At 71.0% G+C, this 56,722-nt stretch carries 52 protein-coding genes and 1 pseudogene (2 of these 53 only partly in view); 33 read left to right on the forward strand and 20 right to left on the reverse strand.

Annotation, left to right across the window (positions count from 1 at the left end; genetic code table 11):
- On the reverse strand, positions 1–590 hold the 5' end (the start) of the coding sequence (locus OHA98_RS07015; RefSeq protein WP_266923421.1) for a sugar ABC transporter substrate-binding protein. The gene continues 655 nt to the left of window position 1, outside the view; 590 of the gene's 1,245 nt are visible here — the first part of the coding sequence; the start codon lies at positions 588–590; its stop codon lies beyond the left edge, outside the window.
- A 235-nt stretch (positions 591–825) separates the two neighbouring features.
- On the opposite strand from OHA98_RS07015, the gene OHA98_RS07020 reads away from it, so the two are divergent.
- Positions 826–1,812, forward strand: coding sequence for an acetylxylan esterase (locus OHA98_RS07020; protein ID WP_266923423.1), 987 nt, complete (start codon positions 826–828; stop codon positions 1,810–1,812).
- 49 nt (positions 1,813–1,861) lie between these two features.
- Here OHA98_RS07020 and OHA98_RS07025 read toward each other — a convergent pair whose 3' ends face one another.
- The 5 genes from OHA98_RS07025 to OHA98_RS07045 all read right to left on the reverse strand — a co-directional run bounded on the left by OHA98_RS07025 (position 1,862) and on the right by OHA98_RS07045 (position 7,148).
- The gene (locus OHA98_RS07025; RefSeq protein ID WP_266923425.1) at positions 1,862–2,932 is read right to left on the reverse strand and encodes a LacI family DNA-binding transcriptional regulator; all 1,071 of its coding nucleotides are present in this window, start codon (positions 2,930–2,932) and stop codon (positions 1,862–1,864) included.
- A gap of 328 nt (positions 2,933–3,260) precedes the next feature.
- Positions 3,261–4,037, reverse strand: a complete 777-nt coding sequence (locus OHA98_RS07030; RefSeq protein WP_266923427.1) for a succinate dehydrogenase/fumarate reductase iron-sulfur subunit — start codon at positions 4,035–4,037, stop codon at positions 3,261–3,263.
- The gene (locus OHA98_RS07035; RefSeq protein WP_266923428.1) at positions 4,034–5,950 is read right to left on the reverse strand and encodes a fumarate reductase/succinate dehydrogenase flavoprotein subunit; all 1,917 of its coding nucleotides are present in this window, start codon (positions 5,948–5,950) and stop codon (positions 4,034–4,036) included. The genes OHA98_RS07030 and OHA98_RS07035 overlap by 4 nt, the downstream gene beginning before the upstream one ends.
- A gap of 73 nt (positions 5,951–6,023) precedes the next feature.
- Positions 6,024–6,782 (reverse strand): hypothetical protein, encoded by a 759-nt coding sequence (locus OHA98_RS07040; protein WP_266927774.1) that lies wholly within the window; start codon positions 6,780–6,782, stop codon positions 6,024–6,026.
- Between the two features lie 129 nt (positions 6,783–6,911).
- Positions 6,912–7,148 (reverse strand): hypothetical protein, encoded by a 237-nt coding sequence (locus OHA98_RS07045; protein WP_266923430.1) that lies wholly within the window; start codon positions 7,146–7,148, stop codon positions 6,912–6,914.
- Positions 7,149–7,433: 285 nt separating this feature from the next.
- Here OHA98_RS07045 and OHA98_RS07050 point away from each other — a divergent pair, with 285 nt between their 5' ends.
- The 13 genes from OHA98_RS07050 (at position 7,434) to OHA98_RS07110 (ending at position 26,140) form a co-directional block, all read left to right on the forward strand.
- On the forward strand, positions 7,434–9,932 hold the full coding sequence (locus OHA98_RS07050; RefSeq protein ID WP_266923432.1) for an ABC transporter family substrate-binding protein: 2,499 nt from the start codon (positions 7,434–7,436) through the stop codon (positions 9,930–9,932).
- A gap of 357 nt (positions 9,933–10,289) precedes the next feature.
- On the forward strand, positions 10,290–12,164 hold the full coding sequence (gene typA, locus OHA98_RS07055; RefSeq protein WP_266923434.1) for a translational GTPase TypA: 1,875 nt from the start codon (positions 10,290–10,292) through the stop codon (positions 12,162–12,164).
- Between the two features lie 567 nt (positions 12,165–12,731).
- Positions 12,732–14,348, forward strand: a complete 1,617-nt coding sequence (locus OHA98_RS07060; protein ID WP_266923436.1) for an ABC transporter substrate-binding protein — start codon at positions 12,732–12,734, stop codon at positions 14,346–14,348.
- A 131-nt stretch (positions 14,349–14,479) separates the two neighbouring features.
- On the forward strand, positions 14,480–15,409 hold the full coding sequence (locus OHA98_RS07065) for an ABC transporter permease (RefSeq protein ID WP_266923438.1): 930 nt from the start codon (positions 14,480–14,482) through the stop codon (positions 15,407–15,409).
- Positions 15,402–16,355, forward strand: coding sequence for an ABC transporter permease (locus tag OHA98_RS07070; protein WP_266923440.1), 954 nt, complete (start codon positions 15,402–15,404; stop codon positions 16,353–16,355). Before OHA98_RS07065 ends, OHA98_RS07070 begins: the two co-directional genes overlap by 8 nt.
- 11 nt (positions 16,356–16,366) lie before the next feature.
- Positions 16,367–17,425 carry an ABC transporter ATP-binding protein gene (locus OHA98_RS07075; protein WP_266923442.1) on the forward strand — a complete coding sequence of 353 codons (1,059 nt, stop codon included), beginning with the start codon at positions 16,367–16,369 and terminating at the stop codon, positions 17,423–17,425.
- Positions 17,418–18,560: an ABC transporter ATP-binding protein gene (locus tag OHA98_RS07080; RefSeq protein WP_266923444.1), complete on the forward strand. Its 1,143-nt coding sequence runs from the start codon at positions 17,418–17,420 to the stop codon at positions 18,558–18,560. Before OHA98_RS07075 ends, OHA98_RS07080 begins: the two co-directional genes overlap by 8 nt.
- A gap of 153 nt (positions 18,561–18,713) precedes the next feature.
- The gene (locus OHA98_RS07085) at positions 18,714–20,345 is read left to right on the forward strand and encodes an ABC transporter substrate-binding protein (RefSeq protein ID WP_266923446.1); all 1,632 of its coding nucleotides are present in this window, start codon (positions 18,714–18,716) and stop codon (positions 20,343–20,345) included.
- Between the two features lie 110 nt (positions 20,346–20,455).
- Positions 20,456–21,379 (forward strand): ABC transporter permease, encoded by a 924-nt coding sequence (locus OHA98_RS07090; protein WP_266923448.1) that lies wholly within the window; start codon positions 20,456–20,458, stop codon positions 21,377–21,379.
- On the forward strand, positions 21,372–22,349 hold the full coding sequence (locus tag OHA98_RS07095; protein WP_266923450.1) for an ABC transporter permease: 978 nt from the start codon (positions 21,372–21,374) through the stop codon (positions 22,347–22,349). Before OHA98_RS07090 ends, OHA98_RS07095 begins: the two co-directional genes overlap by 8 nt.
- Positions 22,350–22,362: 13 nt before the next feature.
- On the forward strand, positions 22,363–23,340 hold the full coding sequence (locus OHA98_RS07100; RefSeq protein WP_266923452.1) for an ABC transporter ATP-binding protein: 978 nt from the start codon (positions 22,363–22,365) through the stop codon (positions 23,338–23,340).
- Positions 23,330–24,616 (forward strand): ABC transporter ATP-binding protein, encoded by a 1,287-nt coding sequence (locus OHA98_RS07105; protein ID WP_266923454.1) that lies wholly within the window; start codon positions 23,330–23,332, stop codon positions 24,614–24,616. Before OHA98_RS07100 ends, OHA98_RS07105 begins: the two co-directional genes overlap by 11 nt.
- A 348-nt stretch (positions 24,617–24,964) precedes the next feature.
- Positions 24,965–26,140 carry a hypothetical protein gene (locus OHA98_RS07110; RefSeq protein WP_266923456.1) on the forward strand — a complete coding sequence of 392 codons (1,176 nt, stop codon included), beginning with the start codon at positions 24,965–24,967 and terminating at the stop codon, positions 26,138–26,140.
- Positions 26,141–26,236: 96 nt separating this feature from the next.
- On the opposite strand, the gene OHA98_RS07115 is transcribed toward OHA98_RS07110, so the two are convergent.
- Positions 26,237–28,363 carry a S9 family peptidase gene (locus OHA98_RS07115; RefSeq protein ID WP_266923458.1) on the reverse strand — a complete coding sequence of 709 codons (2,127 nt, stop codon included), beginning with the start codon at positions 28,361–28,363 and terminating at the stop codon, positions 26,237–26,239.
- 165 nt (positions 28,364–28,528) lie between these two features.
- Here OHA98_RS07115 and OHA98_RS07120 point away from each other — a divergent pair, with 165 nt between their 5' ends.
- The 6 genes and pseudogenes from OHA98_RS07120 to OHA98_RS07145 all read left to right on the forward strand — a co-directional run bounded on the left by OHA98_RS07120 (position 28,529) and on the right by OHA98_RS07145 (position 33,371).
- On the forward strand, positions 28,529–28,723 hold the full coding sequence (locus OHA98_RS07120) for a hypothetical protein (protein WP_003966517.1): 195 nt from the start codon (positions 28,529–28,531) through the stop codon (positions 28,721–28,723).
- A gap of 127 nt (positions 28,724–28,850) precedes the next feature.
- Positions 28,851–29,834 (forward strand): N-acetyl-1-D-myo-inositol-2-amino-2-deoxy-alpha-D-glucopyranoside deacetylase, encoded by a 984-nt coding sequence (gene mshB / locus OHA98_RS07125; protein ID WP_266923460.1) that lies wholly within the window; start codon positions 28,851–28,853, stop codon positions 29,832–29,834.
- Positions 29,831–30,295, forward strand: a complete 465-nt coding sequence (locus OHA98_RS07130) for a DUF6113 family protein (protein ID WP_266923462.1) — start codon at positions 29,831–29,833, stop codon at positions 30,293–30,295. The genes mshB and OHA98_RS07130 overlap by 4 nt, the downstream gene beginning before the upstream one ends.
- 175 nt (positions 30,296–30,470) lie before the next feature.
- Positions 30,471–32,501, forward strand: coding sequence for a hypothetical protein (locus OHA98_RS07135; RefSeq protein WP_266923463.1), 2,031 nt, complete (start codon positions 30,471–30,473; stop codon positions 32,499–32,501).
- 129 nt (positions 32,502–32,630) lie between these two features.
- Positions 32,631–33,134, forward strand: a pseudogene (locus OHA98_RS07140) (ABC transporter ATP-binding protein); the annotation flags it as partial.
- Between the two features lie 24 nt (positions 33,135–33,158).
- Complete coding sequence (locus OHA98_RS07145; protein ID WP_266927776.1) at positions 33,159–33,371, forward strand: response regulator transcription factor; 213 nt, start codon at positions 33,159–33,161, stop codon at positions 33,369–33,371.
- A 28-nt stretch (positions 33,372–33,399) separates the two neighbouring features.
- Here the strand turns inward: OHA98_RS07145 and OHA98_RS07150 are convergent, their stop codons facing one another.
- Both OHA98_RS07150 and OHA98_RS07155 read right to left on the reverse strand, forming a co-directional pair.
- Complete coding sequence (locus OHA98_RS07150; RefSeq protein WP_266923465.1) at positions 33,400–34,062, reverse strand: response regulator transcription factor; 663 nt, start codon at positions 34,060–34,062, stop codon at positions 33,400–33,402.
- The gene (locus OHA98_RS07155) at positions 34,059–35,345 is read right to left on the reverse strand and encodes a sensor histidine kinase (protein ID WP_266923467.1); all 1,287 of its coding nucleotides are present in this window, start codon (positions 35,343–35,345) and stop codon (positions 34,059–34,061) included. The genes OHA98_RS07150 and OHA98_RS07155 overlap by 4 nt, the downstream gene beginning before the upstream one ends.
- A 134-nt stretch (positions 35,346–35,479) precedes the next feature.
- Here OHA98_RS07155 and OHA98_RS07160 point away from each other — a divergent pair, with 134 nt between their 5' ends.
- Together OHA98_RS07160 and OHA98_RS07165 are read left to right on the forward strand one after the other, a co-directional pair.
- Positions 35,480–36,394: an ABC transporter ATP-binding protein gene (locus OHA98_RS07160; RefSeq protein ID WP_266923469.1), complete on the forward strand. Its 915-nt coding sequence runs from the start codon at positions 35,480–35,482 to the stop codon at positions 36,392–36,394.
- Entirely contained in the window at positions 36,391–37,236 is an 846-nt protein-coding gene (locus OHA98_RS07165; RefSeq protein ID WP_266923471.1) for an ABC transporter permease, read from the forward strand. Before OHA98_RS07160 ends, OHA98_RS07165 begins: the two co-directional genes overlap by 4 nt.
- Positions 37,237–37,362: 126 nt before the next feature.
- Here the strand turns inward: OHA98_RS07165 and OHA98_RS07170 are convergent, their stop codons facing one another.
- From OHA98_RS07170 to OHA98_RS07180, 3 genes are all read right to left on the reverse strand, one after another.
- Entirely contained in the window at positions 37,363–39,138 is a 1,776-nt protein-coding gene (locus tag OHA98_RS07170; RefSeq protein ID WP_266923473.1) for a coagulation factor 5/8 type domain-containing protein, read from the reverse strand.
- Positions 39,139–39,389: 251 nt separating this feature from the next.
- Entirely contained in the window at positions 39,390–39,956 is a 567-nt protein-coding gene (locus tag OHA98_RS07175; protein ID WP_266923475.1) for a GNAT family N-acetyltransferase, read from the reverse strand.
- Entirely contained in the window at positions 39,953–41,233 is a 1,281-nt protein-coding gene (locus tag OHA98_RS07180) for a hypothetical protein (protein WP_266923477.1), read from the reverse strand. Before OHA98_RS07180 ends, OHA98_RS07175 begins: the two co-directional genes overlap by 4 nt.
- Positions 41,234–41,450: 217 nt before the next feature.
- Here OHA98_RS07180 and OHA98_RS07185 point away from each other — a divergent pair, with 217 nt between their 5' ends.
- Entirely contained in the window at positions 41,451–41,786 is a 336-nt protein-coding gene (locus OHA98_RS07185) for a hypothetical protein (protein ID WP_266923478.1), read from the forward strand.
- Positions 41,787–41,966: 180 nt separating this feature from the next.
- Positions 41,967–42,839 carry a DMT family transporter gene (locus tag OHA98_RS07190; RefSeq protein WP_266923480.1) on the forward strand — a complete coding sequence of 291 codons (873 nt, stop codon included), beginning with the start codon at positions 41,967–41,969 and terminating at the stop codon, positions 42,837–42,839.
- A 36-nt stretch (positions 42,840–42,875) separates the two neighbouring features.
- Here OHA98_RS07190 and OHA98_RS07195 read toward each other — a convergent pair whose 3' ends face one another.
- From OHA98_RS07195 to OHA98_RS07205, 3 genes are all read right to left on the reverse strand, one after another.
- Positions 42,876–43,442, reverse strand: coding sequence for a sugar O-acetyltransferase (locus OHA98_RS07195; protein WP_266927778.1), 567 nt, complete (start codon positions 43,440–43,442; stop codon positions 42,876–42,878).
- A gap of 138 nt (positions 43,443–43,580) precedes the next feature.
- Positions 43,581–44,534 carry a transglutaminase-like domain-containing protein gene (locus OHA98_RS07200; protein WP_266923482.1) on the reverse strand — a complete coding sequence of 318 codons (954 nt, stop codon included), beginning with the start codon at positions 44,532–44,534 and terminating at the stop codon, positions 43,581–43,583.
- Between the two features lie 43 nt (positions 44,535–44,577).
- Positions 44,578–45,582, reverse strand: a complete 1,005-nt coding sequence (locus OHA98_RS07205; protein WP_266923483.1) for a GNAT family N-acetyltransferase — start codon at positions 45,580–45,582, stop codon at positions 44,578–44,580.
- Positions 45,583–45,699: 117 nt separating this feature from the next.
- Between OHA98_RS07205 and fdxA the strand changes: the two genes are divergently transcribed.
- Both fdxA and OHA98_RS07215 read left to right on the forward strand, forming a co-directional pair.
- A complete protein-coding gene (gene fdxA / locus OHA98_RS07210; RefSeq protein WP_018956287.1) occupies positions 45,700–46,020 on the forward strand; it encodes a ferredoxin in 321 nt (106 codons plus the stop codon).
- A 142-nt stretch (positions 46,021–46,162) separates the two neighbouring features.
- Entirely contained in the window at positions 46,163–47,260 is a 1,098-nt protein-coding gene (locus OHA98_RS07215) for a bifunctional succinyldiaminopimelate transaminase/glutamate-prephenate aminotransferase (protein ID WP_266923485.1), read from the forward strand.
- Positions 47,261–47,399: 139 nt separating this feature from the next.
- Here OHA98_RS07215 and OHA98_RS07220 read toward each other — a convergent pair whose 3' ends face one another.
- Both OHA98_RS07220 and OHA98_RS07225 read right to left on the reverse strand, forming a co-directional pair.
- Positions 47,400–47,849 carry an ATP-binding protein gene (locus tag OHA98_RS07220; RefSeq protein WP_266923487.1) on the reverse strand — a complete coding sequence of 150 codons (450 nt, stop codon included), beginning with the start codon at positions 47,847–47,849 and terminating at the stop codon, positions 47,400–47,402.
- Between the two features lie 300 nt (positions 47,850–48,149).
- On the reverse strand, positions 48,150–49,076 hold the full coding sequence (locus OHA98_RS07225) for a hypothetical protein (RefSeq protein ID WP_266923488.1): 927 nt from the start codon (positions 49,074–49,076) through the stop codon (positions 48,150–48,152).
- Positions 49,077–49,286: 210 nt separating this feature from the next.
- On the opposite strand from OHA98_RS07225, the gene dapE reads away from it, so the two are divergent.
- Both dapE and OHA98_RS07235 read left to right on the forward strand, forming a co-directional pair.
- The gene (gene dapE, locus OHA98_RS07230; protein ID WP_266923490.1) at positions 49,287–50,366 is read left to right on the forward strand and encodes a succinyl-diaminopimelate desuccinylase; all 1,080 of its coding nucleotides are present in this window, start codon (positions 49,287–49,289) and stop codon (positions 50,364–50,366) included.
- Positions 50,367–50,450: 84 nt separating this feature from the next.
- Positions 50,451–51,236 (forward strand): TIGR00730 family Rossman fold protein, encoded by a 786-nt coding sequence (locus OHA98_RS07235; protein WP_266923492.1) that lies wholly within the window; start codon positions 50,451–50,453, stop codon positions 51,234–51,236.
- A 69-nt stretch (positions 51,237–51,305) separates the two neighbouring features.
- Here the strand turns inward: OHA98_RS07235 and folP are convergent, their stop codons facing one another.
- The gene (folP, locus tag OHA98_RS07240; protein WP_266923494.1) at positions 51,306–52,178 is read right to left on the reverse strand and encodes a dihydropteroate synthase; all 873 of its coding nucleotides are present in this window, start codon (positions 52,176–52,178) and stop codon (positions 51,306–51,308) included.
- 92 nt (positions 52,179–52,270) lie between these two features.
- On the opposite strand from folP, the gene OHA98_RS07245 reads away from it, so the two are divergent.
- Both OHA98_RS07245 and OHA98_RS07250 read left to right on the forward strand, forming a co-directional pair.
- The gene (locus tag OHA98_RS07245) at positions 52,271–52,678 is read left to right on the forward strand and encodes a DivIVA domain-containing protein (protein WP_266927779.1); all 408 of its coding nucleotides are present in this window, start codon (positions 52,271–52,273) and stop codon (positions 52,676–52,678) included.
- Positions 52,675–53,262: a DNA-3-methyladenine glycosylase I gene (locus tag OHA98_RS07250; RefSeq protein ID WP_266923496.1), complete on the forward strand. Its 588-nt coding sequence runs from the start codon at positions 52,675–52,677 to the stop codon at positions 53,260–53,262. The genes OHA98_RS07245 and OHA98_RS07250 overlap by 4 nt, the downstream gene beginning before the upstream one ends.
- Positions 53,263–53,308: 46 nt before the next feature.
- Here OHA98_RS07250 and OHA98_RS07255 read toward each other — a convergent pair whose 3' ends face one another.
- Entirely contained in the window at positions 53,309–54,121 is an 813-nt protein-coding gene (locus tag OHA98_RS07255; protein WP_266923498.1) for an enoyl-CoA hydratase/isomerase family protein, read from the reverse strand.
- Positions 54,122–54,436: 315 nt separating this feature from the next.
- On the opposite strand from OHA98_RS07255, the gene OHA98_RS07260 reads away from it, so the two are divergent.
- Positions 54,437–54,604: a DUF3117 domain-containing protein gene (locus OHA98_RS07260; RefSeq protein ID WP_003966491.1), complete on the forward strand. Its 168-nt coding sequence runs from the start codon at positions 54,437–54,439 to the stop codon at positions 54,602–54,604.
- A 107-nt stretch (positions 54,605–54,711) separates the two neighbouring features.
- On the opposite strand, the gene OHA98_RS07265 is transcribed toward OHA98_RS07260, so the two are convergent.
- Positions 54,712–55,377, reverse strand: a complete 666-nt coding sequence (locus OHA98_RS07265; RefSeq protein WP_266923500.1) for an O-methyltransferase — start codon at positions 55,375–55,377, stop codon at positions 54,712–54,714.
- Between the two features lie 179 nt (positions 55,378–55,556).
- Here OHA98_RS07265 and sigE point away from each other — a divergent pair, with 179 nt between their 5' ends.
- A complete protein-coding gene (sigE, locus tag OHA98_RS07270) occupies positions 55,557–56,318 on the forward strand; it encodes an RNA polymerase sigma factor SigE (RefSeq protein ID WP_266923502.1) in 762 nt (253 codons plus the stop codon).
- Positions 56,315–56,722: the 5' portion of an anti-sigma factor gene (locus OHA98_RS07275; protein ID WP_266923504.1), read on the forward strand. It continues 591 nt past the right edge of the window; the window shows 408 of its 999 coding nt (coding positions 1–408); its start codon is at positions 56,315–56,317; its stop codon lies beyond the right edge, outside the window. The genes sigE and OHA98_RS07275 overlap by 4 nt, the downstream gene beginning before the upstream one ends.

A 56,722-nucleotide genomic window follows, 5' to 3' on the forward strand; every position in this document is an offset into this window, starting at 1 on the left:
GTGTCCAGGCCGCTCGGCTGGATGGACAGGCCCCACTTGGTACCGGTCTTCTTCTGGTACGCGGTCGCGAGGTCCTGCATCTCCTTCCAGTTGGTCGGAGCCTTGTCGATGCCCGCCTTCTCGGCCAGGTCGGTGCGGTAGTAGAGGACACGGGTGTCGACGTACCACGGCACGCCGTAGGCGGTGCCGTCCACCTCGCCCTGGTTCCAGCCCGACTCGAAGAAGTCCTTCTTGTCGAAGACCTTGGTGTCGACCGGCTCCAGGACACCGAGCTCGGCGAACTCGCCCATGTAGCTGCCGCCCATCTGCGCCACGTCCGGCATGGTGCCGGCGGCGGCCGCGGAGACCAGCTTCTGGTGGGCGACGTCCCAGCCCACCGGGGTCACCTTCACGGTGATGTTCGGGTTGGCCTTCTCGTAGACCTTGGCCACATCGGCGAGCTTCTCGCCCTCGGCCCCCATGGCCCAGACGGTGAGCGTCTGCTTCTTGTCCGCGGCGACGTCGTCGCCGCCGGAGCTGCCGCAAGCGGTGATGCCGAAGGCGAGCGCGACAGCGATGCTGACGGAGGCGGTTCTGGCGGTGCGGGACATGGAGGGCTCCTCCTTGAGCAATCCGAATGTATGCGCTGCCTGTAAGCGCATACATCACTCTGCGCCAGACATTCGGGAATCCGCAAGAGGGTGCTAGGTCACACTCGCGCAACGTGCTCGACACCTGGATGTCCGGCCACTGAACGGTAAACGTGCGGTTTGCGGAAAAACAGCGGATGTGACCGATTCCGCTTGTTTGTGGACGTGCCCGAGGGGCCGGTCTACTGTCGCGATCATGTCTACGTACGTACATGACTTCCCCTTCGATCCGGCTTACGGGCGCACGCTCGACGAGCTCCTGCGCATACCCGCTCCCGGGGCCCCGGACGACTTCGAGGCGTTCTGGAGGGCCCGGTACGCGGCGGCCCGCGCGGTCGCCACGGAGCCGGAGCTCGGGCCCGTCGAGGAGGAGCGCGACGGTGTCCGCATCCACGGTGTGACGTACACCTCCGTGGGAGGGGTGCGGCTGGGCGGCTGGCTCGCCCTGCCCGTCGAGGGCCCCGCCCGGCACGGCTTCGTCATCGGGCACGGCTACGGCGGCCGCCAGGAGCCCGGCCCCGATGTGCCGCTGCCCCTGCCCCACTCCGCCGCGATCCTGCCGTGCGTACGGGGACAGGGCGGCCGAGGGCGGTGGGAGGGAATCCCGGAGGTGTCCTCCGAGCACGTCCTGCACGGCATCGAATCCCGCGAGACGTACGTCATCGGCGACTGTGTGGCCGACCTCTGGTGCGCCGCCTCGGCCCTCGGCGAACTCGTACCGGAACTGGCGGAGGGGGACGCGCCGCGCCTCGGCTGTCTGGGGGAGAGCTTCGGGGGCGGGCTCGGGGCCCTCGCGCTGCCGTGGGACGACCGCTTCGGTGCCGCGCAGCTCACCGTGCCGACGTTCGGCAACCATCCGCTGCGGCTCACTCTGCCGTGCACCGGAAGCGGGGAATCGGTACGCGCGTACCACCGGGAGCACCCCGAAGTCACCGATGTGCTCCGGTACTTCGACGCGGCGACGGCCGCGGCGCGGGTGGAACGGCCGACCCTCGTGGCCGCCGCGCTCTTCGACCCCTCGGTCCCGCCGCCGGGGCAGTTCGCCGTATACAACGCGCTCGGCGGGGTGCGTGAGCTCCAGGTGCTGAGCGCGGGGCATTTCGTGCACGACGGGCAGGCCGCGGAGACGGCGGAGCTGCACGCGAACCGGCGGCGCTTCTTCGGGAAGTGGCTGGGGAAGTAGGCGGCCGGGCGGGGCGGCCGTCCGGGCAGTGGGCCGGCCGGGCGGTGGGTCAGCCGCAGCCGCAGCTGGCGCGGCGGGCCATGGACACCGGGAGCTCCAGGGACACCGGAGGGCGGTCGCGGTCGGCTAGGCGCTGCACCAGCAGCTCCACGGCTTGCTCGCCGAGCTGCCGTATCGGCTGCCGCACGGTCGTCAGCGGCGGGCGGACCATCCGGCTGAGCGGAATCCCGTCGAAGCCGGTCACGGCGATGTCCCGCGGCACCCGCACCCCGCGCCGCTCCAGCGCCTGGAGCGCCCCCACCGCCATCTGGTCATTGGCGAACAGCATCGCCTCCGGGCGGGGCAGGCCCGACGCGTCCGCCCGGTCCAGCAGCGCCTCGGCGGTCCGGGCGCCCTCGGCCTGCGTCATCATCCCGGCGCGCAGATCCGGCTCGTCCGGCACCGGCAGCCCGGCCTCCCGGCAGGCCTCCCGGAAGCCGTGGAAGCGCGCGTCGGCGTCCGGCGAGCGCACCTCGCCGCCGATGAACGCGAGCCTGCGCAGTCCGTGGTCCTCGACGAGATGGCGGGCCAGCTCGCGCTCCCCGTCGGCGTTGGCGACCACGATGTGGTCCAGGTGGTCGATCTCGCGCGGCCCGGCGAGCATCACCACGGGCAGCCGGCGCGATATCACTTCCAGGTCCTCGGTCGGTACGGTCTGCGCCAGCACGGCGAAGCCGTCGACCCGTCCCGCGACCTTCGCGACCAGGCTCTCGGGCCCGCCGTCCAGCGAAGCCGCGATCAGGAGCGCGTAACCGTGCCGCCGGGACGCCCGCTCCATGCCCCGGATGATCTGGTCGGAGTAGAGCATGACGGCCTGGTCGTCGTCGGCGTCGTTCATCGCCGCCGCGGATTCGGCGTCCGGGTCCGCGTAGTCGGGAAAACACAGACCGAGGATGCCCGTGGTGCGACTGGCCAGCCCCCGGGCGCTCCCGCTCGGTACGTAGCCGAGCTCGCGGGCCGCGTCCAGGACCCTTTCGCGGGTCTGGAGGCGTACGGAATCCGGATTCCGGTAGACCCGCGAGACCGTGGCAATGGAGACGCCCGATCGCTCGGCGACGTCGTACACCGTGGGGGCGCTCACTCGACCGACCGTCCGCTTCTGCTTCCGTAGCGACGCGCCTGAGCGTGTGCTGCTGCGTGTGCTGGGTTTGTGCTGGCTTGTCCGGGGTGATGCTGTTCACCCTGGCTTTTGAAAGCGCATTCACCCTAGATCGTGCGCTGTCGCACGGGCAAGACCCATCGATCCGGTGTGCACTGGTTCAGGCCAAGGGACGCACGTAGGGGCCGGTCCTCCGCCGTCCGCCAGTTCGAGTTCCATGACTTCGAGGCCAAAGGCTGCCCCGCGATCCCTGGCCGGAAAGGGATGACGGGACAGCCCCGGGCCGCGCCGCGGCGAGCCGGCCGCCCGGTCAGCTCCCGTTCCGGCGCCTCCCGATCCTGCTGCCCAGCCACACCAGCGGGTCGTACGCGCGGTCCACCACCCGCTCCTTCAGCGGGATCAGCGCGTTGTCGGTGATCCTGATGTGCTCGGGGCACACCTCCGTACAGCACTTGGTGATGTTGCAGTGGCCGAGGCCGTGCTCCTCCTGCGCCGCGGCCCTGCGGTCCAGGCCCGCCTCGGCGGCGGCGTCCAGGGGGTGCATGTCCAGCTCGGCGACCCGCATCAGGAAGCGCGGCCCGGCGAAGGCCTCCTTATTCTCCTCGTGGTCGCGCACCACATGACAGGTGTCCTGGCACAGGAAACACTCGATGCACTTGCGGAACTCCTGCGAGCGCTCCACATCGACCTGTTGCATCCGGTAGTCACCCGCCTTCACCCCCTCGGGCGGCACGAAGGCGGGCACCTCGCGGGCCTTCGCGTAGTTGAAGCCCACGTCCGTCACCAGGTCACGGACGACCGGGAAGGCCCGCAGCGGGGTGACGGTGATCGTCTCCTCCTGGCTGAACACCGACATCCGGGTCATGCACAGCAGCCGCGGGCGCCCGTTGATCTCCGCGCTGCACGAACCGCATTTGCCCGCCTTGCAGTTCCAGCGCACGGCGAGGTCTCCCGCCTGGGTGGCCTGGATGCGGTGGATGATGTCGAGGACCACCTCTCCGTCGTTCACCTCGACCGTGTAGTCCGCCAGACCGCCGCCGCCGGTGTCGCCGCGCCACACCCGGAACCGGGCCTCGTAGCCGCTCATTCGTACAGCTCCTCCTCGGCGAGGTACTTGACCAGCTCCTCCTTCTCGAACAGGGAGAGCAGGTCCGGACGGATGGGTTCGGTCGTTCTCCGTACGAGCTCGATGCGTCCGCCCAGCGGCTCGGCCGTCCCACCGGCGAGCCGGCACAGCAGATTGACCGGGCGCCAGGAGCGCTCCATCGTGGGACGGTCCTCCCGGGTGTGACCGCCCCGGCTCTCGGTGCGCTCCAGCGCCGCCCGCGCGACGCACTCGCTGACCAGCAGCATGTTGCGCAGATCCAGGGAGAGGTGCCAGCCCGGGTTGAACTGCCGGTGGCCCCCGACCCCGGCCCGCCGGGCGCGTGCCCGCAGCCCGGCCAGCCGCTCCAGGGCCTCGGTCATCTCGGCCTCGCGGCGGATGATGCCGACCAGGTCGTTCATCGTCTGCTGGAGTTCCTGGTGGAGGGTGTACGGGTTCTCCGCGGGCTCCCCGGGGGCCGCGGAGACCTCCGCGCCGAAGGGGCGCAGCGCCTCCGCCGCCGCCGCGTCGATCTGTTCCTCGTCCACCGCGGGGCGCCCCGCGGGCCCCGCCGCGTGGGCGGCGGCGTGCAGGCCCGCCCGCCGGCCGAAGACCAGCAGGTCGGAGAGGGAGTTCCCGCCGAGCCGGTTGGAGCCGTGCATGCCGCCCGCTACCTCGCCCGCCGCGTACAGTCCGGGCACGGCGAGGGCGGCGGCGGTGTCGGACTCGACGGCGATGCCGCCCATCACGTAGTGGCAGGTCGGTCCGACCTCCATCGGCTCCGCCGTGATGTCGACATCGGCCAGCTCCTTGAACTGGTGGTACATCGACGGCAGCCGGCGCCGGATCGTCTCCGCGGGCATCCGGGTCGACACGTCCAGGAACACCCCGCCGTGCGGCGAGCCGCGGCCCGCCTTGACCTCGGAGTTGATGGCGCGGGCGACCTCGTCGCGCGGCAGCAGTTCGGGCGGGCGGCGGTTGTGGTCCGGGTCCTCGTACCAGCGGTCGCCCTCGGCCTCCGACCGCGCGTACTTCTCCTTGAACACATCGGGGATGTAGTCGAACATGAACCGCTTGCCCTCGGAGTTGCGCAGCACTCCGCCGTCACCCCGCACCGACTCGGTGACCAGGATGCCCTTCACCGAGGGCGGCCAGACCATACCGGTCGGGTGGAACTGCACGAACTCCATGTTCAGCAGGGGAGCGCCCGCCAGCAGGGCGAGCGCGTGGCCGTCGCCCGTGTACTCCCAGGAGTTCGACGTGACCTTGAAGGACTTGCCGATGCCGCCGGTGGCGAGGACGACCGCGGGGGCTTCGAGGACGAAGAAGCGGCCGGACTCCCGTTCGTAGCAGAAGGTGCCGGAGACCCGTTCGCCGTCCTTGAGGATCCGGGTGACCGTGCACTCCTGGAAGACCTTCAGCCGGGACTCGTAGTCGCCCGTCCCGCGGAAGTCCTCCTGCTGGAGCGCGACGATCCTCTGCTGGAGCGTACGGATCAGTTCGAGGCCGGTACGGTCCCCGACGTGCGCGAGCCTGGGGTACTCGTGGCCGCCGAAGTTGCGCTGGGAGATCCTCCCGTCCGGCGTACGGTCGAAGAGGGCGCCCCAGGTCTCCAGTTCCCAGACCCGGGCGGGTGCCTCCCTGGCGTGCAGCTCGGCCATCCGCCACTGGTTGAGGAACTTGCCGCCGCGCATCGTGTCGCGGAAATGGACCTGCCAGTTGTCGCCGGAGTTCACATTGCCCATGGAGGCGGCGATTCCGCCCTCCGCCATGACGGTGTGGGCCTTGCCGAACAGCGACTTGCAGATGACCGCGGTGCGCGCGCCGCGCTCCCGGGCCTCGATGGCGGCGCGCAGTCCGGCGCCCCCGGCACCGACCACGACGACGTCCCACTGCTGTCGTTCGAGCTGAGTCACAGGAAGAACCTCACGGTCTGGAGGAAGCTCACGGTCATCGGTGCGGTCTCGGCACGTCCTGCCGGGCGGGGCACTAGAAGAATCTCGGGTCGTCGAAGGCCCCGGACGCGACGAGACAGACGTAGAAGTCGGCGGCCGCCACGCTGATCAGCGAGGCCCAGGCGAGCTGCATGTGCCGGGCGTTCAGCTTTCCGGCCCACCCCCACAGCCGGTAGCGCACGGGGTGCCGGGAGAAGTGCCGCAGCCGGCCGCCGATGATGTGCCGGCACGAGTGGCAGGAGAGGGTGTACGCCCAGATCAGCGCGATGTTGACCAGGAAGATCAGCGAGCCGAGTCCCATGTGCCCCCACGCGTAGTGCTCGTCGCGGAAGGTCAGCACGGTGTCGTACGTCAGGATTCCGGCGACCGGCACCGCGGCGTAGAAGAAGTACCGGTGCATGTTCTGCATGACGAGCGGGAAGCGGGTCTCGCCGCTGTACGAGGCGTGCGGCTCGGCGACCGCGCAGGCCGGGGGCGACGCCCAGAAGCCCCGGTAGTAGGCCTTGCGGTAGTAGTAACAGGTCAGCCGGAAGCCCAGGGGGAAGATCAGGATCAGCAGGGCGGGGGAGAGCCCCCACCAGCTGCCGAGGATCTCCCAGTTCGGGCCCGACCGCATGGGGGCGCAGTTCTCCGCCAGGCACGGCGAGTAGAACGGCGACACATAGGGGGCGGCGTAGTAGTCGGTGTTGGCGAAGGCCCGCCAGGTCGAGTACACGATGAAGGCCAGGAGTCCTGCGGCGGTCACGGCGGGTGCCAGCCACCAGCGGTCGGTCCGCAGATGGCGGGCGGGGATGGCGGCGCGCGAGGGGTGCCTGACGCCCCGCCCCGCGCCCGGTCCCGCTTTCGGTTCCGTGCCCGGTCCTGTGCCTGGTTCCGTATCCGAATCCGTGCCTGATTCCGTACCGGTGGCCAAGGGGCTCTCCTAGGGGGCGTGCCTGCCGCGGACGCCCAGACCCTCGTCGTCCGAGTCCGTCCACAGGGTGGCGTCGTACGGCGCGTCGTTGATGGTGACCATGCCGGCGCGGTGGTCCGGGGCTCCGGCGCCGTCCGCGGTATCGGCCTCGCGCAGTCGCGCGAGAATCCGCTCCAGCCGTTCGACGGTGCGGACCAGGTCGTCGAGGCAGTGCTGAACATCCGTCAATTCCTGGTGCAGGGACATGACTTGCCCTCATTTCCGCGGTGGGCGGGTGGCAATGCTCATGCGGTTGCGAGTGTCGCGCGTCACATCGCCTTTGGGAAGGGAGCGGGGGCGTCCGGTCTTGGTGGAACGTTCCTCCGCTCGGGTGAGGTTGCGGGGCCGTGCGCCGTGTCTGCGCCGCCTCCCGCGCGGGGGCGCCTTCAGTGGATGCACGAACCAGTGTGATCAACTGCAAATGCCACCAGAACGCATAATCCGGCCCATTCCGGTACGGGGTGGTCCGGGCCGGCCCCGGAGGTATCAGCCATGTCCCACGTCGGCGTCCCGCGCGGGACAGTCCGAAAGCGCCGCTCTCTCGCCCTTCTCACGACCGGTGTGCTCACGATCCCGGTGCTGGCCGGATGCAGCTCGGGCACCCGGGACAGCGCGCGGCCCTTCCCGCAGGACATCGCCCCGGCCGCCCGGGACCTGGTCGCCGACGGCTCCTCGGTGAACTGGGCGGTCGACGCGCTGCCCGCCACCTTCAACGCCTTCCAGGCGGACGCCGACAGCACCACCGCACGCATCGCCGGAGCGGTGCTGCCCTCCCTCTTCCCGCTGGACGTGACCGGCAGGCCCCGGCTCAACCCGGACTATCTGGAGTCGGCGAAGGTCATCGGGCGCGAGCCCAAGCAGGTCGTGCTCTACAAGCTCAACCAGCAGGCGGTGTGGAGCAACGGCCGGGAGATCGGGGCGCCCGACTTCGTCGCCCAGTGGCGCGCGCTGAGCGGCAAGGACTCGGCGTTCTGGACCGCCCGCAACGCGGGCTACGACCGGATCGAGAAGATCGAGCGCGGCGCCGACGACCTCCAGGTCCGGGTCACCTTCTCCAAGCCGTACGCGGACTGGCGCGCGCTGTTCTCGCCGCTGTACCCGAAGGAGGTGACCGGTTCCCCGGACGCCTTCAACGACGGCGCGCGCACCTCGCTCAAGACCTCGGCGGGACCGTTCCGGCTGCGCAGCGTGAGCAAGGAGGAGGGGACCGTCACGCTCGCGCGCGACCCGCGCTGGTGGGGCGACGAGGCGAAGCTCGACACGCTCGTCCTCCGTGCCGTCAAGCCCCAGGAACGCGCCAAGGCCCTCGCCGACGGCACCCTGGACATCGCCGACGTCGACCCGGCCGCGGCGCACCGTATCGCCCTGGCCGCCCGGGACGGGGGCGCGGCCGGGCAGCCGCTCACGCACGGCCCCGGGTCCGGCATGACGCCCGCCGACGCCCTGCGCTCCTGGGCCCTGGCGCACGGCTCGGACGAGGAGGAGGCGGAGAGCGCCCAGGCCGCCAGGGAACGGAACAGGGTGGCCGCGGCGGCGTACGGGGCCGAGCAGAAGGCCCTGCGCGGCTATGCCGTCCGCAAATCCCTGGAGCCCGCCTACACCCAGCTCGCGCTGAACGGCGAGACCGGGCCGCTCGCGGACGACCGGGTACGCCGGGCGGTGGCCCGCGCCCTGGACCGCCAGGAGCTGGCCGACACCGTACTGGCGCCGCTCGGGCTCCCCGCGAACCCGCCCGGCAGTCACCTGGCCCTCGCCGGACAGCCCGGGTACAAGGACGGCAGCGGCGCACTCGGCGACCAGAACACCAAGGAGGCCCAGGCGCTGCTGGCCGACGCGGGCTGGACCCGGGGCGGCGCCGCCCAGAAACCCAAGGACACCAAGGCGGGCAGCGAGGCGGAGAAGGAGAAGGAGAAGGGAGGGACGGCGGAGAAGGAGGGGGCGGCCGGGGAGAAGCCCGATGCCGGGAAGAAGACCGAGGACGGCGCGGGGGGCAAGCCCTCGGACAAGGCGGCGGACAGGACACAGGACACGGCGGAGAGGAAGGCCGCGGACAAGGAGAAGGGGGACGCGGGCAGGAAGGACGAGTCCGCCTCCGACGAGGGCACCTACATCGTCGGCGAGGACAACAAGCCGGGCGACGGACCGGGCGACGGGCCGGGCACCGCGAGCGGCTCCCGGCCGGGCGCCGCCGTCCACATCCTCGCACCCGCCCCCGCCGCGGCCGCCCAGAGCGCCGCCCTCCTGCGCCAGGCCGGAGCCCTCGTGGACGCGAAGCCCGCGTCGGGTACGGAGGCCAGGGCCGACGGTGCCGCCGAGGAGAAGCCCTCCAGGGTCAGCGCCCAGGACAAGCAGCCGGGCGGCGCCGCCGGCGCGTACGCCCCCGTGGGCACCGCCGCACCGGCCCCCGCCTCGGTGCGGGGACCGCTCGGCAAGGAGGGCAAGACGCTGACCCTGCGCTTCGTCCTCCCGTCGGGGCCCGGCTCCCAGCCGCTGCGCAGCGTCGGCGAGAAGATCGCGGCGATGCTGGACTCGATCGGCATCGGCACGGAGATCACCAAGGTCCCCGACGACAGCTACTTCAAGGACCACATCGCCTCCGGCGACTACGACCTGGCGCTGTACTCCTGGCCCGCCACCGCCTACCCGGCGACCGACGGACGCCCGATCTACGCCAAGCCCGAGCCGGCCACCGACGGATCGCTGCTCGTCGAGCAGAACTACACCCGGGTCGGCACCGACCACATCGACCAGCTCTTCGACCAGGCGGTCTCCGAGCTCGACGAGGACGCCGCCCGGGACCTGATGAAGCAGGCGGACGCACGGATCTGGGCGGCCGCCGGATCCATTCCGCTCTATCAGCGACCGCAGCTCGTGGCGGTCGACAAGAAGCTCGCGAACATCGGTGCCTTCGGCTTCGCCGCACCCCGCTACCAGGACATCGGTTTCAAGAAGCCGCAAGCGGCGGGTTCCCCCGCGAATCGTAGGAAGTAGCAGGTCAAGGCCGTACTCAAAGCTCAGGAGCTGCTCAATTCCCTTGCCCGCCGTTTGCCCGGCGGGCAAGGTGGTGTCCGTCCCGACCCGGGCTGTTCACCTCCCCCACACCCCCTGATCCACCCTTTTCACCCGGTTGCCGAGCAGCCGGCCAGTGACCTGATACGGGCTGAATATCGGCTGAATATCGGCTGAATCCCCGTGGAAGAGCGGCCTCGCGGAACGGGCCGGGAAGCCCGCGACGCGCCGGGCCCGTACCATTGGACGAGCCGTGGCGTGTCCGCCCGGCGGGCGTACGAGGACTCGAGACCGACTGAGACGCCTGATCCCACGATCCGAGAGAAGCGCAAGCCACCCATGCCCACGCGCCACGACATCCGTAACGTAGCCATCGTCGCCCACGTCGACCACGGCAAGACCACGCTGGTCGACGCCATGCTCAAGCAGGCCGGCGCGTTCGCCGCGCACGCCGCCGAGCACCTCGACGATCGCATGATGGACTCGAACGACCTGGAGCGTGAGAAGGGCATCACGATCCTCGCCAAGAACACGGCGGTGAAGTATCACCCCAAGGACGGCGGGGACCCGATCACGATCAACATCATCGACACCCCCGGCCACGCCGACTTCGGCGGCGAGGTCGAGCGCGGTCTGTCGATGGTGGACGCGGTCGTGCTGCTCGTCGACGCCTCCGAGGGCCCGCTCCCGCAGACCCGGTTCGTGCTGCGCAAGGCCCTCTCCGCGAAGATGCCGGTCATCCTGTGCATCAACAAGACGGACCGCCCCGACTCCCGGATCGACGAGGTCGTCAACGAGACGTACGACCTGTTCCTGGACCTGGACGCGGACGAGGAGCAGATCGAGTTCCCGATCGTCTACGCCTGCGCCCGTGACGGCGTCGCCTCGCTGACCAAGCCGGAGGACGGCACCGTCCCGGCCGACAGCGAGAACCTGGAGCCGTTCTTCAACACGATCCTGTCGCACGTCCCGGCACCGGAGTTCGACGCGGACGCGCCGCTCCAGGCCCACGTCACCAACCTGGACGCCGACAACTTCCTCGGCCGTATCGCGCTCTGCCGCGTCGAGCAGGGTGAGCTGCGCAAGGGCCAGACCGTCACGTGGATCAAGCGCGACGGCACGATGTCCAACGTCCGCGTCACCGAGCTGCTGATGACCGAGGCGCTCACCCGCAAGCCGGCCGAGATGGCGGGCCCGGGTGACATCTGCGCCGTCGCCGGTTTCCCGGACATCATGATCGGCGAGACCCTGGCCGACCCAGAGAACCCGATCGCGCTGCCGCTGATCACGGTCGACGAGCCGGCCATCTCGATGACCATCGGTACGAACACCTCGCCGCTCGTCGGCAAGGGCGGCAAGGGCCACAAGGTCACCGCCCGCCAGGTGAAGGACCGGCTGGACCGTGAGCTGATCGGTAACGTCTCGCTCCGTGTCCTGGACACCGAGCGCCCGGACGCCTGGGAGGTCCAGGGCCGCGGTGAGCTCGCGCTGGCGATCCTCGTCGAGCAGATGCGCCGTGAGGGCTTCGAGCTGACGGTCGGCAAGCCGGAGGTCGTCACCAAGCAGATCGACGGCAAGACCCACGAGCCGATCGAGCGCATGACGATCGACTCGCCGGAGGAGCACCTCGGCGCCATCACGCAGCTGATGGCGACCCGCAAGGGCCGCATGGAGACCATGACGAACCACGGTTCGGGCTGGGTCCGCATGGAGTGGATCGTTCCCTCCCGCGGCCTCATCGGCTTCCGTACGGAGTTCCTCACCCAGACCCGCGGCACGGGCATCGCGCACTCCATCTTCGAGGGCCACGAGCCGTGGTTCGGCGAGCTGCGCACCCGTCACAACGGCTCGCTGGTCGCCGACCGCTCGGGAACGGTCACGCCGTTCGCGATGGTCAACCTCCAGGAGCGCGGTGTCATCTTCACCGAGGCCGGCACCGAGGTCTACGAGGGCATGATCATCGGCGAGAACTCCCGCGCCGACGACATGGACGTGAACATCACCAAGGAGAAGAAGCTCACCAACATGCGTGCGGCGTCCGCGGACACCACGGAGAACGTGGTCCCGGCCCGCAAGCTGTCGCTGGAGCAGTCCCTGGAGTTCTGCCGCGAGGACGAGTGCATCGAGGTCACCCCGGAGACCGTGCGCATCCGCAAGGTCGTCCTGGACGCGAAGCAGCGCGGCCGCACGGCCTCGCGCGCCAAGAACGGCTGACCGCGCCAAGGACGGCTGACCGCACCAAGGACGGCCTCGCGCGCCGAGAACGGCTGACCTCGCCACGGCGGGCCGAGCCCGCTCCGGGTGACCGGAGCGGGCGTTCCGCATGTGTAGATCGTCCGGCGCGGCCAGGGCCTCTTCCGGTCGTACAGTCGGACTTTCGGCACGGGCGTTGACAGAAGGTCCGGCCCCCCGCAGAGACTGTGGGGGGCCGGACCTTTCCGTCAACCATATTTCCTGACCGTGCTGTCCGGATATCGGGCGTCGCTCTCCGGAACATGTGTTAACAGTCCGTTTCGGGCGTGTCTGTCTGGGATCACTTTGTCCGGATTTCGGGCACACGCGGTGGTCTGATGTTGTCAAACCGAGACCCTTTAAGTGTGGTTTACAGCCCGGCCGTACCCAATAGTTGGCTCCATTGAGCTCGGGTCAATGGGTCACGCACTGTGGGGAGTGCCGACTCACGAGCACACTCGGGGCACTGAACGATCACCGTCAGGGGTGTCGGTGAATCTCTCCAGTGCCCCTCTTGTAGTCAAAAGTGGACTCATGAGGAGGAAACCCATGCGCGGTGCCAAGAGCGCCAAGTGGGTCGCGGGAGCGGCAATCATCGCCCTGGCCGCGACTGCCTGTGGTGGCGGCGACAGTGACGAAGGCAAGAAGAACACGTCGGGACAGCCCGCCGGGTACGTCTCGATCGACGTCGGCGAGCCGCAGAAGCCTCTGATGCCGGCCGACACGAACGAGAGCAACGGCTCCTACGTCATCCAGTCGCTGTTCACGCAGCTGCTGGACTTCGACGACAAGGGCGACATCGTTCTCACGAACGCCGAGTCCGTCGAGACCAAGGACTCCAAGACGTGGACCGTCAAGCTCAAGAAGGGCTGGAAGTTCCACAACGGTGAGGCCGTCACCTCGCAGTCGTACATCGACGCGTGGAACTGGTACGCCAACGTCAAGAACGCCCAGCAGAACGCGTTCTGGTTCTCGGACATCAAGGGCTACGCGGACGTCCACCCGGACAAGGGTGACCCGAAGGCCGAGGCCATGTCCGGTCTGAAGGCCGTGGACGACACCACGTTCACGATCGAGCTGACGGAGAAGGTCCCGTACTTCAACTACAAGCTCGGCTACGCGACGTTCGCGCCGCTGCCCAAGGTCTTCTACGACGACCCGAAGGCGTTCGGCCAGAAGCCGATCGGTAACGGCCCGTACTCGTTCGAGAAGTGGACCCACAAGAAGCTCATCCAGGTCAAGGCCTTCGATGGGTACCAGGGTCCGAACAAGGCTGCCAACAAGGGCATCCAGTTCAAGAACTACTCGACCGTCGAGGCCGCGTACCAGGACGTCCTCTCCGGCAACCTGGACATGATCCGCCAGGTCGGTCCGAAGGACCTCCCGAAGTACAAGACGGACCTCGGTGACGGCGCGATCGAGCAGCCGTACGCCGCGATCCAGTCGCTGAACCCGGCGTTCTACTCCAAGACGTTCAAGGACATCGACCCCAAGGTTCTCCAGGGTCTGTCCATGGCGATCGACCGTGACACGATCACGAAGACCGTCCTGAACGGCACCCGCACCCCGGCGACGAGCTTCACGCCCCCGCAGGTCAAGGGCAACCAGACGCTCGAATCGGACATCCTGAAGTACAACCCGACCAAGGCGAAGCAGCTGATCAAGGACGGCGGCGGCGTCCCTGAGAACAAGATCTTCATCCAGTACAACGCCGACGGTGGGCACAAGGAGTGGGTGACCGCTGTCTGCGAGTCCATCCGCAACGCCACCGGGGTCGACTGCGTGGGCGACGCCAAGCCCGACTTCCCGACCGACCTCGAGGCTCGTGACAACGACGAGGTCAAGGGCTTCTACCGCGGTGGCTGGGTGGCCGACTACCCGGTCAACGTGAACTTCCTCAAGGAGCTCTACCACTCCAAGGCGGAGTCCAACAACGGCCGCTTCAACGACAAGGAAATCGACGACCTGATGGCGAAGGGGGACAAGGCCGACTCGCTCGAGGCCTCGGTCGCCGCCTACCAGGAGGTCGAGAAGAAGCTCGTCGAGAAGATGCCGGCCATTCCGCTCTGGTACTACGCCATCAACGGCGGCCACGGCAAGAACGTCGACAACGTCAAGGTCGACTTCCACGGTGACCTCGAACTGACCGGCGTCACCACCAAGTAGTACGCCGGCGGGTCATTTCCCCACTTGGCCGTTATCCGGTACAGCTGCCCCTCAGCGGTGCCGGAGGCTCGGGGGTCGTCTCTGCGAAGAGGCGGCCCCCGCGCCGCAGTTATCCCCACACGGAGGCACCCATGGGGCGCTATGTCGCACGACGACTGCTCCAGATGATCCCGGTCTTCCTCGGGTCGACCCTGCTGGTCTTCCTGATGATGTACGCACTGCCCGGCGACCCCGTCAGAGCGCTGGCCGGTGAACAGCATGTCGATCCCTCTCAGATCGCCGCGCTGAAGGCGGAGTACGGGCTCGACAAGCCGATCTGGCAGCAGTATTTGAACTACCTGGGCAATCTGTTCCAGGGCGATTTCGGCACGCAGATCGGAACGCAGCGTCCGGTCTCCGAAGTCATCGCCGACGCCTACCCGGTCACGATCCAGTTGGCGCTCTTCGCCTTCGTCTTCACGGTCGTCGCGGGCATCTCCCTCGGCATCATCGCCGGGCTGAAGGCCGAGTCCCTCCGGGACCGCGGTCTGCTCGGCCTGACGCTGGTGCTGATCTCCATGCCGTCCTTCGTGCTGGGTTTCCTCGTCCAGTACTTCGTCGCGTTCAAGCTGGGCATCGCGAACCCGAACGTGAGCATCGACCCGACGCCGACCGAGCTGATCATGCCGGCCATCGTCCTGGCGTCGCTGTCCCTCGCCTATGTGGCCCGTCTGACGCGTACCTCGGTCGCGGAGAACATCCGCGCCGACTACATGCGCACGGCCGTCGCCAAGGGCCTGCCGCGCCGCCGCGTCATCGGCGTCCACCTGATGCGCAACTCGCTCATCCCGGTCATCACCTTCCTCGGCACCGACATCGGTGCCCTGATGGGCGGCGCGATCGTGACCGAGGGCATCTTCAACATCAAGGGCGTCGGATCGCTCGTCTTCGAGGCGCTCGCCAAGCGTGAGGGCGCCACCGTCGTAGGCGTTGTGACGCTGCTCGTCATCGTCTATCTCGTCTGCAGCCTGCTCGTCGACCTGCTCTACGCGGTCCTGGACCCGAGGATCCGGTATGCCTGACACCACCGCACTCAAGAGCACCGACGCTCCGGCCACCGGCGTGGAGGCGCCCGCCCTGACGGACTCCGGGCCCGCTCCCGGCAAGCCGCGCAGCCTCTGGTCCGACGCCTGGCACGATCTGCGCCGCAACCCGCTGTTCATCATCTCGATGGCGCTGATCCTGCTGCTCGCCGTCATGGCGATCTTCCCGGGCCTGTTCACCAGCGCCTCGCCGCGGGACGCCAATCTGGCCGAGCACTACCTCCAGCACCCGAAGTGGGGCAACTTCTTCGCCCCCGACTGGCTCGGCTACGACGTTCAGGGCCGTTCGATCTACGCGCGTGTCGTGTACGGGGCCCGAGCCTCCATCACCGTCGGTGTGGTCGTGACCATCGCGGTCACCGTCACCGGCCTGGTGGTCGGCATGATCGCCGGTTACTTCGGCGGCTGGATCGACACGATCCTCTCCCGCATCACCGACGTCTTCTTCGGTGTTCCGTTCATCGTCGGCGCCATGGTCATCCTGACCAGCTTCGAGGAGCGCTCGGTCTGGGTCGTGATCCTGTCGATGGCCTTCCTCGGCTGGACGCAGATCGCCCGTGTCGCCCGCGGCTCGGTCATCACGATCAAGCAGGCCGACTACGTGGTCGCCGCCAAGGCGCTCGGCGCCTCCACCACCCGGATCCTGACGCGGCACATCCTGCCGAACGCCATCGCTCCGGTGATCGTGGTCGCCACCATCGCGCTCGGCGGCTACATCGCCGCCGAGGCCACCCTGTCGTTCCTCGGCATCGGTCTCGCCGAGCCGACGGTCTCGTGGGGCATCGATGTGTCCTCCGCGAAGGACCAGCTCCGCAACGCCCCGTACGTCCTGGTCATCCCCTCGGTGATGGTCTCGGTCACGGTGCTGTCCTTCCTGATGTTCGGCGATGCGGTCCGCAACGCCCTCGACCCCAAGATGCGCTGAGGGAGGCGTTCGTGACTATCATCGACAAGACGGCACACGTCCCCGAGCCGCGGGATTCCGTCAAGGGCGACGGTCCGCTGCTGGACGTCCGCGATCTGCACGTGGAGTTCCACACCCGCGACGGTGTGGCCAAGGCGGTCAACGGTGTGAACTACACCGTCAGCGCCGGCGAGACGCTCGCGGTGCTCGGCGAGTCCGGTTCCGGCAAGTCCGTGACCGCGCAGACCATCATGGGCATCCTCGACATGCCGCCCGGCAAGATCACCCAGGGTGAGATCCTCTTCCGCGGCCAGGACATGCTCAAGATGTCCAACGAGGAGCGCCGGAAGATCCGCGGCCGGAAGATCGCGATGATCTTCCAGGACGCGCTCTCCTCGCTGAACCCGGTCCTGACCGTCGGCTACCAGCTCGGCGAGATGTTCCGGGTCCACCAGGGCCTGTCCAAGAAGGCCGCCAAGGCCAAGGCCATCGCGCTGATGGACCAGGTCAAGATCCCGGCCGCAGCGGCCCGTATCTCCGACTACCCGCACCAGTTCTCCGGCGGTATGCGCCAGCGCATCATGATCGCCATGGCGCTGGCCCTGGAGCCGGACCTGATCATCGCGGACGAGCCGACCACCGCGCTCGACGTGACGGTGCAGGCCCAGGTCATGGACCTGCTCGCGGAGCTCCAGCGCGAGTACAACATGGGCCTGATCCTGATCACCCACGACCTCGGCGTGGTCGCCGACGTCGCGGACAAGATCGCCGTGATGTACGCGGGCCGGATCGTGGAGACGGCACCGGTCGGCGAGCTGTACAGCCGCCCGGCCCACCCCTACACCAAGGGTCTGCTGGACTCGATCCCGCGCCTGGACCAGAAGGGCCAGGAGCTCTACGCGATCAAGGGTCTGCCGCCGAACCTCACGCGCATCCCCTCCGGCTGTGCGTTCAGCCCGCGGTGCCCGAAGGTGCAGGACATCTGCCGTACGGACACCCCGGCCCTGCTCCCGGTGACCGAGCAGGACGGCACCGAGCTGGACGGCCGCGGCAGCGCGTGCCACTTCTGGAAGGAGACGATCCATGGCTGAGCTCAAGAAGGAGCCCGTGGACGCCACCCCGAACGTCTCCGACGTCGAGACCGTGCACGCCGCGACCGAGGCCGAGGCGGTCGCCGCCATCGACGCGCCGGTCTCCCAGGGGGAGCCGATCCTCCAGGTGCGCAACCTGGTCAAGCACTTCCCGCTGACCCAGGGCATCCTCTTCAAGAAGCAGGTCGGTGCGGTCAAGGCCGTCGACGGGATCTCCTTCGATCTCTACGCGGGCGAGACCCTGGGCATCGTGGGCGAGTCCGGCTGTGGCAAGTCCACGGTCGCCAAGCTCCTGATGACGCTGGAGCGCGCCACCGCCGGTGAGGTCTTCTACAAGGGCCAGGACATCACCAAGCTGTCCGGCCGCGCGCTGAAGGCCGTGCGCCGCAACATCCAGATGGTGTTCCAGGACCCGTACACCTCGCTGAACCCGCGTATGACGGTCGGCGACATCATCGGGGAGACCTTCGAGATCCACCCCGAGGTGGCCCCGAAGGGTGACCGCCGCCGCCGGGTGCAGGAGCTGCTGGACGTCGTCGGGCTCAACCCGGAGTACATCAACCGGTACCCGCACCAGTTCTCCGGCGGTCAGCGCCAGCGCATCGGCATCGCCCGCGGCCTCGCGCTCAACCCGGAGATCATCATCTGCGACGAGCCGGTCTCCGCGCTCGACGTGTCGGTGCAGGCCCAGGTCATCAACCTGATGGAGAAGCTCCAGGACGAGTTCAACCTGTCCTACCTCTTCATCGCGCACGACCTGTCGATCGTGCGGCACATCTCGGACCGGGTCGGCGTCATGTACCTCGGCAAGATGGCCGAGATCGGTACGGACACCGAGATCTACGACCACCCGACGCACCCCTACACCCAGGCGCTGCTGTCGGCCGTCCCGGTGCCGGACCCGTCGGCGCGCGAAGGCCGTGAGCGGATCATCCTGAGCGGTGACGTTCCGTCACCGGCGAACCCGCCGTCCGGCTGCCGGTTCCGTACCCGCTGCTGGAAGGCGGAGGACAAGTGCGCCACGGAGATGCCCCTGCTGGCCATCCCCGAGCGCTTCAAGTCCTCCACCACCCCGGCCGCGCACGAGTCCGCGTGCCACTTCGCCGAGGAGCGGGACGTCGTGCACGCGGCGTGATCCTCCCGAGTACGTGAGCGAGAGGCGCCCGGTCCCCCTTGGGGGGCCGGGCGCCTTCGCGTGTGCCCGTACGGGGTAAGCGAAAATGCGATAGGCCATCAAATGGGGTGATATAGGGCATTGAGCTACTCAATGGACTCTAGGAGGCACTTCATGCGCGGAGCCACACAGGCCAGGTGGGCCGCATGTGCGGTGGCTGTCGCCCTGACAGCGACGGCCTGCGGCGGCGGGGACAGTGACAGTGGCGGTGGTGGCGCCGACGGGATCGTGAGCTCCTCCTGGGGCGATCCGCAGAATCCGCTGGAGCCCGCGAACACCAACGAGGTGCAGGGCGGCAAGGTCCTCGACATGGTCTTCCGGGGTCTCAAGAGGTACGACCCGAAGACCGGCGAGGCCACCGACATGCTCGCCGAGAAGATCGAGACGACGGACTCGCAGAACTTCACGATCACGATCAAGGACGGCTGGACGTTCTCCAACGGCGAGAAGATCACCTCCAAGTCCTTCGTCGACGCCTGGAACTACGGCGCCGCGCTGAAGAACAACCAGAAGAACGCCTACTTCTTCCAGTACATCGACGGCTACGACAAGGTGCACCCGGAGAGCGGCACCGCCAGTGCGGCCGCCCTCGCCGGGCTCAAGATCGTCAATGACAGGACCTTCACGGCCAAGCTCAGCCAGAAGTTCTCGCTGTGGCCCGACACCCTCGGCTACCCGGCGTTCGCCCCACTGCCCCAGCAGTTCTTCACGGACCACGACGCCTGGCTGTCCAAGCCGGTGGGCAACGGCCCGTACACCATCGACAAGTACGCCAAGGGCTCGTCGATGAACCTGCGCAAGTGGGACGAGTACCCCGGCGACGACAAGGCGCAGAACGGCGGCATCGACCTCAAGGTCTACACGGACAACAACACCGCCTACACCGACCTGACGGCCGGCAACCTCGACCTCGTCGACGATGTGCCCGCCTCCCAGCTCAAGAACGTCAAGGCGGACCTCGGCGACCGCTACATCAACACCCCGGCCGGCATCATCCAGACCCTCGCCTTCCCCTTCTACGAGAAGGCCTGGGACACCCCGGACGGGGCCAAGGTCCGCCAGGGCCTGTCGATGGCGATCAACCGGGTGCAGATCACCGACCAGATCTTCCAGAAGACCCGCACTCCCGCCTCCGACTGGACCTCCCCGGTCCTCGGCGCGGACGGCGGCTTCAAGGAGGGGCTGTGCGGCAAGGAGTGCACGTACGACAAGACCGCGGCCAAGAAGCTGATCGAGGAGGGCGGTGGCATCCCCGGCGGCCAGCTCAAGATCTCGTACAACGCGGACACCGGCTCCCACAAGGAATGGGTCGACGCCGTCTGCAACAGCATCAACAACGTCATGGGCGACAACAAGGCCTGCGTCGGCGGCCCGGTCGGCACCTTCGCCGACTTCCGCAGCCAGGTCTCCCAGCAGAAGCTGTCCGGCGCCTGGCGCGCGGGCTGGCAGATGGACTACCCGCTGATCCAGAACTTCCTGCAGCCGGTCTACTACACCAACGCCCCGTCCAACGACGGCAAGTGGAGCGACCAGAAGTTCGACGACCTGGTCGACCAGGCGAACGCCGAGACCGACAAGGCGAAGGCCGTCTCCACCTTCCAGGACGCGGAGAAGATCCTCGTCCAGCAGATGCCCGTCATCCCGCTCTGGTACCAGAACGGCAGCGCCGGCTACTCGGACCGGGTCTCGAACGTCGCGCTGAACTCCTTCAGCGTCCCGGTCTACGAAGAGATCAAGGTCAAGTGACCCCCTGACACCGGGTGGCGGGGGCGTCCCGAGCGCCCCCGCCACCCGGCCCGGGGCACGCCACGGTCTCCCCTTCCCCCGCCTGTTCGCCCCGACCCCCGGAGCCCCTCATGGGACGTTATGTGATCCGGCGGCTGCTGCAGATGATCCCCGTCTTCTTCGGCACCACGCTGTTGATCTTCCTCATGGTGAACGTGATGGGCGACCCCATCGCGGGCCTCTGCGGCGACCGCCAGTGCGACCCGGCCACCGCCGCGCAACTGGAGGCGGAGTTCGGCCTCGACAAGCCGGTCTGGCAGCAATACCTGACCTATATGGGCAACGTCTTCACCGGCGACTTCGGCACCGCGTTCAACGGGCAGCCGGTCACCGAGCTGATGGCCACCGCCTTCCCCATCACCATCCGGCTCACCATCATCGCGATCGTCTTCGAGATCGTCATCGGCATCAGCCTCGGCGTCGTCACCGGCCTGCGCCGGGGCCGGCCCATCGACACCACCGTGCTGATCCTCACCCTGGTCGTCATCTCCATCCCGACCTTCGTCACCGGTCTGCTGCTCCAGCTCCTCCTCGGCGTCGAATGGGGCATCATCAAGCCCTCCGTGTCGCCCGAGGCCCCCGTCAACGAGCTGCTCATCCCCGGACTCGTGCTCGCCTCGGTCTCACTGGCCTACGTCACCCGGCTCACCCGGACCTCGATCGCCGAGAACGCCCGCGCCGACTACGTACGCACCGCCGTCGCCAAGGGGCTGCCCCGGCGCCGCGTGGTCGTCCGGCACCTGCTGCGCAACTCGCTGATCCCCGTCGTCACCTTCATCGGTACGGACGTGGGCGCCCTGATGGGCGGGGCGATCGTCACCGAGCGGATCTTCAACATCCACGGCGTCGGCTATCAGCTCTACCAGGGCATCCTGCGCCAGAACTCCCAGACCGTCGTCGGGTTCGTCACCGTACTCGTCCTCGTCTTCCTGGCGGCCAACCTGATCGTCGACCTCCTGTACGCCGTACTCGACCCGAGGATCCGCTATGCCTGAGCCGCTGTCATCGGACGGAGCGATCTCCCCGGCGGGAGCCGGCGCCGGGATGGACCTCGCCCTGGAGGAGGGGGTGACCCTGGAGAAGACACCGGGCGGACCCGAGGGGATGGGCCCGTCCGGCAAACCGCACAGCCTGTGGTCCGACGCCTGGCGGGACCTTCGCCGCAACCCCGTCTTCATCATCTCCGGGCTGGTCATCCTCTTCCTGGTCATCATCTCCATCTGGCCGTCGCTGATCGCGAGCGGCGACCCGCTCCAGGCCAACCTGGACGACGCGCAGAAGGGCTCCGAACCGGGCCACCCCTTCGGCTTCGACCCGCAGGGCCGCGACGTCTACACCCGGGTCGTCTACGGCACCCGGACCTCCGTGACCGTCGGCGTCTGCGCCACCTTCGGCGTCGCGATCCTGGGCAGCGTGCTCGGCGGCCTGGCCGGCTTCTTCGGCGGCTTCTGGGACGCGATCCTCTCCCGGATCACCGACGTCTTCTTCGGTATCCCGGTGGTCCTCGGCGGTCTCGTCTTCCTCTCCGTCGTCACCAGCTCCACCGTCTGGCCCGTCGTCGGCTTCATCGTCCTGCTGGGCTGGCCCCAGATCGCCCGCATCGCCCGCGGCTCGGTGATCACCGCGAAGCAGAACGACTACGTCCAGGCCGCCCGCGCGCTGGGCGCCTCCAACACCCGGATGATGCTGCGCCACATCACCCCCAACGCCATCGCGCCGGTCATCGTCGTAGCGACGATCGCGCTCGGTACGTACATCTCGCTGGAGGCGACCCTCTCGTACCTGGGCGTCGGCCTGAAGGACCCCGCCGTGTCCTGGGGCATCGACATCTCCGCCGCGTCCAACTACATCCGCAACGCCCCGCACATGCTGCTCTGGCCCGCCGGAGCGCTGGCGGTCACCGTGCTCGCGTTCATCATGCTCGGCGACGCGGTGCGCGACGCCCTCGACCCCAAGCTGCGCTGAGGAGTCCGTTGCCATGCTGCTGGAAGTGCGCGATCTGCACGTGGAGTTCCACACCCGCGACGGCGTGGCCAAGGCCGTCAACGGGGTCAACTACTCGGTCTCCGAGGGGGAGACGCTCGCCGTCCTGGGCGAGTCCGGCTCCGGGAAGTCGGTCACCGCCCAGGCGATCATGGGCATCCTCGACATGCCGCCCGGGCGGATCGGCGGCGGCGAGATCCTCTTCAAGGGCCGCGATCTGCTGAAGCTCAAGCCGGAGGAGCGCCGAAAGGTCCGCGGCCAGGAGATGGCGATGATCTTCCAGGACGCGCTGTCCTCGCTGAACCCGGTCCTGACGGTGGGCGAGCAGCTCGGCGAGATGTTCGTCGTGCACCGGGGGATGTCCCGCAAGAACGCCCGCGCCAAGGCCATCGAGCTGATGGACCGGGTCCGTATCCCGGCCGCCAAGGAGCGGGTCGGGAACTATCCGCACCAGTTCTCCGGCGGTATGCGCCAGCGCATCATGATCGCCATGGCGCTGGCCCTGGAGCCCTCCCTGATCATCGCCGACGAACCCACCACCGCGCTCGACGTGACGGTGCAGGCCCAGGTCATGGATCTGCTCGCGGAGCTCCAGCGCGAGCTGAACATGGGCCTGATCCTGATCACCCACGACCTCGGCGTGGTCGCCGACGTCGCGGACAAGATCGCCGTGATGTACGCGGGCCGGATCGTCGAGACCTCCCCGGTCCACGAGATCTACCGGGCCCCGGCCCACCCCTACACCAAGGGCCTGCTCCGTTCCATCCCGCGGCTGGACCAGAAGGGCCGGGAGCTGTACGCGATCAAGGGCCTGCCGCCCAACCTGCTGCACATCCCGCCCGGCTGTGCCTTCAACCCCCGCTGCCCGATGGCCCAGGCCGTGTGCCGCACCGACGAGCCGCCGCTGTACGACGTGGCCGAGCACCGTCAGAGCGCCTGCCACTTCTGGAAGGAGACGCTCGATGCACGCTGACCACTCCGGCGGACGCAAGCAAGCACGCGAGGAGGGCGAGGTGGCCGCCACCCTGCTGTCCAAGGCGCGGGAGCGGACGGCGTACGCGAACGGCGACCCGATCCTGGAGGTCCGGGACCTCGTCAAGCACTACCCGCTGACCCAGGGCATCCTGATCAAGAAACAGATCGGGGCCGTCAAGGCCGTCGACGGGGTCAGCTTCGACCTCGCGGCCGGCGAGACCCTGGGCATCGTGGGGGAGTCCGGCTGCGGCAAGTCGACCGTGGCCCGGATGCTGGTCCACCTGGAACGGCCGACGGCGGGCGCGATCCGCTACAAGGGCGAGGACATCACCAAGCTGTCCGGCCGGGCGCTGAAGACCGTGCGCCGCAACATCCAGATGGTGTTCCAGGACCCGTACACCTCGCTGAACCCGCGTATGACGGTCGGCGACATCATCGGGGAGCCGTACGAGATCCACCCCGAGGTCGCCCCCAAGGGCAGCCGGCGCCAGAAGGTCCAGGACCTGCTGGACGTCGTCGGGCTCAACCCGGAGTACATCAACCGCTATCCGCACCAGTTCTCCGGCGGTCAGCGCCAGCGCATCGGCATCGCCCGCGGCCTCGCGCTCAACCCCGAGATCATCGTGGCCGACGAGCCGGTCTCCGCGCTCGACGTCTCCGTCCAGGCACAGGTGGTCAACCTGCTGGACCGGCTCCAGGCGGAGTTCAACCTCAGCTTCGTTTTCATCGCCCACGACCTGTCGATCGTCCGGCACATCTCCGACCGGGTCGGGGTGATGTATCTGGGCCGGATCGTCGAGATCGGCACCGACGCGGAGATCTACGACCACCCCACGCACCCGTACACCCAGGCGCTGCTCTCGGCCGTCCCGGTGCCGGACCCGATGGCCCGCGAGTACCGCGAGCGGATCATCCTGCACGGCGACGTGCCCTCGCCCGCGCACCCGCCGTCCGGCTGCCGCTTCCGCACCCGGTGCTGGAAGGCCCAGGAGCGGTGTGAGCTGGAGGTGCCGCTGCTGGCGGTCCCGGCGGTGTTCCGGCTGGTGGACAGTCCGGCGAAGCACGATTCGGCCTGCCACTTCGCGGAGGAGAAGCGGGTGGTGCCGACGGAGGGACAGCTGGACCCCCAGGACGGGACCCAGGACGGGACCCAGGACGGGACCCAGGACGGGAACCCGGGCCCGGATGTGGAGGCCCCCGGCACGGCACTCAGGAAAGGCCGGCCGCCGCAGGACGAGGACCCTTCCGCGCCGGAGCCGGAAAACGGTCCGTGACTCCGCTCGGAAAACACCGGAAACGGTCCGCGGATTACGGGGAGCCGCCGGATGAATATCTCGCGGAAGGAATCCGGCCGGAATCCGGAAAGATTCCGAACCGGAATGCGGAGCCGGGCGGCATACGGCGACAAATGCGCACCGGATTCGTTAACACGGAGGCAACTCGACTGTCGCCGCACCGATATACGAACGCTCCACGATGAACAGCGTACGGCCGTGCGGGTGCCGTGAACCGGCCGGGGTGTCGTCATGTCGCCCCGGCCGGTTGCCCGTTCCCGTACCCCTGGCCGCGATTCCCTCCGGATCCCCTTGTTCATCGCCACGGGGCAGTGGAGTATCGCCGGTGTGACGTTGACTCGGGGAGCAAGAATCACCGGCGCCGTGCTGTGCGCGGTACTCGCGCTGATTGCGGCGGGCTGGATAGTGCGGGACCTCAGGGCCCTCGGCGGACCGGTCGAGCTGTGGGAGTACTGGGCCGGCTACATGGACTCCCGGCCGAAGGGAGTGCCCGCGACCTCGCGGGACGGCGCGGTGCTGCTCGTGGTCTACGTGCTGGCCGCCGTCGCCGCGCTGCGGTCCTCCGTCGCCGCCTCGGCGCTGGTCGCCACCGGGGTGGTCACCCTGGCCGTGCGGCTCCCCGGCATCTGGATCATCGGCGCCTCCTGGATGGACGGTTCCTACGCGGACGAGCTGCGCACCCGCGCGATGATCGGCACCTTCGTGGCCCTGGCGGCCGCGCTCGCGCTGATCATCACCGGTGCGGCGGGCCGCCGTCCCGCGGACGAGACCGGCGGGGAGCGGCCCACCAGGCCCGGCCGGGGCGTCTCGGCCCTCGCCTTCCTGGTGCTGGGTGCCATGGGGGCGGTCTACCTCGCGTGGGAGATCCGGCAGGCGTTCACCCTGCCGTCCTCCGTCTACCCCGACTGGTACACCGGAGGGGAGCGGATCCGGGTCGCGCTGACCGACGTGCCGCCCGGCTGGAGCAGCGTGTCCGTCGCCCTGCTCTGTCTGGTCGCCGCCTTCAGCGCCCTCGTCCACGCGGTCCACACCCGGCCGTTGGGCCTGATCGCCGGAGGGTTCGTGCTCTCCTCGGGCGTCCTGGGCGTCGCCCGCACGGTCCACCACGACATGCTGGACGACTTCGCCGACATGGGGACCGAGCTCCAGCTGAACATGCTGACCATGTTCTTCTCGGTCCTCGCCGGGGCGGTGACGCTGATCGCCCTGGCCCGCAGGGGCGTCGAGCAGGTCCCCGGCGGGAACCAGGGCTACGGCCCCGGCGGCTGGGGCCAGGGCTGGGGACCCGGCGCCGCGCCCGGTCAGGGAGCCGGACCGGGGTACGGACCGGGATACGCGCCGCCGGCCGGGCAGGGTCCGGGATACGGCTACCCGCCCGTCCCCGGCCAGGCGCCCGGCTACGGCTACCCGCAGGGCGGGCCCGCCGCCGCGCCGGGCACCCCGCCCGCCGGCCCGCCCGGCTACGGCCCGCCGCCGCCCTCCTCCCCGCCGCCCGGCTGGTGACGGGGCCCTCCGGGCGCCCTCGGGTGCCCGGAGGCCCGGAGAGGGCCCGGCGACGGCGCGGGAAGCCCGGCCGCGCGGGCCTGCCCCGGCCGGCTCTCAGCCGGTCTTCAGGCCCAGGGACCGCTTGAGGAAGTCCACCTGGAGCAGCAGCAGGTTCTCCGCCACCTGCTCCTGCGGGGTCATGTGCGTCACCCCGCTCAGCGGCAGCACCTCGTGCGGCCGGCCCGCGGCGAGCAGCGCCGAGGACAGCCGCAGGGCGTGGGCGACCACCACGTTGTCGTCCGCCAGGCCGTGCACGATCATCATCGGCCGCATCTCGTCGGCGGGTTCGGACAGCCCGTCGTCCGTCATCAGGGCGTTGCGCGCGTACACCTCGGGCTGCTCGGCGGGGTCGCCGAGATAGCGCTCGGTGTAGTGGGTGTCGTACAGCCGCCAGTCGGTGACCGGCGCGCCCACGACCGCCGCGTGGAAGACGTCCGGGCGCCGCAGCACCGCGAGCCCCGCCAGATAGCCGCCGAAGGACCAGCCGCGGATCGCGACGCGGGACAGATCCAGCGGAAAGCGCCCGGCGAGCGCGTGCAGTGCCTCGATCTGGTCGTCGAGGGTGAGCACGAAGTCGTCCCGGACCGCCTTCTCCCAGCCCGGTGAACGGCCCGGTGCGCCCCGGCCGTCCGCGACGACCACCGCGAATCCCTGGTCGGCGAACCACTGGGACGTCAGATGCGCGTTGTGCGCGGCGACCACCCGGCGGCCGTGCGGCCCGCCGTACGGATCCATCAGAACCGGAAGCGGACCGTCCGACTCCTGATAGCCCGTGGGAAGCAGCACGGCGCACGGAATCCGCCGTGCGCCCCCCTCGGTGAGCGTCACCCGGGCGGACAGCACCGGTTCCTGGGCAAAGTTCGCGATCCGGGCGATCGGCTTGCCGTCCCGGAGCACCTGCACGGCGGCCCCCGGCCGCTCCGGCGACGCCGAGACCAGCACCGTCAGCGCACCGGACCGGACCGCCGAATGCACCCCCTCGCCCTCGGAGATCCGCTCGACGCCCAGCTCGTTGACCCGGTACACATGGCTCTGCCCGGTCTCCGCGACGGCCGCCTCCTCGCCCGCCGTCGCCGACACCAGGACATCCGACTCACCGATGTCCAGCACCGCCTGGATGTGCAACTGGGCCCCCGTCAGCGGCCGGTCGCCCACCGCGAGCACCCGCGCGCCGCCCTCGTCGGCGATCCGTACGAGCCGCCCGTCCGGTGCCCACGCGGGCACCCCGGGGAAAAGATCAAGCCATACCGGGTCCTCGTCGGCATGCACGGTCCGCGTCGCACCGCTCTCGGTGTCCACCGCCACATACCGCTGGCCGCGCTGGTCCCGGGCCTGCACCAGCAGCAGCGGAGCACCCGCCGACGACCAGTGCACCTGGGCGAGATACGGGTACTGCGCCCGGTCCCAGACCACCTCGGTACGGGCCCCGTCCAGGTCCATCAGGAAGAGCCGCACATCGGCGTTGGGCGTCCCCGCGGCCGGGTAGGCGACCTCGGCGGGCCTGCGCTCCGGATGCGCCGGATCGGCGATCCACCAACGCTGTACGGGGCTGTCGTCGGCGCGGGCCACCAGCAGCCGGTCCGATTCCGGCGACCACCAGAAGCCCCGGAAGCGGTGCATCTCCTCGGCCGCGACGAACTCCGCGAGGCCGTAGGTGACGTCGGGGGCCTCCGGTTCGGCGACCGCCCGGTCGTTCTCGCCGGCCGCGCACACGACCCGCAGCGCACCCTTCGTCACATAGGCGATGTGCCGTCCGTCGGGGGACGGCCGCGGGTCGATCACCGGACCCGGCACCGGCAGCGCCCGTGCCGTCCCGGCCCGCAATTCGGCCACGTACACCTTTCCGGAGAGGGCGAACGCCGCCAACTCGGCGGCGCTGTCGACCGCGTAGCCGACGATGCCCGCCGACCCCTCCCGGGTCCGTTCGCGCCGGGCCCGCTCCTGGGGCGACAGCTTCTCCGCCGAACCGCCCAGCAGGGCTTCGGGGTCGGCGGCCAGGCGCTCCTCGCCGGTCGCCGGGTCCAGCACCCAGAGCCGGTTGGTCCGGTCGGTGCCCGAGGACGAGCGAAGGAAAATCACCCGCGTCTCATCCGGTGAGACGGTGAACGCGCGCGGTGCGCCGAGAGTGAACCGTTGGGTCCGTGCGTGCTGGCGGGGAAAAGACAGCTTCTGCGAGGTCATGGCTCCGAACTTAGCCCCGGGGAACGGTTCGTGCGCCCCTCGTGCTGCCGTGCCCCGATCAATGCCTTGGCACGGATAGTTATGATCCGTAGCGCTCGGTGGGTATGAACCTGCTGGCTCCACGTGTGCTGCCCGTCCCGACCGTACTGATGGAGGTGAACCGCCGTGGCGCTCTCGATTTCGGCGGTAGTGCTGCTGGCGATCATCGTCTTCCTGCTGATCCGGAAATCCGGACTGAAGGGCGGACACGCGGTGGTCTGCATGCTGCTGGGGTTCTACATCGCGAGTTCGTCCATCGCGCCGACCATCTCCGATCTGACGAGCAACGTGGCGGGGATGATCGGCAGCATCAAGTTCTGACTGTGTGCGCCCGTCTTCTGACCGTGTGCGCTCGGCTTCTGCCCGCGCACCGGTCGATGCCGGGTATCTGAGCCCCAGCCCCGGATGCCGGACCCCGGACCCGGGGCCGGGCTCGTAGGGTGTCCTCATGAAGGACCTTCCCGCGCGCCGGCTGCTCCTGGTGCACGCGCACCCCGACGACGAGTCGATCAACAACGGCGCCACCATGGCCAGGTACGCGGCCGAGGGTGCCCACGTCACGCTGGTGACGTGCACGCTCGGCGAGGAGGGCGAGATCATCCCGCCCGCGCTCGCCCACCTCGCCGCCGACCGGGACGACACGCTGGGGGCCCACCGCATCGGTGAACTCACCGCCGCGATGCGGGAGCTCCGCGTGTCCGATCACCGCTTCCTCGGCGGCCCGGGACGGTTCCGCGACTCCGGCATGATGGGCGCCGCGCAGAACCACCGGCCCGGAGCGTTCTGGGACACCGCCGTCGACGACGCCGCCGCCCCGCTCGTCGGGGTGATCCGGGAGGTCCGCCCCCAGGTCCTCGTCACCTACGACCCCGACGGCGGCTACGGGCACCCCGACCACATCCAGGCGCACCGGGTCGCGATGCGCGCCGCGGAGCTCGCCGCCGACCCGGCGTACGGCACCGGCCCCGGCACCGCCGCACCCCACGCGATCGCGAAGATCTACTGGAACCGGGTGCCCCGGCCGGTGGCCGAGGCGGGCTTCGAGCGGCTGAGGGCCACCGCCCCGGACGCCTTCGCGGGCATCGCCGCCGTCGACGACGTGCCGGGTGTGGTCGAGGACGCGCGGATCACCGCGGAGATCGACGGCTCGGCGTACGCGGAGGCGAAGACGGCCGCCCTGCGCGCCCATGCCACCCAGATCGCGGTCCAGGGCCCCTTCTTCGCCCTCTCGAACGACCTCGGGCAGCCCGTCTTCACGACGGAGTACTACGAGCTGGTGCACGGGGTTCCGGGGGCCGGAGGGGAGGCCCGGGAGACGGACCTCTTCGCGGGTCTGCCCGAAGCGGAGCACGGACCGGAGCACGGACCGGACACGGAGCACGGACCGCACGGCGTGCCGGACGCGGCAGAGGCACCCGGAGCGCGGGCATGAGCGACGGCAAGGACAAGGTGCGGGCCCAGGCGCGTTCGCCGCGCACCAACGCACCGCCCAGGAGCCCGCGGCCCACCGGTCTCGCCGCGCCGCTGAACCCCTCCCGGATCGCCGCCTACGTCGGCCTCGCGGTGCTGGGGGCGCTGGTCGCGCTGGCCGGATCGTTTGTCCAGGCGGCCTGGTTCCCCGGCGGACTGCTGCTCGCCCTGGCCGCGTCCGCGGGAGTCTTCTACGGCGGCCGGACGCTGTTCGGGACCCAGCTCGGCGCGCTGGCACCGGGCGCGGGCTGGCTCGTCGCGGTGATCGTCCTGCTGGGCGGCCGGCCCGAGGGCGACTATGTCTTCGGGGACGAACTCGGCCTGACGCTCTTCCTGCTCGGCGGGACGGCCGTCGCTGTGATCTGTGCCACCACCTCCAGGCTGCCCCGGCCGGCCACCGACACGGGCCGGTCCGGTACGTGATGTGCCATGTCCGATCCCGGAATGACCCTCACGGGTGTGATGCGGGGGTGGAGGTTTTCCCCGGTCGCGAAATGTCCTTCGGCGGCGGCCAGTATGGTGGTGCGCGCGCCGAGCCGTCCCCTGGCCTGCGGCATGGGGGAAGTACGGGCGGCGGAGCCAATCGGGAGAACCTGCTTTGAGTCGTGAAACTGACAGTTCGTCCTCCGGGCCCCAGGGGCGCGGCGGAGCCGCGTACCCGTCGGGTACGCCGCCGTACGGATCCCGCCAGTATCCGTCGCAGGACGGTCCGGGCGAGGCCCCGGACCCTGCGGACCCGCCCCGGCCCGAGGAACCCAGAACCGAGACGACGCTGACGACGCGTATCCGGATCAACATCCCCGGTTCGCGCCCCATCCCGCCGGTCGTGATGCGTACGCCGATGGGCGAGGGCGACACCTCCGGCGGCCGTCCCGAGTCCGAGCGCACGGGCAGCTCCGTGCGTCCCGGCACGCTCCCGCCCGGGTTCGCGCCCGCGGCGGACGGCGCGGGCTCCGGCGGGCCGGACCCGGAGGCGCGGGACGGCGCCGCCGAGCCGCCCGCCGCCAGGCCGGGCAAGGAGAAGAGCGGCAGCGACTGGTTCGCCCCGCGCAAGACCCCGACGACCACCTCGGTGGCCGGCCCCGCCGGAGCCGGTACGGGGGCCGGGGCCACCCCGCCCCGTGCCGACCTGCCGTACTTCTCGGACGGCCCGCAGCCCGGCGGCAGCGCCCTGGACGAGTTCGGCGACCGGGCTCCCGGCGGGGGCCCCAGGGCCACGCCGAACCTCGGGGTGCGCACCCCGGGCCCGTCCGGTCCCACCACGGGTCCGGCCACCGGCAGTTCGTTCCTGACCCCCGACCTCGGGGGAGTCCACGGCATCGGCGGCCCGGCGGGCTCCGGTCCGTCGGGGCCGGGCGGTCCCGGTGCCCCGGGCCCCGGTGGGCCCGGTCCGATGGTGCCCGGTGCCCCCGGCGGTGTACCGCCGCGGATGTCGGACGACACCGCGATACTGACCCCGCAGGCCCCGGCCCCCGAGCCCGGCCCCGGCGGCCATGTCTCCGGTAACACGCTCACCAGCGGCATCCCCGTCGTGCCGAGCGAGCCCCGCTCGTCGTTCCCGAGCCGGCCCGGCGGAGCCGACGGCACGGGACCGGGCCCGATGGGCAGCGGACCCGCCGGTGCGTCCGTCCCGGCGCCCGGACCCGCCGCCCGCCCGGCCCCGAAGGCCGCGCCCGCCAAGAAGGGCCGCTCCAAGCTGGTCCTGCTCGGCGCGGGTGCCGTCGTGCTGCTCGGTGTCGCGTACGGCGCGGGGCTCGTGATGAACCACTCCGAGGTTCCCAAGGGCACCACGGTGCTCGGCGTCGACATCGGCGGCGGCACGAAGGAGGAGGCGGTCGGCACGCTCGAAGCCGCCCTCGGCAAGCGTGCCCAGGCTCCCCTCCAGCTGTCCGTGGACGGCAAGAAGGAGACGCTCGTCCCGGAGAAGGCCGGTCTCACCCTGGACAGCCAGGCGACCGTGCGTGCTGCCGCGGGCAGCGACTACAACCCGGTCTCGGTGATCGGTTCCCTGTTCGGCGGCGAGCGTCCGGCCGACCCGGTGATCCCGGTCGACGAGGAGAAGCTCGGGGTCGCGCTGACCGACCTGGCGGGCGTCTCCGGCTCCGCGACCGAGGGCACGATCAAGTTCGAGCCGTACAAGGCCGTCGCCGTACCGGGCAAGGCGGGCAAGGCGCTGGACGTCAACCAGTCCCTGATCTCCGTGCGGGACGCCTACCGGGCCCAGGTGCAGACCGGGAAGGCGGGCGTCGTCGAACTGCCCGTCGCCACGCACGAACCCACCATCACCCAGGCCGAACTGGACCGGGCGATGAAGGAGTTCGCCAAGCCCGCGATGTCCGGTCTGATCCTCATCAAGGCCGGTCCCAAGCAGATCCTGTTCGGCCCGGCGAAGTCCCTGCCGAAGATCCTGTCCATGAAGGCGATCGACGGCCGGCTCGTCGACCACTACGACAAGCAGGCCATCGACACCCTGTGCGACGGAGTCTTCGACGGTGTCATGGCGGTCAAGGGCGACGGCAAGAAGCACCAGGTCAGCGCGGACGACGTGGCCCAGGCCATCAAGACCGCACTGGCGGGGAAGACCGCGGCCGAGCGCACCGTCACGATCGATCTGACGGGCCAGGGCTGACCGGCCGCCGCCCGTAAGCACCCGCGTACGCACCCGCGCACACGCCCCGCCCCCGGCCGGAACCCTCCGGCCGGGGGCGGCGTCGTACGCCCGTCATCGGCCCGGCATGACATCTGTCATCCCACATTTACGACCCTCGATCTGCTCCTCGGGCTGCGCACCCCCGACTCCGGTACGGTCCGGCTCTTCGGCACCGGCCCCCGGGAGGCGATCGTCGCGGGCCGGGTCGGCGCGATGCTCCAGAGCGGCGGCCTGATGGAGGACGTCACCGTCGGGGAACTGGTCCGCCTCGTCCGCGGGCTGCACCCCAGGCCGTATCCGGTGGACGAGGTGCTCGCCAGGGCCGGGATCGCACAGATCGCCGGACGGATGGTCAACAAGCTCTCCGGCGGCCAGGAACAGCGCGTACGGTTCGCGCTCGCCACCGCCGGGGACAGCGATCTGATCGTCCTCGACGAGCCGACGACCGGCATGGACGTCACCGCCCGCCAGGCCTTCTGGGCCACCATGCGCGAGCAGGCGGGCCAGGGCCGTACCGTCCTGTTCGCCACCCACTACCTCGAAGAGGCCGACGCGATCGCGGACCGTGTCCTCGTCCTGCACAAGGGCCGCCTCCTCGCCGACGGCAGCGCGAGGTGGCCGCCCAGGTCGCCCGCGGTGACGAGGTTCTGGCCGCCGCCCGCGAACACCGACCGCGAGCGCGATGTGCTGCGCGCGGCGGCCGACGGCTCCACCAACGCGGAGATCGCGAGCGCGCTGCACCTCTCGCAGGGGACCGTGCGCAACTACCTCTCCACGGCCATCCAGAAGATGGTGGCCCGCAACCGGGCGGAAGCCGTCCGGATCGCCCGCGAGAAGGGCTGGCTGTAGCGGGCGGGCGACGGGCCGTCCGGGCGGCTCACCGGCCGGTGGCCGACACCAGCCCCGCCTCGTAAGCGATGATCACCAGCCGCACCCGGTCCCGGGCGTCCAGCTTGGTGAGCAGCCGGGACAGATACGTCTTCGCGGTGGCGACGCTGATGTTCAGCCGCTCGGCGATCTCGGTGTTGGACAGACCGTTCCCGACCAGGGTCAGCACCTCGCGCTCGCGCTCGGTGACCGCGGAGAGCGGCCGCGCGGCAGGCGACGGTGCGGCCGGGCGTCCGGCGAAGTCCTTGATCAGACGGCGGGTGACGCTCGGCGAGATCAGGGCGTCCCCGGCGGCGACGACCCGGATCGCGGCGAGGATGCCGTCCAGCGCCATGTCCTTGACCAGGAAGCCGGACGCACCGGCGCGCAGGGCCCCGTAGACGTACTCGTCGTCGTCGAACGTCGTCAGGACGACGACCTGCGCGGCCGTGGGGCCCCCGGTGATCAGGGAGGTCGCCTCGATGCCGTCCATGCCCGGCATCCGGATGTCCATCACCACGACATCGGGGCGCAGTTCGGCGGTCAGCCGGACCGCCTCCGCACCCGTACCGGCCTCACCGACGACCTCGACGTCGGGGGTGCCGGTGATGACCATGTTCAGCGCGGCCCGTACGAGCGGCTGGTCGTCGGCGAGGACGACACGGACGCTCATCGTCCGGCCCCCGCCGGTACCGGCAGCCGGACCGCGACCCGGAAGCCGCCCGAGGGGACCGGCGCGGCGCTGAACTCGCCCTTCAGCAGCGCCACCCGCTCCCGCATGCCGACCAGGCCGAATCCGCTCTCCGGCGAACTCCCGCCGCCCCGGCCGCTGTCGGTGATCTCGATGGCCAGCTCCTCGGCGCCGTAGCCGACGGACACCCGGCAGGAGCCGGTGGCCGCGTGCCGCACCACGTTGGTGACCGACTCCTGGATGATCCGGAACGCCGACAGGTCGATGTCCGGCGGCAGCGGCCGCCGCTCACCGTGCCACCGCACGTCCACCCGGACCCCGGCGCCGGTCGTCGCCGCGGCCAGCCGCTCGACGTCCGCGAGGCCCTCGGCGGGCCGCGACGGTGCCGGTCCGTCCCGCCGTACGTCCGCGTGGGGCTCCGGTACTCGCCGGGGACCGGCGGCGGGCTCAGGCACCAGCCCCTGCCCGTCCGCCGGTTCGGGCTGCCGCAGGGCGACGAGCATCCGGCGCAGCCCAGCCAGCGTCTCCCGCCCGGCCAGTTCCACCACCGTCATCGCCTCGCGCGCCGCGTCGGGCCGGGTGTCGACGACCCGGGCCGCCGCACCGGCCTGAAGGGCGATGATGCCGATGCTGTGCGCGACGCTGTCGTGCATCTCGCGGGCGATCCGCAGCCGTTCGGCGGTGACCGCCTGCGCCGCCGCGCGGGCCGTCAGCTCCCGTGCGTACTCGCGTGTCCGGCGCACCGACAGCCCGGCCAGACAGGCGATCACCGACAGCAGGGTGAAGGTCTCCCAGGAGGTCCAGCTCGTGTCGGCGCTGTGCGGGAACCGCAGGGGCAGGCCCAGCAGGGAGCGCAGCAGCGCATGGCCGGGCAGCGCCGCGACGGTCAGGACGAAGGCGGGCGCCCAGGTGCGGCGCGGCCGGGTCGCCACGATGACGCCGAGCGCGATGTCCAGGGCCAGATGGTGGAGGAACGCGAGCCCCACCGAGTCCACCGCCAGCGCGGCCCCGAGCGAGCCGGTGACCAGCAGGGCGAGCGCGGCCAGGGGCCGCGTGGACAGCCGTCCGCAGCCCGTCAGCGCCAGGAGGGCGGCCGCCGCCAGGAGCAGCCAGTCCCCGGCGTCCAGAAGGCGGACGCCCTGCGGCATCCCCGGAATCCCGAACTGCGCACGGATCGAGGAGAGTGTGGCGGCGCACCACAGGAAGGCCGCCCAGGCGGCCGGCGACAGCCGGTTGAGCAGCGGGAGGGACGGCTTCGTGGGCATGGGGGCGATCGTAGCCAGGCGCTCCCGCGGTGCCATCCGCCCACGGATGTACACCCCTGGCCGACAGGCGGCCCCGACGGGTGTCAGCGGTGGGCCGATGACGCGCGGGTGCGGCCGGCGGCACCGTGGTCACCGTGATCGAAGTCAAGGGACTCACCAAGCGATACGGGGCGGCCACCGCCGTCAGCGACCTCACGTTCACCGTGTGCCCCGGCCGGGTCACCGGTTTCCTGGGCCCCAACGGCGCGGGCAAGACCACCACCCTGCGGATGCTGCTCGGCCTGGTCGAGCCCACGTCCGGAACGGCCACTCTGGACGGGCGGCCGTTCCGCGAGCGCCCGCGCGGACTGCGGCACGTCGGCGCGCTCCTCGACGCGGGCGACGTCCACGGCGGGCGCACGGCCCGCGCCCATCTGTCCGCGCTGGCCCGCGGTAACGGCATCCCGCGCAGCCGGGTCGACGAAGTGCTCCGGGACGCGGGGCTGGCCGGTGCGGCCCGCCGCCGCATCGGGGGCTTCTCCCTCGGGATGCGCCAGCGCCTCGGCATCGCCACCGCGCTGCTCGGCGACCCTCCGGTGCTCCTGTTCGACGAACCGCTCAACGGGCTCGACCCGGAAGGGGTGCTGTGGGTGCGCGGCCTGTTCCGCGGGCTCGCCGCCGAGGGCCGCACCGTGTTCGTCTCCAGCCATCTGATGACCGAGATGGAGAGCACCGCCGACCACCTCGTCGTCATCGGCCGGGGCCGGCTGATCGCCGCGGAGAGCCTCGCACGGTTCGCGGCCCGGGGCACCGGGTCCGGCGTGAGCGTACGCACCCCGGACGCCGCCCGGCTCGCGGCGCTGCTGGAGGCGGAGGGCGCCTCGGTGCGGCGCGGGCCGGAGGACGGCCCGCTCTCGGTGACCGGTATGGACGCGGCCCGGGTCGGTGAACTCGCCTTCCGGCACCGCGTGCAGCTGCATGAACTCCTCACCCGGAGCTCCTCCCTGGAGCAGGCCTTCATGGAACTGACGGCCGACAGCGTCGAATACCCCGCAGGAGACCCCCGATGACCGCGGAGACGACCGCGCCCGCCCGCCGTGCGACGGACACCGGCCCCCGCGCCCGCTTCACCGATCTGCTGGCCGCCGAGTGGATCAAGCTGTGGTCCCTGCGCTCGGCCCCCTGGGCGTATCTGGTCACCGCGCTGGTGGTCATCGGGTTCAACGTGGGCACGGCGTACGACCACTACACGTACTGGTACGAGCACGACGAGGGCCGGAGCGGCTTCGTCGCCGACGGCATGCCCCTGATGGACGCCTTCACCACGAACGCGGGCATGCTGCTGGCGCTGGCCACCGGTGCCATCGGCGCCGTGGCGGTCACCGCCGAGTACGGTTCCGGTCTGATCCGCACGACGTTCACCGCCGTCCCGGACCGCCGCTCGGTGATGGCGGCCAAGGCAGCCGTGCTCACCTCGGTCATGACGGTGTTCGGCGCGGTCGTCGCGGGGACGTCGTTCTGGCTGACCCAGGCGATCCTGTCCGGGCGGGACGCCGGGGTCTCCCTCGGCCACCCGGGTGCCCTGCGGGTCGTCGTGGCCTCGGCGCTGCTCGCCCCCGTGGCCGCGCTCACCGGTCTGGCGCTGGGCACCCTCGTCCGGCACGGCGCGGGCTCCGTGGTCACCTCCGTCGTGGTGCTGCTCCTGCTCCCGATGGTGATCGGCGACCGCCGGTATGTGACGGCGGTCCTCGCCCACGGCCTGCCGCTGAGCGCCTGGACCAAGCTGACCGATGTCCGGCACCTGCCCGTGCCGTTCCCGTGGACGAACGCGGGGGCGTGGACCGTGTACGCGGTGTGGGCGCTCGCGGCCGGGGCCGTCGCGGTCACGGCGGTGCACCGGCGCGACCAGTAGGGCGGTCCCCGGACGCCGACGGAGGTCCGCGGCGGGTACGCGAGCGGGGGACCGCGGGGTACGCGAGCGGGGTGGGGAGCCAGGACCGGCTCCCCACCCCGCCGTGGTGTCCTTCCCGCAGCCCCTCTACGGGAAGGACACCACCTGGGAGGGGATGGTGCTCGTACCGGACGTGGGGGATCCGGTGTTGTTGATGACGTGTTCGTACTGGCCCTGGCCGCCCAGGGAGACGACCAGCAGGTCGTGGAACCTCACGCCCGGCTTCACCGGCGCCTGGAATCCGTGTTGCTGCCGGATGGTCGGGTCGACGTTGAAGTAGCAGTAACTCCCCATGCCCCAGCCCTCATGGGTGGTGACGGAGTCGTCGACCTTGTAGGCGGCGTACCCCTTGATGTCGCCGTTCTGGATGGCGGCCTGGTCGGGGGCGTCGTACGCCTTCTCGTTCTGGAAGAAGACCGTCCGGCCCCGCTCGCCGGACCAGCGCACGTCGTACTTGTTGAAGTGCTCGACGAACAGGCCGGTGGCCAACACGTCGTCGCCCTTCACATGGACGCCGTGGTCGGCCCGGTTGGTCTCCCAGCCGACGCTCGCGCCGTGGTCCGCGCGCCAGACCCAGGTGTGGTCGATGATCGTGTCGTCGCTGTTGACGACGATGCTGGTCGTCGCCCTGCCGGGGCCGGCGCCGCCGATGCGTACGAACACGTCCTGGAGTGAGGTGGGGTTGGCCGAGTGGTCGGCGGACGCGCCCTCGGGCCCGACCTCCAGCAGCGTCTCGGAGTTGACCGGACCGGCGTCGATGAGCAGCCCGGCCAGCTTCACCCCGTCGACGTCCCCGACCTTGACCGCGGTGACCCCGTTGTCCGGAATGATCGTGGCGAGGCCGAGCCCGAGGACGACGGTGTCCGGCCGGTCGATCTCGATGGCCCGGTCGACGTGGTAGACGCCCGGCGTGAACAGGAGGTGCAGCCCCTGGTCCACGGCCTCGTTGATCGTGGCGGCGCTGGCACCCGGCTTGACCACGTAGAACCGCTCCAGGGGGATCGATTCGCCCTGCGGTGTCCCGTTGCCCCACGAAGTGCCGCGTGCCCCGGTGCGCTTGGCGGGGACGAAGACCTTGTAGGCGTCGCCGTCCAGGTGGAGGAAAGGCTTCTCGCGCGAGACCGGGGTGGTCTCCAGCGTGGTGTACGGGGGCTCCGGGAAGCTCTGCGCGGGTGCGCCCTCGACGCCGGAGAACGTCATGTTCCAGACGCCGTTGCCCCAGCCGCCGATGCTGCTGTCGCGCGTGTACCACTGCTGCTGCGAGTACGGCGAGACGGTGCCGTCGATCCTGCTGTCGGCGATGTAGCCGCCGCTGGCCCAGCCGTATCCGTCGGGGGCGAGGTTGAGCCCGCCCTTGACGTGCATCCGGCGGAAGGGCGCGGCCTGCGACACGGCCCACCGGTTGGTGCCGTTGACCGGCTTGAGGGCCAGGTTCTCCGCCGAACGCCAGAAGTTCTGTGTGGCGTTGCCGTTGAACCACCCGGCGTCGACGGTCACATCACCGTTGAACGTGGTGTCGTCGGGGTTGAGACCCAGCCCGGCGATCGAGGTGTAGAAGCCGAGCTGGGCGTTGATGTGGTCGTACGTGCCCGGCTTGAACATCAGCGCGTAGCGGTCGCTGCCGAACTGCGCCGACTCCTGCTTCTTGAAGATCTCGTCGACCTTGGCCTGGATGCCGGGCGTCGACGGATCGAAGACCAGCACATTGGGGCCGAGATCGCCGCCGCCGGGAACGGCTGCGGCCTCCTCGCCGAACGCCGGACCGGCGGTGGGGACGGCGATGATCAGCGAGAGCGCGAACGCGGCGAGTCCGCGAAGGCGTGAGCGGCGGTGTCCGCCGGCTGACGTGGGGGGAGCATGCATGACGGTACGTCTCCTGGGGTCGTGGTACGGGTGCACGACGAATGACCGGGAGAGCCTGCCGGAGGCGGCCGCGGGGAAGGCCCGCGGACTCCGTGAGAGCGCTCTCTCGTGCGGGAGATGCTTCCGCCGTTGCCCTGAACACGTCAAGAGGTGTGCGTCAGAAGGGCCGCTCCGATGTGCTGAGCGCAACAATTAACGGCAACGGAACGGCAATTGACCCGTTACGACCCCAGTCGGGGGACCCGCTGACTTCACAGGATGATGTGGGGGGAGCCGGAGCGCCCACCCAGCTCGCGCACCATGACCGAGAACCTCGGACTGTCCGGGAAGGGCCGCTGGTCGCCGACGCGCCGGTAGCCCCAGGACTCGTACAGGGCCAGCACCCCGGGGTGCTCCGGGTCGCACAGCAGCGTGACGCGCTCCTCCGGACGCGGCCTCAGCAGCTCCTCGTGTATTCGGCGCGCGGCACCCGTCCCCTGCCAGGGGGCCCGGACCATCAGCTCGAACAGGGCGAGGGTGCGCGACCCGTCCTCGTCCGCGAACCCCTCGGGCAGCGGGGTCGTCATGTGCGACCACCAGCGGGCCCCCCGGCCCAGCGGAGCGCCGTACGCGTAGCCGACCGGCCGGTCACCGTCGTAGCCGATCACCGCCTCCCACCCGTCACCGGCCGAGTGGTTGGTCAGCCGCCGGTCGAACCGGTCCAGGCTGGTGAACGGGACGTGCAGCTCGTCCGCGTACACCTCCGCGTAGACATCCAGGAGTACGGGGCGGACGGCGGGCAGGTCGTCGGCGGTGAACCGGCGCAACTGGACGGTCATGGTGTGGGTGTCCCCTTCGCTGTCCGCTGGAGCCATTCCTGGGCGAGTGGTGCCGGGTGTACCGCCAGCCGCTGGCGGAACCCGTCGAGGAGGTGACCGATGCGCAGGCTGCCGGGCGCGGTTCCGGCCGTGGCCAGCGCCCGGTCGGCACTCGCGCAGGCCGCCTCGACGTCCTGCTGGCCGAGCTGCGCCAGCGCCAGCTGGGCGGTGTAGTAGACCCGGTTGCGCGTCAGCCCCGGGTCCAGCTGCGCGAGGGCCTGATGGATCCGGGCCTCGGCCGGCTCGGCCCGGCCGAGGCGGTAGTGGACGATGCCCGCCAGCCCGTGCAGCTCGGCCTGGTCGTAGAAGCTCAGCCAGGTGGGCCGGCGGCCCATGTCCGCGCGGGCGAGAGCGTCCTCCGCGTGTCCCAGGGCCCGCAGCGCGGACTGCTTGTCGCGCAGCCGGGCATGGGACAGCGCGATGCGCGCGTGGGCCTGCGAGGCGTACAGCGGATCGCGCCGCGCCATACCGGCGTCCCGCACCGCCTGCGCGGCGTGCAGCGCCTCGATGAGGCTGCCCCGCTGTCCGGCGAGTATGGCGACGTTGTTCCACACCCGGTGCATCGACTCCCCGTCCCCGGACAGCCCCGCGAGCGTCACCGCGCGGTCGAGATACTGCGCCGCGCGCTGCTGGTTGCGTGAGTCGAGCGCGGCCCAGGCGGCGGTGCTGGCCGCGTTCGAGGCGGCGGCGTAGAGCATGGACCGTACCCGGGAGGAGGCGCGCCCCGACTCCAGGAGCGACAGGGCGTGACGCATCCAGTGCAGGAACTGCGCCTCGATCCGGCTGGTGCCGCCGACCCTGCTCTCCTGACGGTAGAGGGCGGCGAACGCCTGCCCGACGCGCTTCACATCGGCGATGCCGACGGTGGTGCGGCCGGGCGGCAGAACGACCGTCGCGGCCATCACGGCGGCCCGCTGGTTGAAGTCCCGCCGCACCACGGGATCGCCCGAGCCCGGCCCCGGGGCCCCGCTCGTCCGGGAGCCGGTCCGTTGCCGCGGAATGAATCCGAGTTCCTCGGCGGTGCAGCCGAATTCCTTTTCCAGGGCGATCCGTTGACGGGCATGCGGCCAACGCGTCGTGCCGGTCAGATAGTTCCGGATATGCCGGTCCTGCAGGGACCCCGGTTGCCCCGTGAGGCTCTCGATGTGCTCATTGAGCCGACTCGCGAGCTCGTGCTGCTTCAGCCCGGCGGCGCTCATACGGGCGGCCAGCAGAACATTGCCGGTCTTCCTCGTCATGAAACATCACCGTAGCGGTTCTCGTACCGCCGGATGGCCGATGATCCGGTCGAAATTTCCGGTTTCCGGTGAGTGGGAGAAACGCCGAATTGCCTGGGTTCCCATGCCGTTTGCCGTTCTTCTTGATACTTCACTGCCGGAAGAGCGGCCGGTGGCGGCCACCGCCGGCCACCGGGGAGGAGGACATGTGACCGATGCCGACGTCACTCCGCCACGCATGAGCGTCGATACCGAGGCGGTCGCGGCGGCCGTGGACCACGCGCTCGCCACCCGCCCGGCCCTCCCGCCGCGCAGCGTCATCAACGCGGGTACCGACCAGTTGATCGGCCAGCTGCGCTCCCTGATGGCCCTGGACGACTACGGCCATGACGAGCCGGGGCGCGGGGCGGTCCGGGTGCTGTTCCGGGTCGCCTACCGCAACCTCGACCGCGCCGTGCGTCCCGACGAGACGACCTCGGACGCGGACGCGTACACGTACTGGCGGACGGTCGCGAGCCTGGCGGCCGCGTTCCGGGACCTGTACGTGAACCTGCCGCGCGGGCGGCCCGAGTGACCGCCCCCGCCCGGACCGCCGATGTGCCGCGTCGGGAGCACGGCTTACGCTGAGCGGCACCGGAAACGGTGACGCGGGGGTGGACATGCCGCAGAGGTGCGGGAGGCGCGGCCGGTACGTGGTCGCTCGGTGAGCCGCACCGTTCCACCGCGCCGCCGACGTTCGTGGAAAGGCCCTGCGATGCCGGCCGTCCTGGTGCTCCTGCTCTCCGGGACCTGGCTGCTGTCCGGCGCCCTGGTCACCGGGACCGATCCGCTGATCGTCGCGGTCGGCCGCACCGCGGTCTGCTGCACCGTGCTCACCGCCGTGGCCGTCTCCACGCCGGGCGGCCGGGCCGATCTGCGCCGTGCGGCGGCCCGCCCCGGCACCGTATGGCTGCTGGGCCTGCTCGGCTTCGCCGGATACGCCGCGGGCACGCTGCTCGCCATCCCGCGCATCGGCACTTCGCTCGCCAACCTCGTGGTCGCGCTGATGCCGTGCGCGTCGGTGGCGGTGGGGGCGCTGTTCTTCGCCGAACGGTCCGGGCCGCGCAAGGCGGCCGGGGCGGCGCTCGCCTGCGCGGCGGCGGCCGGGTACGCGGCGCTCGGCGCGGACGCGCGCGACATGGACGGACCGGGGCTGCTGCTGGTGGCGGGGGCGACCGTGGCCTTCGCGGTGTACGGGTTCCTGTACCGGCGGCGGATGTCCGGGCTGCCCCCGTCGGCCGTCCTGCCCGTACTGCTCGCGGCGGCCACCTGCCTGCTGCTGCCGATGGCCCTGCCCGCGCTGACCGCCCACCCCCCGACGCTCGCCGCGACGGGCGGGATCGTGGTGCTCGGCGCGGTCGTGTACGCGCCCGCCTACCTCGTACAGCACCGCCTCATCCTGCGCCGCGGGCCGGTCTTCACCGCCGCGGTCCAGCTGGCCGTACCGTTCGCCGTGCGCCTGGGGGACTGGACGCTGGGCACCGCGCCCGTGCCCTCGCCGGCCGAACTGCTGCTCCTGGCCGTGTGCTGCGGGGGCATCGCCCTGGTCACCGTCCAGCCGGACACCCGGCTCGCCGCGAAGGCGTGACCGGCAGGCCTGCGCGGGACCTCGCGGCGGACCGGATCAGCCGGCCTCGCCGGCCACGCCGTCCTCCGGGCCGATCCTCCGGATCACCCGCGCCGGATTGCCGACCGCCACGACGTTCGCCGGCAGGTCCTTCGTGACCACCGATCCGGCGCCGACCACCGTGTTCTCACCGATGGTCACCCCCGGGCAGACGATCACGCCGCCGCCCAGCCAGACGTTGTCGCCGATCGTGACGGGCCGGGCCGCCTCCCACTTGGCCCGGCGCGGCTCGGGGTCGACCGGGTGGGTGGGGGTGAGGAGCTGGACGTTCGGGCCGATCTGCGCGTCGGCGCCGATGCTGATCCGGCCGACGTCGAGAAGGACGGCCCCGACATTGATGAACGTACGGGCGCCGATGGAGATCTGATAGCCGAAGTCCACCCGCAGCGGAGGCCGGACCTCCACGCCCTCGCCCAGATCGCCCACGAGCTCGGCGAGTGCCGCGCGCCGGGCCTCGGGGTCGGCGGCGGAGGTGGCGTTGAAGCGCTCGGTCAGCACGTCGGCGCGCAGGGCGTCGGCGCTCAGTTCCGGGTCGTCGGCGAGGTAGAGCTCACCGGCGAGCATGGCTTCCTTCTGGCTGGTCACGTGACGCGTCCTCTCGTCCGGGTCGTCCCTCGTCCCGGTACGTCACGATAAAGCGCGGTGGTGGCCCCGGCGGGCGAGGGGCGGGCACGCCGGTCCCGGCGCGGGCCCGCCCGCCGGTCAGTTCAGCAGCGCCAGCGCCGCCCGCGCCCGTCGCCGGACCGCTTCGGCCGTCGCCGGATCGAACCCGGCGACGATCTCCGCGTACTCCTCCATCTCCGCGGCCCCGCGCCGGAACTCCCCGCGCTGCACGAGGAGCTGGGCCCGTTCGTAGCGGAGCCTGGCCGGGTGCGAGGGCAGCAGCAGCGACAGATCGACCGCCCACAGCGCCACATCGGTCCGCTCGGGGCGGGCCGCCGCCCAGGCCCTGATGTTGTTCAGGATCCGCAGCACGGTCTCCAACGGCCTCGCGGGCACCAGCATCGACTCCTCCAGCGGCGCCCCGGTGGTGCCGGCCACCATCAGCTCGGCGTCCTGCCCGGTCAGCGGCGCACCACCGGCGAACGGATCGGCCAGCACCCGCTCCCCGGGGTCCCCGAATCCGACGACGAAGTGACCGGGCAGCGCCACCCCGTACACCGGGGCGCCCGCCCGCCGCGCGACCTCGATCCAGATCACGGACAGCAGGATCGGCAGCCCGCGGCGGCGGCGCAGCACCTGTTGGAGCAGCGACGACTCCAGCCGCTGGTAGTCGGCCGGCGAACCCGCGAATCCGCACCGCTCACCGAGCAGTCCGGCCACCGCCGAGGCCCAGGCGCGGGCGGAGCGCGCACCGTACGGCAGCAGCCCGGCCAACCGGTCCAGCTCGATCTGCGCGGCGTCGATACCGTACGGATCGGGCGATTCGGCCCCCGCGTCACCGATTCCCGCGTCACCGATTCCCGCGGTACCGGCTCCCGCGTCACCGGTTCCCGCGGCGCCCGCCCCCGGACGCCCCGCACCCGTACCCGCCGGCGGGCCCGCCTCCGCGCCGAGCAGCAGGCAGAGCAGCGCGAGGTCCGGCCGCTCCGCGCGGGCCTCCTCGGCGAACCGCCGCCGCCGTTCGGCCGCCCCGGAATCGTGGTGCCCGCTCATCCGCCGCACTCGCCCGACGTGCTCCCGGGACCCCCGCCGGTGCTCACTCCGCGGCCCGGAAGTGGTGATAGCGGTGATGGGCCGCGAAGCCCATCCTGTCGTAGAGCGCCCGCGCCCCCTCGTTGTCCGTCTCCACCTGGAGCCACGCGGCCGACGCGCCCTCGTCCAGCGCGCGGCGCGCCAGCGCGGTCATCACCGAGGTCGCCAGCCCCCGGCGCCGGTACTCCGGGCCCACCTCGACAGCCATGAACCCGGCCCAGCGCCCGTCCACCACGCACCGCCCGATCGCCGCGGGGGTGCCGTCCTCCGCGTCGCCGGGCACGGAGGCGAACCACACCGAGGGCCCCGATCCCAGGACCCGGAGCACATGGTCGCCGGGAGTGTCGAAGCGCTGGTAGCGGGAGAGCCACGCGGTGTCCGGCTCACGGTGCAGCCGGACCGCCGTCACCTCCGCGTCCAGATCCCCGACCGGCGCCAGCGCCGCGATCCGCACCTCGGCCGACACCTCGCGCAGCCAGCCGTGCCGTTCCAGCTCCGCGCACAGCTCCTCCTGCGTGCCCTCGGCGCCGGTCGCGGTCTGGATGTACGCGGGCAGCCCCCGCTCCCCGTACCAGCGCCGCACCCGCCCGAGCGCCTCACCGAGCGGCAGCCCCGGATCGCCGAGCGGCAGCACGGAGTTGGCCCGCCGGGTGAACCCCGCGGCGGCGCGCAGCCGCCAGTCGCCCAGGGGTTCGCTCTCCACCGGCTGCCAGGCCCGTGCGCAGGCCCGTGCCAGCTCGTCGAAGGAGGCCGCAGGACCCCGGCGCCGGGCCGGGGCGGCGGGCACGACCTTCCCGGCCACCAGTGTGGATTCCGCGATACGGACGCCCTCGCCGCTCTTCGGTGTGATCGAGAGCACACCGTCGTCCCATGATGTGAGAACCCCGACCGTGTCCGTGAACATGGCGCCTTGGCCGGCCCCCTCGGGGCGACGCCTGACCGATACGCGTTTGCCCACGTCAGCCGGTGTGATGCGGACTTCCAGCCGTCCGCCGATGGTGAATTCCACAGCTCTGTGCGCCCCTCCTGTTCGGATCGTGCCCGGGAACGGAGATACTAGGTGCGGGCATCGACGACGCCGCGCTCCCGCGCGAGAGCCAACGCCCTACCGAGGAGGAACGACAGCGTGACCTACGTCATCGCGCAGCCTTGTGTCGACGTAAAGGACAAGGCCTGCATCGAAGAGTGCCCCGTCGACTGTATCTACGAGGGCCAGCGGTCCTTGTACATCCACCCGGACGAATGCGTCGACTGCGGAGCCTGTGAGCCGGTCTGCCCGGTCGAGGCCATCTTCTACGAGGACGACACCCCGGAGGAGTGGAAGGACTACTACAAGGCGAACGTCGAGTTCTTCGACGACCTCGGTTCGCCGGGCGGCGCCTCCAAGCTGGGCCTGATCGAGCGCGACCACGCGTTCATCGCCGCGCTGCCGCCGCAGAACCAGTAAGCAGCGGCAGCACGCGCGCCGCCCGGTCCCGTACGGCTCGTCACCGTACGGGACCGCGGTGTTTCCGGCGCCCGGCGGCCGCCCGCGTCACCGTGCGGGCGGCCCCTCGTAGTCCGTCGCCCGTACGAGAAAGCAGAGTTCCGTGTCCGCACCAGTCTCCTCCCGCCTCCCGGTCTTTCCCTGGGACAAGCTCGCGCCGTACAGGACGACGGCCGTCGCCCATCCGGACGGCATCGTCGACCTGTCGGTGGGTACGCCGGTCGACCCGGTGCCCGAGCTGATCCAGCAGGCGCTCGTCGCCGCCGCGAACAGCCCCGGCTATCCGACGGTGTGGGGGACCGCCGCCCTGCGCGACGCCCTCACCGGCTGGGTGGAGCGGCGTCTGGGCGCGGTCGCGGTGGCCCACGAGAACGTTCTGCCGGTCGTCGGCTCCAAGGAGTTGGTGGCCTGGCTGCCGACCCAGCTGGGCCTCGGCGCGGGCGACCGGGTGGCCTACCCGCGGCTCGCCTACCCGACGTACGAGGTGGGCGCCCGGCTCTGCGGCGCCGAGCCCGTCGTCTACGACGACCCCACCGAGCTGGACCCGGCGGGCCTCAAGCTGCTCTGGCTCAACTCCCCGTCCAACCCGACCGGCCGGGTGCTGGCCAAGGACGAACTGACCCGGATCGTCGCCTGGGCGCGCGAGCACGGCATCCTCGTCTTCAGCGACGAGTGCTACCTGGAGCTGGGCTGGGAGGCCGAGCCGGTCTCCGTGCTCCACCCGGATGTCTGCGGCGGCAGCTACGAGGGCATCGTCGCCGTCCACTCGCTCTCCAAGCGCTCCAACCTCGCCGGATACCGCGCCGCCTTCATCGCGGGCGACGCGGCCGTCCTCGGCGAGCTGCTGCTGATCCGCAAGCACGGCGGGATGATGACGCCCGCCCCGGTCCAGGCGGCCACCGTCGCGGCCCTCGGCGACGACACCCATGTCGCGGAGCAGCGCGTCCGGTACGCGGAGCGGCGCACCGCCCTGCGCGCCGCGCTGGAGGCCCACGGCTTCCGGATCGAGCACAGCGAGGCGAGCCTCTACCTGTGGGCGACGCGCGACGAGCCGTGCTGGGAGACGGTGGCCCACCTCGCCGAACTGGGCATCCTGGTCGCTCCCGGCGACTTCTACGGTCCGGCCGGCGACACCTTCGTACGTGTGGCGCTCACGGCGACCGACGAGCGGGTGGCGGCGGCGGTCGAGCGGCTGTCCTGACCGGCCCGTTCACGCCGCCGGCCGGGCGACCGGCCGGGCCGCACGCCCAGGTGTGCGGCGCCGCCGGACACGCGCCGAGGGCCTCGGGAGTGCGCACTCCCGAGGCCCTCGGCGCGTGTCCGACCGTTCGGTGTGCCGGTCAGCCGATCGGCAGCTCGGTGGGGAGGCCGCCGCCGAGAGCGTCGGTGGGCAGGGCGCCGCCCAGCGCGTCGGTGGGCAGGGCGCCGCCGGTCGCGGCACCGGCGGTGCTCCCGAGGAGCTCACCGGCGTTGCCCGCGGTCCCGCCGGCGGTCTTCTGGGCGACGGGAGCGGCGACAGCGCCCGCCTTGCCGACGGTCTTGCCCGCGGCCGGGAGGGTGGTGCCGACGAGCCGGCCGCCGGTCTCGCCCGCGGCCTCGGTGCCCTGCTGCGAGGCGCTGTCCAGGGTGTTGCCGAGACCGGCGCCGTCGAGCGCGGTCAGGCCGCCCAGGTCCGGGGCCGGCGGGAGCTCCGCGGCACCCGCGGCACCGGCCGCGCCGACCACGGGTGCCGCGCCCGCGGCGATCAGCAGCGCGGCACGGGCGATCCGACGGCTCAGGGGGAGGGACATGATGCTCCTTCGACAGGAATTCAGAACAGATTTCGGAGTCTGTCTGTCCGTTGATCGGACGCACTGACAACCGGTCCGGGGGCGGGGAAGGTTGCGGTGCGGGAAGGTAAAGAGTCAGCAACGCGTCCGATGATCCGCGGCGGAGGAACCCGGGCAAACGACGCCCCGGGTGTCCGGGGGACGGACCGTCACTCCCCTGTGACAGCAAGGGAATCGGCGCTCAGGGACGTGGTTGCGGGACAAGCCGCCGAAGCGGCTGCCGGGGAGCGGCCGGATGCCCCGTGCGGGTGATCCGCCGTACTACTGCGCGAGCCGGATTCTGACCTCGGCGGTGCCCGATTCCTGCTGCTCCGCGCGTTCCGTCCGCCAGCCCTCACCGTCCGACCACACCCGGTCCGCGAAGCCGACCTCGTCGATCCGCAGCGCCTCGGCGCGGGCGACGGCCCAGTGCGCCAGCTCCCAGCCGCGCTGCGACGCCGCGTCGTCCCCGGTCTTCGCCGACGCCGCCGGTACGGGCACCGAGACCGTGGACGCGGCGGCCGCCCCGGCCGCCCCGGCCGACGGCAGGACGCCCTGGCCGAAGGCGCGCACCAGCTCGGAACGGACCTTCGCCGCATCGCCCGGACCGGACACGGTCGCCGTGGACGGGGAGCAGTTCAGCGCGGCGGGCGCCCGCCCGGTCAGGGCGGCGGCCAGCAGCGTGGCGTCCGGCTCGTGCTTCGCGTAGGCCTGGGGGAAACCGCTGAGCTGCACCCGCTGCGCGGCGACCGTCAGCGGAAGCCTGGAGTAGCCGGGCACCTTGGCGAGCCGGTCGTAGAAGATCCCGGCGGAGTAGACCGGATCCATGATCTGCCGCGCGGATCCCCAGCCCTGTGAGGGGCGCTGCTGGAAGAGCCCCAGCGAGTCCCGGTCGCCGTGGTCGAGATTGCGCAGCGCGGACTCCTGCAGGGCCGTCGCCAGCGCGATGGTCACCGCGCGCTCCGGCATGCCGCGAGTGGTGCCGACCGCCGAGATCGTCGCCGCGTTGGCGGCCTGCTCGGGGCTCATCTCGTACGTACGCCCCTCGTCGCCCGCCCCGTCGGCGGCGCGCACCGTGCACCGGGGCACCCCCTTGTTGCCCGAGACGTACTGCATCGCCAGATATCCGCCCAGAGCCACGAGCACGGCGAAGGCGGCCGTGAGGCGGAAGAGGCGGCTGCGGCGGGTGGGGGTCGCGGTCCGGGGCACGGGCCCACCGTACTGGAGGGTACGAGCGAGGTGGAGCGAAAGCCGCCACGGCCCGCTCCCGGGTATCACCGTGTGCCGCTCCCCGTACGCCGCCGTCTCCGGCTCCCCGTACGCCGCCGTCTCCGGCGCCCCGTACGCCGCCGTCTCCGGCGCCCGGTACGCCGCCGTCTCCGGAGCCCGGCCGCGGGAGAGGCCGTTAGGGTCGTGGCCATGGCCACCAGCACACTTGACCTCACCCTGGACGGACCGGCGCTGACCGCCCGGCTCGTGGACTTCCCCTCGGTCAGCGGGGAGGAGAAGACGCTCGCCGACGCGATCGAGACCGCGCTGCGCGGTCTCCCGCACCTGACCGTCGACCGCTACGGCAACAACGTCGTGGCCAGGACGCGTCTGGGGCGCGCGGAGCGCGTCGTGCTCGCGGGGCACATCGACACCGTGCCGATCGCCGACAACGTCCCCTCCCGGCTCGACGGCGACGGCGTGCTGTGGGGCTGCGGGACCTCCGACATGAAGTCGGGCGTCGCCGTCCAGCTGCGCATCGCCGCGACCGTCCCCGAGCCCAACCGCGACCTCACCTTCATCTTCTACGACAACGAAGAGGTCGCCGCTCACCTCAACGGCCTCGGTCACATCGCCGAGGCCCACCCCGACTGGCTCGACGGGGACTTCGCCGTCCTCCTGGAGCCCTCCGACGGTGAGGTCGAGGGCGGCTGCCAGGGCACGCTGCGGGTCCTTCTGCACATGACGGGGGAGCGGGCCCACTCCGCGCGCAGCTGGATGGGCTCCAACGCCATCCACGCCGCGGCCCCGGTCCTGGCCAGGCTCGCCGCGTACGAACCGCGCCGTCCGGTCATCGACGGGCTCGAATACCACGAGGGCCTCAACGCCGTACGGATCGAGGGCGGCGTCGCCGACAACGTCATCCCGGACGCCTGCACGGTGGTGGTCAACTACCGGTACGCCCCCGACCTCGGGGCCGAGGAGGCGCTGGCCCACGTCCATGAGGTCTTCGCGGACTGCGGAGTCGCCGGGTTCACCGTGGACGACCACTCCGGTGCCGCGATGCCCGGACTCACGCACCCGGCGGCGGAGGCGTTCATGGCGGCCGTCGGCGGCACGGCCCGGCCCAAGTTCGGCTGGACGGACGTCTCCCGCTTCGGCGCGCTCGGTGTGCCCGCGGTGAACTACGGCCCCGGCGACCCGATCTTCGCCCACAAGCGCGACGAGCATGTGGCGGTCGACCGGATCACCCACTGCGAGGACCGGCTCCGCTCCTGGCTCACCAGCTGACTCATGGCATTCCCCTGCCCGTAACCCCGGTGGATCTACGCTGGCCCGAACAGGCACATCGCAGGTCGGCGGAGGGAGCAGGTCATGGGCAACCCCGAGGATGCACGGATCCCCGAGAACGCGGAGGTCCCCGAGGGCGCGGTCAGGCCCGAGGAACAGCGGATGGGCCCGGTGCTGCGCCGTCGGGAGCAGGTGCAGCCCGGTACGACCGATCAGCGGCTGCTGGACTCCGAGGGCGACTCCGAGTGGGTGCACACCGACCCCTGGCGGGTGATGCGCATCCAGTCGGAGTTCGTCGAGGGGTTCGGCGCCCTGGCCGAACTGCCGAGCGCCATCAGCGTCTTCGGATCGGCCCGCACGGCGCCCGGTACGGCGGACTACGAGGCGGGCGTGCGGATCGGCGGGGCGCTCGTCGAGGCGGGCTTCGCCGTGATCACCGGCGGCGGCCCGGGGGCGATGGAGGCGGCGAACAAGGGCGCGCGGGAGGCGAAGGGCGTCTCGGTCGGGCTCGGCATCGAGCTGCCGTTCGAGTCGGGGCTGAATCCGCACGTCGACATCGGAGTCAACTTCCGTTACTTCTTTGTCCGGAAGACGATGTTTGTGAAGTATGCCCAGGGCTTCGTCGTCCTGCCCGGCGGCCTCGGCACGCTGGACGAGCTCTTCGAGGCGCTGACCCTGGTCCAGACGGGCAAGGTGACCCGCTTCCCGATCGTGCTCTTCGGCTCGGCGTACTGGGGCGGCCTCGTCGACTGGCTCCGGGACACCGTGGTCGCCCAGGGCAAGGCGTCCGAGAAGGACCTGCTGCTCTTCCACGTCACGGACGACGTGGAGGAGGCGGTCATGCTGGTGACCAAGGAGGTCGGCCGGTAGGTCCGGCGCCCGCGGGCGGGTCCGGACGACGCTCCGGACCCGCCCGATCAGAGGTCACCCGACAGGCTCTCAGGCCAGCCCGCGCCGTGCCACCGCCGGCGCCCGGTGCCCGGCGATCGACGCCACCATGTCCAGCACCTGCCGTGTCTCGGCCACCTCGTGCACCCGGTACACCCGGGCCCCGAGCCATGCGGAGACCGCGGTCGTCGCGAGCGTGCCGATCACCCGTTCCTTGACCGGCCGGTCAAGGGTCTCCCCGACGAAGTCCTTGTTGGACAGCGAGACGAGCACCGGCCACCCGGTCTCCGCCATCTCGCCGAGCCGCCGCGTCGCCTCCAGGGAGTGCCGGGTGTTCTTCCCGAAGTCGTGACCGGGGTCGATCATGATCCCGTCGGCCCGCACGCCCAGTTCCACGGCCCGCTCGGCCAGCCCCACCGTCACCCGCAGGATGTCCGCCATCACGTCCTCGTACGCGATCCGGTGCGGCCGGGTCCGCGGCTCGGCGCCGCCCGCGTGCGTGCACACCAGGCCCGCCCCGTACCGCGCCGCGACCTCCGCGAGCTCGGGGTCGACCCCGCCCCACGCGTCGTTCAGCAGATCCGCGCCCGCCTCGCAGACCGCCTCGCCCACATCGTGGCGCCAGGTGTCCACGCTGATCACCACGTCCGGGTGCCGGCGGCGGACCTCGGCGACGAACCCGACCGTGCGGCGGGCCTCCTCCTCGGCGGACACGTCCTCGCCGGGGCCCGCCTTCACCCCGCCGATGTCGATGATCGCGGCGCCCTCGGCGACCGCCTGCTCGACCCGGGCCAGCGCCGGCTCGTCCCCGAACGTCGCGCCCTGGTCGTAGAAGGAGTCCGGGGTCCGGTTCACGATCGCCATGATCACCGGCTCGTGCGGCCCGAATTCCCGCCGTCCGAGCCTCAGTGCACCGCTTCGCATCCCGTTGTTCCTCCTCAGTAGGTCGCCTGCGACCCTAACCGCCGGTGCCGCATGGCACGATCGGACCCGGACAGGATTCCGCCCCCGGGGAGATGCTCGTGTTCTGGTTCTTGCTGCTGACGATGGTCGTGGTGGTCGCCGCGGTCACCCTCGCGGTGGTCGGCGGTGGTGGGAGCCCCGTGCTCCAGGACGTGGGGCCCGAGCGGCTCACCGACCCGCTGCCCGCGACGCGCCCGGTCGGCCGGGCGGATGTCGAGGCGCTGCGTCTGCCGATGGCGCCCCGCGGTTACCGGATGGCGGATGTCGACGAGGCGCTCGGCCGGCTCGGCGCCGAACTGGCCGAGCGGGATTCCCGGATCGCCGAGCTGGAGTCCGCGCTCGCCGGTGCCCAGGCGGCCGCGGCGGGCGGACCCGATCTGTTCAAGCGCCCCGGCGATCCGCTGGGGCAGGACCCGGGCCGGTTCCGGGACGAGGAGGACGAGGAGGGCGGGCAGCGATGAGCGGCGGCGCCGAAGCGGCTCCGGACGGCAGGCTGCGCTGCCCCTGGGGGCTGTCCACGGAGGACTACCTCAGCTACCACGACACCGAGTGGGGCCGCCCGGTCCACGGCGACGACGCCCTCTTCGAGCGGCTCTGTCTGGAGGCCTTCCAGTCCGGCCTGTCGTGGCTGACGATCCTGCGCCGCCGCGAGGGCTTCCGTGCGGCCTTCGCCGGGTTCAGCATTCCCGCGGTCGCGGAGTTCACCGACGCCGACAGGGATCGGCTGCTGGCCGACGCCGGCATCATCCGCAACCGCGCCAAGATCGACGCCACCCTCGCCAACGCGAAGGTGCTGGCCGGCTGGGCGCCCAATGAGCTGGACGCCCTGATCTGGTCGTACGCCCCCGACCCGGCCGGGCGGCCCGCCCCGCGGGTGCTGGGGGACGTCCCGGCGATCACCCCCGAGTCCACCGCGCTCGCCAAGGAACTGAAGAAGCGCTCCATCCGCTTCGTCGGCCCCACGACCGCGTACGCCCTGATGCAGGCCTGCGGCCTGGTCGACGACCACCTCGCCGACTGCGTGGCCCGCGGCCCCCGGCCGTAGCCGCCGCGCCCGGGACCGCGGGTGTCCCGGACCGGCGCCCGGCCACCTACTTTCCGAGGTACTCCGGCTTCCGCTTGGCCAGGAAGGCCTCCACCGCGATGGTGTGGTCCTGCGACGCGCCCGCCGCCGTCTGGAGTTCGTCCTCCTTCTCCAGCGTCTCGGTGAGGGTGTGCCCCGCCCCGTACGCCATGGACTCCTTCAGCGCCGCGTACGCCACCGTCGGCCCCTGTGCCAGGGCGCGGGCCACGGCGGCGGCCTCGTCGGCCAGCTCGGCGGCGGGCACCACCCGGTTCGCGATGCCCAGCTCGTACGCGTCCTGCGCGGAGATCGAACGCGGGAAGAACAGCAGGTCGGTGGCGCGGCTCCGGCCGATCAGCCGGGGCAGTGTCCAGGACACCCCCGAGTCGGCGGTCAGCGCGACGCCCGCGAAGGACGTGTTGAAGGAGGCCGTGTCGGCGACCACCCGGTAGTCGGCCGCCAGCGCGAATCCGAAGCCCGCTCCGGCGGCGACGCCGTTGACCCCGGCGACGACCGGCTTCGCCATCTCCGTGATCGCCCGTACGACGGGGTTGTAGTGCTCCCGCACGGTGCTCAGCGCGTTGCCGCCGCCCGCCTCCCGGGTGGCCGCGAGCGTCGCGACATGCTCCTTGAGGTCCTGACCCACGCAGAAGGCCCGCCCGGTCGCCGTGAGGAGGACCGCCCGCACGGCGGGGTCGTCCGCCGCCGACCGCAGGGCGTCCCGGAGCGCGACCTTGGCCTCGGTGTTCATGGCGTTCATCGCGTCGGGACGGTTGATCGTGATCGTCGCGAGTCCGTCGCTCACGGAGTGGAGCACGGTGTTCGCCATCTCGTCGGCCATTCCGGTATCCCCTTACGGCTCGGGCATCGTTGCCACTGGAGGCAAGCATGTCCGACTCCGGGCGGACGGAACATGTGACCTGCGTCTAACAATTCGCCCCCACCTGGGGGTCGAAGGCGGCGAAGTATCGCAGCCGGATCGCCGAATTGGGTGGTTTTGCGGGAGTGCGTTGCGCAAGCGATGCCGACCGATGTTGGTCATCGGGGTCTTTGATGCGGGATAATGGTGAGGAAGCAATGTGTTCGATGCCGGTGAGGCAGCGCCTGTCATGGGGCCGCCGGTTGCGATGAGCTGGTTTCAGGAAGGGGAACGAGCATGGCGGCCATGAAGCCGCGGACGGGCGACGGCCCGCTCGAGGTGACAAAGGAGGGGCGGGGCATCGTCATGCGCGTTCCGCTCGAAGGCGGCGGTCGGCTTGTTGTCGAGCTGACCCCGGACGAGGCCGATGCCCTCGGCGATGCCCTGAAGAAGGTCGTCGGCTGACGCGGAGCGCCCACTCTTGACCACTGCCCCGGCACGGATGTCCGTGCCGGGGCAGTGGCGCGTCCGGGAAGGCGCGTCCGGGAAACGTCCGGAACCCCGGAACGGCGTCAGCCGCGCCGGACCGCGCAGAGCAGTCCGTCGCCGACCGGCAGCAGGGTCGACATCAGCTCCTGGCTCTCCCGCACGGCCCGGAGCAGCTCACGCAGACGCAGCACCTCGGCGGGCTGGGCCGCCGAATCGACGGTGCGGCCGTCCGCGAAGACACCCTCGAAACAGACCAGCCCGCCCGGCCGCAGCAGACGCAACGATTCAGCGAGGCAGTCGAGGCTCTCCAGCCGGTCACCGTCGCAGAAGACGAGGTCGTAGCCACCGTCCGCGAGCCTGGGCAGGACGTCCAGGGCGCGCCCTGGGATGAACCGGGCCCGGTTGGCGGCGAAGCCCGCGGCGCGGAACGCCTCGCGGGCGAACTGCTGGCGCTCCGGTTCCGGATCGACCGTGGTCAGCACGCCGTCCGGGCGCATTCCGTGCAGCAGATGGATGCCGGATACGCCGGTCCCGGTGCCGATTTCCGCCACCGCTTTGGCGTCCACGGCGGCAGCCAGCAGGCGCAGCGCGGCACCGGTGCCGGGGGACACCGAGCGGAGCCCTGCCTCGTGGGCCCGCTCCCGGGCCCAGTGCAGTGCTTCGTCCTCGGCGACAAAGGCGTCGGCGAACGCCCAGCTCGTCTGCCGGTTGGCGGTAATGACCCTCTCCTGTCCCCGTAGTTGGCGCAACGGTGACTGTATCCGCTGCACCCGGGAACCCGCAGATGGGACCGGGCGTTAGGGAAGGGCAGGGGAAAGCGCAGGTACGGGCCCGCCGATCGGACCCGCGGCCGTGCGCCGGCAGTTCCCGGGCGACGCCCGGCCCCAGCAGGAAAAAGGCTTATCCGGAGCTAACGGGCGAGGTGGCTATGGTAGGGGCTCCACTGGACACCACCAGAGCCGATAGGGGAGGTGCGGCTGCGCCTGTGGACCGGAGAGGAGTGCTGCGGCGCTTCCTCGGGCCGGCGGGTGAGCCGAAATCCGTGACCAACATTGCTGACCGTTCTTCCAACGACTCCGCAACGACCGCGACCTTCGCCTCAGATGCGGACTCCCAGGCGTGGACCCCGCCCTCATGGGAAGAGATCGTCAGCACGCACAGCGGACGTGTGTACCGCCTTGCCTACCGGCTGACGGGCAACCAGCACGATGCCGAGGACCTCACCCAGGAAGTCTTCGTCCGGGTGTTCCGTTCACTGTCGACCTACACCCCCGGCACGTTCGAGGGCTGGCTGCACCGCATCACGACCAACCTCTTCCTGGACATGGTCCGCCGCAAGCAGCGGATCCGTTTCGACTCCCTGGGCGATGACGCCGCCGAGCGGCTGCCGAGCCGTGAGCCGTCCCCGCAGCAGGTCTTCAACGACACCCATTTCGACGCCGACGTGCAGCAGGCCCTGGACACCCTCGCGCCCGAATTCCGGGCGGCGGTGGTGCTCTGCGACATCGAGGGGCTCAGCTACGAGGAGATCGCCGCGACCCTCGGCGTGAAGCTCGGCACCGTGCGCAGCCGTATCCACCGCGGCCGCTCGCACCTGCGCAAGGCGCTCAAGCACCGTTCGCCCGAGGCCCGCGCCGAGCAGCGCTCCCTGGCGGGCGCGGTCCTGGCAGGGGAGGGCGGAACGGCGTGAGTGGCACAGGCCCGACACCCGCGGAGCAGCATCTGGGGGACCGGCTTGCCGCGCTGGTCGACGGCGAGCTGAAACATGACGCCCGTGAGCGGGTCCTGGCCCATCTGGCCACGTGTCCCAAGTGCAAGGCCGAGGCCGACGCCCAGCGGCGGCTGAAGAGCGCCTTCGCGATGTCGGCCTCACCCTCGCCCTCCGAGGGGTTCCTGGCCCGCCTCCAGGGCCTTCCCGGGGGTCCCAGCGGCGGTGACGGCGGACCGGGCGGACCGTTCGGCGGCGGCGGACGCTTCGCCGACGAGTTCTTCCCCCCGATGCGCCCCTCCGGCAGCAGCCGCGCGGACACGGCCAAGGGCACCTCGCCGCTGGACACCTTCGGCTTCCTCCCCACCGCGCACGGCTCCACCGCG

The organism is Streptomyces sp. NBC_00654, from assembly GCF_026341775.1.
GTDB lineage: Bacteria > Actinomycetota > Actinomycetes > Streptomycetales > Streptomycetaceae > Streptomyces.

Coding starts and splice junctions, on each gene's coding strand:
- OHA98_RS07190 (WP_266923480.1), top strand. CDS start 41,967: ATGCCGGCCGTCCTGGTGCTCCTGCTCTCCGGGACCTGGCTGCTGTCC.
- OHA98_RS07260 (WP_003966491.1), top strand. CDS start 54,437: ATGGCGGCCATGAAGCCGCGGACGGGCGACGGCCCGCTCGAGGTGACA.
- OHA98_RS07070 (WP_266923440.1), top strand. CDS start 15,402: ATGCCTGACACCACCGCACTCAAGAGCACCGACGCTCCGGCCACCGGC.
- OHA98_RS07060 (WP_266923436.1), top strand. CDS start 12,732: ATGCGCGGTGCCAAGAGCGCCAAGTGGGTCGCGGGAGCGGCAATCATC.
- folP (WP_266923494.1), bottom strand. CDS start 52,178: ATGCGAAGCGGTGCACTGAGGCTCGGACGGCGGGAATTCGGGCCGCAC.
- OHA98_RS07090 (WP_266923448.1), top strand. CDS start 20,456: ATGGGACGTTATGTGATCCGGCGGCTGCTGCAGATGATCCCCGTCTTC.
- dapE (WP_266923490.1), top strand. CDS start 49,287: ATGGCCACCAGCACACTTGACCTCACCCTGGACGGACCGGCGCTGACC.
- OHA98_RS07030 (WP_266923427.1), bottom strand. CDS start 4,037: ATGAGCGGCTACGAGGCCCGGTTCCGGGTGTGGCGCGGCGACACCGGC.
- OHA98_RS07255 (WP_266923498.1), bottom strand. CDS start 54,121: ATGGCCGACGAGATGGCGAACACCGTGCTCCACTCCGTGAGCGACGGA.
- OHA98_RS07105 (WP_266923454.1), top strand. CDS start 23,330: ATGCACGCTGACCACTCCGGCGGACGCAAGCAAGCACGCGAGGAGGGC.
- OHA98_RS07080 (WP_266923444.1), top strand. CDS start 17,418: ATGGCTGAGCTCAAGAAGGAGCCCGTGGACGCCACCCCGAACGTCTCC.
- OHA98_RS07170 (WP_266923473.1), bottom strand. CDS start 39,138: ATGCATGCTCCCCCCACGTCAGCCGGCGGACACCGCCGCTCACGCCTT.
- typA (WP_266923434.1), top strand. CDS start 10,290: ATGCCCACGCGCCACGACATCCGTAACGTAGCCATCGTCGCCCACGTC.
- OHA98_RS07250 (WP_266923496.1), top strand. CDS start 52,675: ATGAGCGGCGGCGCCGAAGCGGCTCCGGACGGCAGGCTGCGCTGCCCC.
- OHA98_RS07050 (WP_266923432.1), top strand. CDS start 7,434: ATGTCCCACGTCGGCGTCCCGCGCGGGACAGTCCGAAAGCGCCGCTCT.
- OHA98_RS07180 (WP_266923477.1), bottom strand. CDS start 41,233: ATGACGAGGAAGACCGGCAATGTTCTGCTGGCCGCCCGTATGAGCGCC.
- OHA98_RS07150 (WP_266923465.1), bottom strand. CDS start 34,062: ATGAGCGTCCGTGTCGTCCTCGCCGACGACCAGCCGCTCGTACGGGCC.
- OHA98_RS07200 (WP_266923482.1), bottom strand. CDS start 44,534: ATGAGCGGGCACCACGATTCCGGGGCGGCCGAACGGCGGCGGCGGTTC.
- OHA98_RS07220 (WP_266923487.1), bottom strand. CDS start 47,849: ATGTCCCTCCCCCTGAGCCGTCGGATCGCCCGTGCCGCGCTGCTGATC.
- mshB (WP_266923460.1), top strand. CDS start 28,851: ATGAAGGACCTTCCCGCGCGCCGGCTGCTCCTGGTGCACGCGCACCCC.
- OHA98_RS07020 (WP_266923423.1), top strand. CDS start 826: ATGTCTACGTACGTACATGACTTCCCCTTCGATCCGGCTTACGGGCGC.
- OHA98_RS07235 (WP_266923492.1), top strand. CDS start 50,451: ATGGGCAACCCCGAGGATGCACGGATCCCCGAGAACGCGGAGGTCCCC.
- sigE (WP_266923502.1), top strand. CDS start 55,557: ATGGTAGGGGCTCCACTGGACACCACCAGAGCCGATAGGGGAGGTGCG.
- OHA98_RS07085 (WP_266923446.1), top strand. CDS start 18,714: ATGCGCGGAGCCACACAGGCCAGGTGGGCCGCATGTGCGGTGGCTGTC.
- OHA98_RS07245 (WP_266927779.1), top strand. CDS start 52,271: ATGCTCGTGTTCTGGTTCTTGCTGCTGACGATGGTCGTGGTGGTCGCC.
- OHA98_RS07165 (WP_266923471.1), top strand. CDS start 36,391: ATGACCGCGGAGACGACCGCGCCCGCCCGCCGTGCGACGGACACCGGC.
- OHA98_RS07130 (WP_266923462.1), top strand. CDS start 29,831: ATGAGCGACGGCAAGGACAAGGTGCGGGCCCAGGCGCGTTCGCCGCGC.
- OHA98_RS07155 (WP_266923467.1), bottom strand. CDS start 35,345: ATGCCCACGAAGCCGTCCCTCCCGCTGCTCAACCGGCTGTCGCCGGCC.
- OHA98_RS07095 (WP_266923450.1), top strand. CDS start 21,372: ATGCCTGAGCCGCTGTCATCGGACGGAGCGATCTCCCCGGCGGGAGCC.
- OHA98_RS07195 (WP_266927778.1), bottom strand. CDS start 43,442: ATGCTCGCCGGTGAGCTCTACCTCGCCGACGACCCGGAACTGAGCGCC.
- OHA98_RS07065 (WP_266923438.1), top strand. CDS start 14,480: ATGGGGCGCTATGTCGCACGACGACTGCTCCAGATGATCCCGGTCTTC.
- OHA98_RS07175 (WP_266923475.1), bottom strand. CDS start 39,956: ATGACCGTCCAGTTGCGCCGGTTCACCGCCGACGACCTGCCCGCCGTC.
- OHA98_RS07115 (WP_266923458.1), bottom strand. CDS start 28,363: ATGACCTCGCAGAAGCTGTCTTTTCCCCGCCAGCACGCACGGACCCAA.
- OHA98_RS07185 (WP_266923478.1), top strand. CDS start 41,451: ATGAGCGTCGATACCGAGGCGGTCGCGGCGGCCGTGGACCACGCGCTC.
- OHA98_RS07045 (WP_266923430.1), bottom strand. CDS start 7,148: ATGTCCCTGCACCAGGAATTGACGGATGTTCAGCACTGCCTCGACGAC.
- OHA98_RS07100 (WP_266923452.1), top strand. CDS start 22,363: ATGCTGCTGGAAGTGCGCGATCTGCACGTGGAGTTCCACACCCGCGAC.